56 protein-coding genes (2 of these 56 only partly in view) are annotated in these 57671 nt (G+C 46.8%); 50 read left to right on the top strand and 6 right to left on the bottom strand.

What is annotated here, in order from left to right; all coding sequences use genetic code 11:
* The 6 genes from PP175_RS17095 to PP175_RS17070 form a co-directional block, all read left to right on the top strand.
* A protein-coding gene (locus tag PP175_RS17095; protein ID WP_272439518.1) for an NAD(P)-dependent oxidoreductase crosses the window boundary here: on the top strand, nucleotides 1–496 show its 3' portion. It extends 404 nt beyond the left edge of the window; 496 of the gene's 900 nt are visible here — the last part of the coding sequence; the start codon falls outside the window, past its left edge; its stop codon occupies nucleotides 494–496.
* Nucleotides 497–603: 107 nt separating this feature from the next.
* Nucleotides 604–1110: a DUF4446 family protein gene (locus tag PP175_RS17090; protein WP_272439517.1), complete on the top strand. Its 507-nt coding sequence runs from the start codon at nucleotides 604–606 to the stop codon at nucleotides 1108–1110.
* 175 nt (nucleotides 1111–1285) lie between these two features.
* The gene (speD, locus tag PP175_RS17085; protein WP_272439516.1) at nucleotides 1286–1687 is read left to right on the top strand and encodes an adenosylmethionine decarboxylase; all 402 of its coding nucleotides are present in this window, start codon (nucleotides 1286–1288) and stop codon (nucleotides 1685–1687) included.
* Nucleotides 1688–1921: 234 nt separating this feature from the next.
* On the top strand, nucleotides 1922–2194 hold the full coding sequence (locus tag PP175_RS17080) for a hypothetical protein (RefSeq protein ID WP_272439515.1): 273 nt from the start codon (nucleotides 1922–1924) through the stop codon (nucleotides 2192–2194).
* 5 nt (nucleotides 2195–2199) lie between these two features.
* Nucleotides 2200–4335: a sigma-54-dependent Fis family transcriptional regulator gene (locus PP175_RS17075; protein ID WP_272439514.1), complete on the top strand. Its 2136-nt coding sequence runs from the start codon at nucleotides 2200–2202 to the stop codon at nucleotides 4333–4335.
* Between the two features lie 362 nt (nucleotides 4336–4697).
* On the top strand, nucleotides 4698–5150 hold the full coding sequence (locus PP175_RS17070) for a pyridoxamine 5'-phosphate oxidase family protein (protein WP_272439513.1): 453 nt from the start codon (nucleotides 4698–4700) through the stop codon (nucleotides 5148–5150).
* A gap of 27 nt (nucleotides 5151–5177) precedes the next feature.
* Here PP175_RS17070 and PP175_RS17065 read toward each other — a convergent pair whose 3' ends face one another.
* Complete coding sequence (locus PP175_RS17065) at nucleotides 5178–5690, bottom strand: YhcN/YlaJ family sporulation lipoprotein (RefSeq protein ID WP_272439512.1); 513 nt, start codon at nucleotides 5688–5690, stop codon at nucleotides 5178–5180.
* A 169-nt stretch (nucleotides 5691–5859) separates the two neighbouring features.
* Here PP175_RS17065 and PP175_RS17060 point away from each other — a divergent pair, with 169 nt between their 5' ends.
* The 4 genes from PP175_RS17060 (at nucleotide 5860) to PP175_RS17045 (ending at nucleotide 11133) form a co-directional block, all read left to right on the top strand.
* Complete coding sequence (locus tag PP175_RS17060; protein WP_272439511.1) at nucleotides 5860–7194, top strand: PhoH family protein; 1335 nt, start codon at nucleotides 5860–5862, stop codon at nucleotides 7192–7194.
* Nucleotides 7195–7330: 136 nt separating this feature from the next.
* A complete protein-coding gene (locus PP175_RS17055) occupies nucleotides 7331–7969 on the top strand; it encodes an MBL fold metallo-hydrolase (protein ID WP_272443302.1) in 639 nt (212 codons plus the stop codon).
* A gap of 112 nt (nucleotides 7970–8081) precedes the next feature.
* Nucleotides 8082–9677, top strand: a complete 1596-nt coding sequence (locus tag PP175_RS17050) for a sensor domain-containing diguanylate cyclase (RefSeq protein WP_272439510.1) — start codon at nucleotides 8082–8084, stop codon at nucleotides 9675–9677.
* 331 nt (nucleotides 9678–10008) lie between these two features.
* Nucleotides 10009–11133: a class I SAM-dependent methyltransferase gene (locus PP175_RS17045; RefSeq protein ID WP_272439509.1), complete on the top strand. Its 1125-nt coding sequence runs from the start codon at nucleotides 10009–10011 to the stop codon at nucleotides 11131–11133.
* Nucleotides 11134–11674: 541 nt separating this feature from the next.
* Here the strand turns inward: PP175_RS17045 and PP175_RS17040 are convergent.
* Entirely contained in the window at nucleotides 11675–12385 is a 711-nt protein-coding gene (locus PP175_RS17040; RefSeq protein WP_272439508.1) for a helix-turn-helix transcriptional regulator, read from the bottom strand.
* Between the two features lie 273 nt (nucleotides 12386–12658).
* On the opposite strand from PP175_RS17040, the gene PP175_RS17035 reads away from it, so the two are divergent.
* Nucleotides 12659–13015: a Spx/MgsR family RNA polymerase-binding regulatory protein gene (locus PP175_RS17035; protein WP_272439507.1), complete on the top strand. Its 357-nt coding sequence runs from the start codon at nucleotides 12659–12661 to the stop codon at nucleotides 13013–13015.
* Between the two features lie 45 nt (nucleotides 13016–13060).
* On the opposite strand, the gene PP175_RS17030 is transcribed toward PP175_RS17035, so the two are convergent.
* The gene (locus PP175_RS17030) at nucleotides 13061–13732 is read right to left on the bottom strand and encodes a hypothetical protein (RefSeq protein WP_272439506.1); all 672 of its coding nucleotides are present in this window, start codon (nucleotides 13730–13732) and stop codon (nucleotides 13061–13063) included.
* A 144-nt stretch (nucleotides 13733–13876) separates the two neighbouring features.
* Here PP175_RS17030 and PP175_RS17025 point away from each other — a divergent pair, with 144 nt between their 5' ends.
* From PP175_RS17025 to ftsZ, 28 genes are all read left to right on the top strand, one after another.
* Entirely contained in the window at nucleotides 13877–14776 is a 900-nt protein-coding gene (locus PP175_RS17025) for a 5'-3' exonuclease (RefSeq protein ID WP_272439505.1), read from the top strand.
* 76 nt (nucleotides 14777–14852) lie between these two features.
* Complete coding sequence (locus PP175_RS17020) at nucleotides 14853–15614, top strand: enoyl-CoA hydratase/isomerase family protein (RefSeq protein ID WP_272439504.1); 762 nt, start codon at nucleotides 14853–14855, stop codon at nucleotides 15612–15614.
* A gap of 137 nt (nucleotides 15615–15751) precedes the next feature.
* On the top strand, nucleotides 15752–16432 hold the full coding sequence (locus PP175_RS17015; RefSeq protein WP_272439503.1) for an RsfA family transcriptional regulator: 681 nt from the start codon (nucleotides 15752–15754) through the stop codon (nucleotides 16430–16432).
* Between the two features lie 155 nt (nucleotides 16433–16587).
* Entirely contained in the window at nucleotides 16588–17934 is a 1347-nt protein-coding gene (locus PP175_RS17010; RefSeq protein ID WP_272443301.1) for an acetyl-CoA carboxylase biotin carboxylase subunit, read from the top strand.
* Between the two features lie 29 nt (nucleotides 17935–17963).
* On the top strand, nucleotides 17964–18176 hold the full coding sequence (locus PP175_RS17005; RefSeq protein ID WP_272439502.1) for an acetyl-CoA carboxylase biotin carboxyl carrier protein subunit: 213 nt from the start codon (nucleotides 17964–17966) through the stop codon (nucleotides 18174–18176).
* Between the two features lie 18 nt (nucleotides 18177–18194).
* Nucleotides 18195–19115 carry a hydroxymethylglutaryl-CoA lyase gene (locus PP175_RS17000; RefSeq protein WP_272439501.1) on the top strand — a complete coding sequence of 307 codons (921 nt, stop codon included), beginning with the start codon at nucleotides 18195–18197 and terminating at the stop codon, nucleotides 19113–19115.
* Nucleotides 19102–20652 carry an acyl-CoA carboxylase subunit beta gene (locus tag PP175_RS16995; RefSeq protein ID WP_272439500.1) on the top strand — a complete coding sequence of 517 codons (1551 nt, stop codon included), beginning with the start codon at nucleotides 19102–19104 and terminating at the stop codon, nucleotides 20650–20652. Before PP175_RS17000 ends, PP175_RS16995 begins: the two co-directional genes overlap by 14 nt.
* A 105-nt stretch (nucleotides 20653–20757) precedes the next feature.
* Nucleotides 20758–21315 carry a TetR/AcrR family transcriptional regulator gene (locus PP175_RS16990; protein ID WP_272439499.1) on the top strand — a complete coding sequence of 186 codons (558 nt, stop codon included), beginning with the start codon at nucleotides 20758–20760 and terminating at the stop codon, nucleotides 21313–21315.
* Between the two features lie 105 nt (nucleotides 21316–21420).
* Nucleotides 21421–23049 (top strand): bacillithiol biosynthesis cysteine-adding enzyme BshC, encoded by a 1629-nt coding sequence (gene bshC / locus PP175_RS16985; RefSeq protein WP_272439498.1) that lies wholly within the window; start codon nucleotides 21421–21423, stop codon nucleotides 23047–23049.
* 19 nt (nucleotides 23050–23068) lie between these two features.
* Nucleotides 23069–24331: an adenosylhomocysteinase gene (locus tag PP175_RS16980; protein WP_272439497.1), complete on the top strand. Its 1263-nt coding sequence runs from the start codon at nucleotides 23069–23071 to the stop codon at nucleotides 24329–24331.
* A 186-nt stretch (nucleotides 24332–24517) separates the two neighbouring features.
* On the top strand, nucleotides 24518–24949 hold the full coding sequence (mraZ, locus tag PP175_RS16975; protein WP_272439496.1) for a division/cell wall cluster transcriptional repressor MraZ: 432 nt from the start codon (nucleotides 24518–24520) through the stop codon (nucleotides 24947–24949).
* A gap of 31 nt (nucleotides 24950–24980) precedes the next feature.
* Nucleotides 24981–25916, top strand: a complete 936-nt coding sequence (gene rsmH, locus PP175_RS16970) for a 16S rRNA (cytosine(1402)-N(4))-methyltransferase RsmH (protein ID WP_272439495.1) — start codon at nucleotides 24981–24983, stop codon at nucleotides 25914–25916.
* A gap of 18 nt (nucleotides 25917–25934) precedes the next feature.
* Complete coding sequence (ftsL, locus tag PP175_RS16965; RefSeq protein WP_272439494.1) at nucleotides 25935–26309, top strand: cell division protein FtsL; 375 nt, start codon at nucleotides 25935–25937, stop codon at nucleotides 26307–26309.
* 12 nt (nucleotides 26310–26321) lie between these two features.
* Nucleotides 26322–28499 carry a PASTA domain-containing penicillin-binding protein gene (locus PP175_RS16960; RefSeq protein ID WP_272439493.1) on the top strand — a complete coding sequence of 726 codons (2178 nt, stop codon included), beginning with the start codon at nucleotides 26322–26324 and terminating at the stop codon, nucleotides 28497–28499.
* A gap of 72 nt (nucleotides 28500–28571) precedes the next feature.
* On the top strand, nucleotides 28572–30485 hold the full coding sequence (locus PP175_RS16955; protein ID WP_272439492.1) for a stage V sporulation protein D: 1914 nt from the start codon (nucleotides 28572–28574) through the stop codon (nucleotides 30483–30485).
* 93 nt (nucleotides 30486–30578) lie between these two features.
* Entirely contained in the window at nucleotides 30579–32054 is a 1476-nt protein-coding gene (locus tag PP175_RS16950; protein ID WP_272439491.1) for a UDP-N-acetylmuramoyl-L-alanyl-D-glutamate--2,6-diaminopimelate ligase, read from the top strand.
* A gap of 25 nt (nucleotides 32055–32079) precedes the next feature.
* Nucleotides 32080–33042, top strand: a complete 963-nt coding sequence (gene mraY, locus PP175_RS16945) for a phospho-N-acetylmuramoyl-pentapeptide-transferase (RefSeq protein ID WP_272439490.1) — start codon at nucleotides 32080–32082, stop codon at nucleotides 33040–33042.
* On the top strand, nucleotides 33042–34460 hold the full coding sequence (gene murD, locus PP175_RS16940) for a UDP-N-acetylmuramoyl-L-alanine--D-glutamate ligase (protein WP_272439489.1): 1419 nt from the start codon (nucleotides 33042–33044) through the stop codon (nucleotides 34458–34460). The genes mraY and murD overlap by 1 nt, the downstream gene beginning before the upstream one ends.
* Before the next feature lie 73 nt (nucleotides 34461–34533).
* Nucleotides 34534–35625, top strand: a complete 1092-nt coding sequence (gene spoVE, locus PP175_RS16935; protein WP_272439488.1) for a stage V sporulation protein E — start codon at nucleotides 34534–34536, stop codon at nucleotides 35623–35625.
* A gap of 91 nt (nucleotides 35626–35716) precedes the next feature.
* On the top strand, nucleotides 35717–36811 hold the full coding sequence (gene murG / locus PP175_RS16930) for an undecaprenyldiphospho-muramoylpentapeptide beta-N-acetylglucosaminyltransferase (protein WP_272439487.1): 1095 nt from the start codon (nucleotides 35717–35719) through the stop codon (nucleotides 36809–36811).
* 93 nt (nucleotides 36812–36904) lie between these two features.
* A complete protein-coding gene (gene murB, locus PP175_RS16925; protein ID WP_272439486.1) occupies nucleotides 36905–37810 on the top strand; it encodes a UDP-N-acetylmuramate dehydrogenase in 906 nt (301 codons plus the stop codon).
* A 14-nt stretch (nucleotides 37811–37824) separates the two neighbouring features.
* Nucleotides 37825–39105: a UDP-N-acetylglucosamine 1-carboxyvinyltransferase gene (murA, locus tag PP175_RS16920; protein ID WP_272439485.1), complete on the top strand. Its 1281-nt coding sequence runs from the start codon at nucleotides 37825–37827 to the stop codon at nucleotides 39103–39105.
* A 77-nt stretch (nucleotides 39106–39182) separates the two neighbouring features.
* Complete coding sequence (locus PP175_RS16915) at nucleotides 39183–40028, top strand: cell division protein FtsQ/DivIB (RefSeq protein WP_272439484.1); 846 nt, start codon at nucleotides 39183–39185, stop codon at nucleotides 40026–40028.
* The gene (locus PP175_RS16910; protein ID WP_334314217.1) at nucleotides 39928–40731 is read left to right on the top strand and encodes a DUF881 domain-containing protein; all 804 of its coding nucleotides are present in this window, start codon (nucleotides 39928–39930) and stop codon (nucleotides 40729–40731) included. Before PP175_RS16915 ends, PP175_RS16910 begins: the two co-directional genes overlap by 101 nt.
* A 22-nt stretch (nucleotides 40732–40753) precedes the next feature.
* On the top strand, nucleotides 40754–41485 hold the full coding sequence (locus tag PP175_RS16905) for a DUF881 domain-containing protein (protein WP_272439483.1): 732 nt from the start codon (nucleotides 40754–40756) through the stop codon (nucleotides 41483–41485).
* A 3-nt stretch (nucleotides 41486–41488) separates the two neighbouring features.
* Nucleotides 41489–41848, top strand: a complete 360-nt coding sequence (locus PP175_RS16900; protein WP_272439482.1) for a small basic family protein — start codon at nucleotides 41489–41491, stop codon at nucleotides 41846–41848.
* Between the two features lie 114 nt (nucleotides 41849–41962).
* Entirely contained in the window at nucleotides 41963–43240 is a 1278-nt protein-coding gene (gene ftsA, locus PP175_RS16895; RefSeq protein WP_272439481.1) for a cell division protein FtsA, read from the top strand.
* A gap of 36 nt (nucleotides 43241–43276) precedes the next feature.
* Nucleotides 43277–44443 (top strand): cell division protein FtsZ, encoded by a 1167-nt coding sequence (gene ftsZ, locus PP175_RS16890; RefSeq protein ID WP_272439480.1) that lies wholly within the window; start codon nucleotides 43277–43279, stop codon nucleotides 44441–44443.
* Between the two features lie 583 nt (nucleotides 44444–45026).
* Here ftsZ and PP175_RS16885 read toward each other — a convergent pair.
* Nucleotides 45027–45878 carry a reverse transcriptase domain-containing protein gene (locus PP175_RS16885; RefSeq protein ID WP_272439479.1) on the bottom strand — a complete coding sequence of 284 codons (852 nt, stop codon included), beginning with the start codon at nucleotides 45876–45878 and terminating at the stop codon, nucleotides 45027–45029.
* A 62-nt stretch (nucleotides 45879–45940) separates the two neighbouring features.
* On the opposite strand from PP175_RS16885, the gene PP175_RS16880 reads away from it, so the two are divergent.
* Entirely contained in the window at nucleotides 45941–47854 is a 1914-nt protein-coding gene (locus PP175_RS16880; RefSeq protein WP_272439478.1) for a tyrosine-type recombinase/integrase, read from the top strand.
* Nucleotides 47847–48809, top strand: coding sequence for a site-specific tyrosine recombinase/integron integrase (xerA, locus tag PP175_RS16875; RefSeq protein ID WP_272439344.1), 963 nt, complete (start codon nucleotides 47847–47849; stop codon nucleotides 48807–48809). Before PP175_RS16880 ends, xerA begins: the two co-directional genes overlap by 8 nt.
* A gap of 54 nt (nucleotides 48810–48863) precedes the next feature.
* Here the strand turns inward: xerA and PP175_RS16870 are convergent, their stop codons facing one another.
* A complete protein-coding gene (locus tag PP175_RS16870; protein WP_272439477.1) occupies nucleotides 48864–49430 on the bottom strand; it encodes a reverse transcriptase domain-containing protein in 567 nt (188 codons plus the stop codon).
* Between the two features lie 417 nt (nucleotides 49431–49847).
* Between PP175_RS16870 and yedE the strand changes: the two genes are divergently transcribed.
* The 5 genes from yedE (at nucleotide 49848) to sigG (ending at nucleotide 54357) form a co-directional block, all read left to right on the top strand.
* A complete protein-coding gene (yedE, locus tag PP175_RS16865) occupies nucleotides 49848–51077 on the top strand; it encodes a selenium metabolism membrane protein YedE/FdhT (protein ID WP_272439476.1) in 1230 nt (409 codons plus the stop codon).
* Nucleotides 51078–51080: 3 nt separating this feature from the next.
* A complete protein-coding gene (gene yedF / locus PP175_RS16860) occupies nucleotides 51081–51320 on the top strand; it encodes a sulfurtransferase-like selenium metabolism protein YedF (RefSeq protein ID WP_272439475.1) in 240 nt (79 codons plus the stop codon).
* A 502-nt stretch (nucleotides 51321–51822) separates the two neighbouring features.
* Nucleotides 51823–52737: a sigma-E processing peptidase SpoIIGA gene (gene spoIIGA, locus PP175_RS16855; protein ID WP_272443299.1), complete on the top strand. Its 915-nt coding sequence runs from the start codon at nucleotides 51823–51825 to the stop codon at nucleotides 52735–52737.
* A 39-nt stretch (nucleotides 52738–52776) separates the two neighbouring features.
* A complete protein-coding gene (sigE, locus tag PP175_RS16850) occupies nucleotides 52777–53490 on the top strand; it encodes an RNA polymerase sporulation sigma factor SigE (RefSeq protein ID WP_442870476.1) in 714 nt (237 codons plus the stop codon).
* A 90-nt stretch (nucleotides 53491–53580) separates the two neighbouring features.
* A complete protein-coding gene (sigG, locus tag PP175_RS16845; RefSeq protein WP_272439473.1) occupies nucleotides 53581–54357 on the top strand; it encodes an RNA polymerase sporulation sigma factor SigG in 777 nt (258 codons plus the stop codon).
* 70 nt (nucleotides 54358–54427) lie between these two features.
* Here sigG and PP175_RS16840 read toward each other — a convergent pair whose 3' ends face one another.
* Complete coding sequence (locus PP175_RS16840) at nucleotides 54428–55210, bottom strand: basic amino acid ABC transporter substrate-binding protein (RefSeq protein ID WP_272439472.1); 783 nt, start codon at nucleotides 55208–55210, stop codon at nucleotides 54428–54430.
* Nucleotides 55211–55479: 269 nt separating this feature from the next.
* Here PP175_RS16840 and PP175_RS16835 point away from each other — a divergent pair, with 269 nt between their 5' ends.
* From PP175_RS16835 to PP175_RS16820, 4 genes are all read left to right on the top strand, one after another.
* Entirely contained in the window at nucleotides 55480–55758 is a 279-nt protein-coding gene (locus tag PP175_RS16835) for a YlmC/YmxH family sporulation protein (protein ID WP_272439471.1), read from the top strand.
* A gap of 80 nt (nucleotides 55759–55838) precedes the next feature.
* Nucleotides 55839–56657, top strand: coding sequence for a peptidoglycan editing factor PgeF (gene pgeF / locus PP175_RS16830; RefSeq protein WP_272439470.1), 819 nt, complete (start codon nucleotides 55839–55841; stop codon nucleotides 56655–56657).
* Nucleotides 56658–56665: 8 nt separating this feature from the next.
* Nucleotides 56666–57352, top strand: coding sequence for a YggS family pyridoxal phosphate-dependent enzyme (locus PP175_RS16825; protein ID WP_272439469.1), 687 nt, complete (start codon nucleotides 56666–56668; stop codon nucleotides 57350–57352).
* Nucleotides 57353–57379: 27 nt separating this feature from the next.
* On the top strand, nucleotides 57380–57671 hold the 5' portion of the coding sequence (locus tag PP175_RS16820) for a cell division protein SepF (RefSeq protein WP_272439468.1). It continues 146 nt past the right edge of the window; 292 of the gene's 438 nt are visible here — the first part of the coding sequence; it begins with the start codon at nucleotides 57380–57382; its stop codon lies off the right edge, out of view.

Below are 57671 nucleotides of genomic sequence, written 5' to 3'. Positions count from 1 at the left end.
TACCATTATGTGCGGGGGAGACGAAAGACCATACCAGACCGCACTTCCCGTTTTTGAAGCCATGGGCCGAAAAATCGTGCTCGTGGGCCCGGTGGGGAGCGGCAGCGTTGTGAAACTTATCAACAATATGCTCTTTGGCATTAACGTCGCCGCAGTGTCTGAAGTGATGGTGCTTGCTGAAAAAGCGGGCATACCACAGGATACACTGCACGAAATTATTAAAGTCAGCACCGGACATAGCCTGGGATATGATCGGATATACCCGTTAATCACGGCAAGGAATTTTGCCCCGCTGTTTAGTGTCGACCTGTTGTATAAGGATATGAAGATTGCGGTAAATCTTGCTCAGCAGTTGGAAACGCCACTAGGAGTTGGACGGACGGCAACCGAAATGGTAGGAGCTGCGCAGGCGCAAGGATATGGAAGTGAAGACGTGGCAGCAACTATTCGCGCGATTGAAGACCGGACAGGGATTGCAATCACAACAAAACAATAATCCGGAACGTAACACAACACACCCAATATTTTATATGGAAATACGGCGCCGCTAGTTATAAAATATATACGTTGTGAGTTTTTGCACGCGAAAGGGATGGTATTGTAGTGGAAGCGTGGTTGACGACAGGAACATTGGCAGGCATTTGCGGCGTGCTTATCCTTTTGTTTCTTGTCATCCTTATCTGGAATCTTATTCTCTCAATTAAGTTTAACGGCCTTAAGAAAAGATTCAAACGGCTCTCCTACGGCACTTCGAAGGAAAATCTTGAGCAAATCCTTGAGAAGCTTTTTGACCGGATGGATCGTTTAACCGAATCACACGCCTATATTGATGAGGAAATGAAGCGGCTTCGCTCCTCCATCGTCACCCGGAAAGGCCATTTTGGCATGGTCAGGTTCCAGGCGTTCCAGAATGAGGGCAGTGATTTAAGCTTCTCGCTCGCGCTTCTAGATGATGAGAAAAACGGAGTTGTCGTTACGAGCATATATGGGCGAAGCGAGTCGCGCACCTATGCTAAACCGATTCAGAACGGCACCTCACCCTATCATCTATCAGATGAAGAGAAAGAAGCCATGAATGTGGCAATAAAATCAGCCGGAATTGGAAATTAAAAAAGTCTTGCAAGTTAAATGAATTCATGGTATTTTTATTTTCGTTAGGAAAAATTTGATTAGGAACCAGGATTCACTTAAAGGGTGGGATTTTTTTTACTCACTTGCCCCCGTGGTGAATGACGTAGGTCCTAGCGATGTTAACACACTCATCCTAGGAAGGGGGAACCGGGAGATGGAATATTCTACTTTCGGTAGACATGTAGCGATTGATGTTTGGGGCGTTGATTTTGAGAAGCTGAACAACTCGGAATTCTTAGAGCACCATATGGTGGAAGCGGCTGAAGCATGCGGTGCTACGGTTTTATCCGTACAGGCCAAACAGTTTGAACCGCAGGGAGCAACTGTCCTGGTTATGCTTTCTGAGAGCCATATTTCCATTCATACGTACCCTGAGAAAGGGTTCGCTGCCCTGGATTGCTACACGTGCGGTGATACGGTGGATCCACAGGTTGCTATCGATTACTTGGTATCCATTCTCGAGCCGAAAGAATTTCATGCGAAGAAACTTATTCGCGGAATTGGCGAGATGGAAGTTGTTACACCTGAAGTCAAAAAAGCAGTTATTCAAGCGTAAATTACCAAGAGAGGCGGATCTTCCTGCCTCTCTTTTTTGATTCTATAGGAAAGTGTATTTTGCTTTAACGTGTTGGAGTGCGTTGAGCGATTTTTAAATGGGACCTGCGGTGGCATGGCCCGGAATGTTTTCTCATTGTTCGGTTAAGTTTTCTAATAGTTCTGATTAGCGTTGTCAGCTTAAGCGGGGTAGTATAAGATGAGCATAACGTACATATAACGCGGAGGGATAAGTATGGCAATTGAAAATGCTTTGTTGAACTATTTGCAGATTAAAGTGGTAGCGGACGCCCGCCCTGACGATCAACCAGCCCAAAATACAGCGGATTTTTTTTATCGGATTCTTGTGGACGATCATAAACTTGAAAAGCTGGAATACTCGCATGATGCGGTGATGTACCACGTGACGTACACGGTTGAAGGGGAGCGGCACACACAAGTGTTTGACAGACTTGCTGTAGAGCAGATGCTCTCTTCTATCGAAGCTGAACCGCGATATGGCAGGTAATCACCATGTGGGTCCGGGATTATATGACAGCTGATCCTCTCGTTCTCTATAAGCATAATACGATCCGGGAGGCAGCATCTATTTTGCTTGAAAATCGGATTGACGGAATACCTGTCGTGGATCATAAACACCAGCTTGTTGGCCTCATCACCAAGTCCCATGTGTTTCGCGCATTAAAAAATTATCTGCCGGAAGAAACCGCTGTAGAGAACCTGATGCAGGTCAAGCTTGTCACCTTGTATGATGACCAGCAAATATACGAAGGCTGGAAGGAAGAACTCGATGCCGGCCGGCTGCCTGTCATTAATAGAAACGGCCAGCTGGTTGGCATTCTCACGCGAACGGATATTTTACGTGCTTTCGAGCATCAGACCAGGAAAACGATTTCACAACTGGATGCGGTGCTTCAGTCGACCTATCATGGAATTATTGCTGTGGATCTCAAGGGAAGGCTTCTTTCTATCAATCAGGCTGCAGAACGGCTGCTTGGTATTGACCAAAGGGAAGCCGTTCGCACACCCCTCCATGGCTTCGTTAAAGACCATGAGCTGCTTTCCTTGCTACTGTCGCTTGACGAAAAACAAATGGTCAGGGTTAATTACGGGGATCGAAAGCTTCTTATCAACCACAAGCCGATCGTTACCGATGAAGGCAAGAAAATCGGAATGGCAAGCGTTATGCAAGATATAACCGAACTTGAAGGCATTTCACAGGAATTGACGGCCGTCCAAAAGTTAAATAGAGAGCTGGATACGATTATTGAATCCTCGCACGATGGGATAGTGGTGACGGATAATAAAGGGATTATCCGTCACTTTAACCAGGCTTTCAGCCGGATGACCGGTGTGCCAGCTTCAGAAGCGATTGGGTTACAGGAGGCGGATCTACAACGCCGTGGGATCATCTCAAAAGCCGTTAGCAACATGGTTCTGCATGAACAAAAGCGGGTAAGTGTCATCCAGCACCTTGCGAACGGCAGCGTATTACTTTCAACTGGGACACCTATACTGGATGTTGATACCGGTGAAATCACGCAAATTGTCATGAACTGCCGGGACCTCAGCGAGTTGAACAAGATGAAGACGGAGTTAGATGAAGCAAAGGAGCTGTCCGAGCGTTACCAGATGGAACTGGAATGGCTGCGCGCACAACATACGGGCGTAGACGGCATCATCGCGGAGAGCAAGGAGATGCGCAACCTTGTGGATTTGTGCGTCAGAATTGCACAGGTAGATACATCCGTACTGATCCTCGGTGAGTCAGGTGTGGGTAAAGGGGTATTAGCTAAACTCATGCACCAGCATGGTTCAAGGGCCAAAGGTCCGTTCATTTCGATTAACTGCGGAGCAATCCCAGCAAATCTTCTGGAGTCCGAACTATTTGGTTATGCCCCGGGTGCGTTTACAGGTGCACTCCAGAAGGGTAAATATGGATTGATTGAGCTTGCTGATCAAGGAACGCTTTTCCTCGATGAAATTGGGGATCTCCCCCTGAATTTGCAAGTGAAATTCTTAACTGTCTTGCAGGAAAAAAGAGTGATGAGGATTGGCGATGTGCAGGAAAGAGAAGTGAACTTCAGACTGGTTGCGGCAACAAACGCTAACTTGATGGAGAAAGTTAAGCTCGGAGAGTTCCGGGAGGATTTGTATTACCGCATCAATGTTGTGCCGCTGGAGGTGCCTCCGCTCCGCAGCCGGAAAGAGGACCTGTTTCCCATGATTCAATATTTTCTGGAGAAGTTTAACGAAAAACATAAACTAAAGAAAAAGATGTCCTACGAGGCACTGGAGAAAATGCAGGAGTATGCGTGGCCTGGTAACGTTCGGGAACTGGAAAATGTAATTGAAAGGCTTCTCGTCACCACTTCTGGCTCGACCATTGATACCTTTCACCTGCCCAGGATGTTTTTTGAGGGGCAAAAAGAAGGACAGCCCGAACCTGTTAAGGTGAATCGTACATCGCAGACCGCATTTGGCCATCATGCATCTGTTATGCCGGAATCTGTCGATGATGAAAGATTGAAACTCATTTCCCTTTACAATACCTATAAAAGTACCCGGAAGGTAGCAAAAGTGCTCGGGGTACATCAATCGACGGTTGTACGAAGGATGAAGAAACTAGGCATTCTACGCGGCATGTGAAAAACGATGCGTGCGATGCGAATTTGATGCGTATTCGATGCGGTGATGCAGAAAGCCGCATCGCTTTTTTTACATGACTGGCTGTATAGTTAGGTATTTTATTGGCATCAAATTTGCTTGTATAAGGGTATAGAGGGTTTTGGAACTGCCGCATCGTGCAGATACAGAAGATAAGCAAGAATAAAATACCGTTAACAGAGAGTTTGTAAAATGGAATGAGTGGAGACTGACCTAAAATGAACGGATTTTATGTGCGGTAGTTCTTAACCTAAAAAGTAAGAAAATAAACCAGATTAATAGTTGAGGGCAAGGGCGGCCCATTGTACAATAGAGTTATCTCAGCCGATAGGGGAGGTTTGCTTGTGGCAGAAGTAATAGCACAATCTCTTAATCCTGAATTGCTTTCTTATTTGCAAACGGAACGATTTGTTATGTTGACTACAATGACACCGTTTGGCACGCCCTATGTAAGTGCGGTTTCCTGGGTTTATGCCCCGGATTTATCAACCGTTCTCATTGCTGCAGAGACTCAGTCGCATATAGTTGCAAATGTCCAGCAGAATTCGTACGTGATTATGACGGTATTCGGTGTTGGGTCTGTCTTTGCGATTGTAGGTGAAGCTTTTATTAAGAAGGAGCGGATGGAGAATGTTCCGCTCAAATTATCTTTGCTTGAACTTCGAATTAAAGAAGTTCGTGATGTCATGTTTTATGGATCAAGGCTTTCCTATGCCCCACAGTATGAAAAAACATATAATGTAAAAGCTGCCGAAAAACTGGACCGCCAGGTGATGGAAGCGTTAAAAAATGCCTAGTCATGCGACCAAGGCATTTTTTTCACGCTATTTTTTTGTAGCCGGTGTTTGCTTCGTGCGCGTATCTTTGGGAGCCTGGGGAATAATACGGCCGACTATATCAGCAAGTTCGTTAGCAAAAGCAGCGACCGGCCGGCCCCGCATAACTTCCTGATTCATTTCCCGTATGCGGTTCACAATATCGACATCCGCTGTAACCAGTGCGTGGGCTCCCTGCGGGTCATGCCGGAGTGCTTCGGCGACGGAGTACTTTAACGTTCCGACTCTTGCTCTGTCAAAGTTGCCTGGAACATTGATGCCGACAATCGCTGTTTTGCCATAAACGATTGCAGTGGCGCGGCTTACATTAGGAACCTTTGATGCGATATTGACTAAACGCTTTGCCGTTGTCTGTGGATCCTGGGGCTTAGGCAGCTGTGGATTGGTCTGCTGGACCCGCTGCGTTCGTGCTGTATTGGGCTCGTTAGGAGCGGCAGACCGGCCCGCTGGGTTGCAGGCAGTCACAGATAATACAAGCAGCAAAATTAAAAATCCTTTCATTGAATCTCCGACCTTTCTGCTTGAGCGCGATTTTCTAATATTTTGCCTGAACTTGCTCCACATCATACTGATTTTCTTTCTTCATACATTCTTTTTTGTGACATACACTATCAACAAAACGAACTGCACCATACATTAATAGTAAGATACGTCCCTGGGAGGCGAGACATTGAAAAAAATCTATGTCTTAGACACGAATGTATTACTGCAGGATCCGCTGGCCATTTATTCATTTCAGGATAACGAAGTTGTGATTCCTGCAGTAGTACTTGAAGAAGTGGATTCCAAAAAAAGATTTATGGACGAAATCGGTAGAAATGCCCGCCATGTAGCGCGCATCATGGATGGATTGAGGGAAAAAGGGCATCTCCACCTAGGTGTACCGCTGGACCAGGGGGGAGAAATCCGCGTCGAATTAAACCACCGATCGTTTGTCCAAATGCAGGATTTATTCCTCGATATGACAAATGACAATCGTATTCTGGCTGTTTCTCTCAACCTCCAACACGATGAACAGCAAAAAGAGCATCCGCGCGCCGTGATCCTCGTGAGCAAGGATGCGTTGATGCGTGTCAAGGCAGATGCGCTGGGTTTGCAAGCACAGGACTTCCTGTCAGACAGGGTTGTCCATGAATTTTCAAACCTCTATAAAGGATTCACTACATTAATGGTACCGGTTTCGATTATTCACGAGTTTTATGGAAGAAACGAGCTGGTACTGGCTCAGCATCTTAAAGGGCATACATTCTACCCGAATGAATTTTTAATTTTAAAGGATGAACTTGGCAGCTCCTCCTCTGCAATTGGACAGGTAAGCGGCGACGGCAAATACCTGTCACCTCTAAGATTCGGGGATGAGATGGTGTGGGGAGTCAAACCTAGGAATGCGCAGCAGAAAATGGCCCTTGAGCTTCTCATGAATAAAAACATCCCGCTGGTCACGCTAACGGGAAAAGCCGGAACAGGGAAGACGCTTATTTCTCTTGCTGCAGGGCTGATGCAGACGGAGGATGAACATGTGTATAAAAAACTGCTTGTCGCCCGCCCTGTCGTTCCGCTAGGAAAGGATATCGGTTATTTGCCGGGAGAAAAAGAAGAAAAATTACGCCCCTGGATGCAGCCTATTTATGATAATTTGGAATACCTCTTTAATACGAAAAAATCAGGTGATCTGGATAAAATATTGGCCGGCCTGGGAAGCATTCAGGTAGAAGCCCTCACCTATATACGGGGCAGAAGCATCCCTGAGCAATTTATCATCATTGATGAAGCTCAGAACCTGACAAAGCATGAGGCCAAAACGATTCTGACAAGGGTGGGGGAGAATAGCAAAATTGTGCTGATGGGCGACCCGCAGCAGATTGACCATCCATATCTGGATGAAGTGAACAACGGCCTCACCTATGTAGTTGAAATGTTTAAAGAACAAAAAATTTCCGGCCATGTCAATCTGGAGAAAGGTGAGCGATCCTCTCTCGCCCAGATGGCAGCCGATTTATTATAATAAGGCAAAAGAAAATCCTTCAGGTTAGCTTAGAAACTAAGCAGCGGAGGGTTTTCTTTTTTCTGCAATATCATGGTAAAATAGTAAAAAAAGTTTTTTTCCAGTATCCTGGAAATACAAGACAAGGGGGCATCTGATCGTGCAAATCTATACTTATTCGTTGGGACCTCTGCAGACAAATTGCTATATCATTGCAAATGAGGAATCAAAGGAGGCCCTAATTGTAGACGCCGGAATGAATCCGGACGAGTTGATTTATCAGGCCGAGGAATATACCGTGGCGGCTATACTCATGACACATGCACACTTCGATCATATGGGTGGTTTAGACAAAATAAGGAAAAAGGTAAAAGCTCCTGTTTATATTCACAAGAGTGAGCAGGAGTGGCTCAGCAATGCTGACCTGAACGGATCTTCCAGATGGCCAATGGTAGGCGGGGCCATGCTTGCGGATCCGGCAGAGCATGAGGTTGCAGACGGAGAGATACTGGAGCTGGCCGGTTTCTGCATTCGTGCTCTTGAAACTCCGGGACATACGCCAGGCGGGCTCTCGTTCTTAATAGACAATCATTTATTTAGCGGGGACACGCTGTTTGCCCGTTCAATTGGCCGTACGGACCTGCCGGGTGGCAATTACGACCAGCTTATGGATAGCATACATGATAAGTTAATGGAATTGCCAGACGAAACGGTTGTTCACCCGGGGCATGGCCCAGCAACGACTATCGGCGATGAAAAAACATCGAATCCATTCATATCAGGAATCATGCGATAGCAAGGTATTTGGAGACAATTCCAAGCCTTCTGACTCTAAATTAGATCTAACAATCTGTTTGGTAAAAGTGTATCATTATAGGTAAGTTTGATTGAGGGAGTGGGTGGAGTGGATGCTGACGAATACCAAAGAAAATCTCTCTTTCCCTACGCCGAACGATAACAGCGGCCCTGTCGAATGCGTAGCAAGCCAGTCTGAGAGTAACCGCCAGTATACGCATCAGATTCACCTGCTCAAGGTGGCTAATGAGTTAAGCGACTCAATTGCCGAAATGACGGAATTAGAACCCGCATTGAAGCTTGTGGCCTATGCAATAAAAAGTGAGGTAGGCTTTGGAACCTGTGTTTCGTTGATAGAAGAAATGGAGGGAAACCTGCAGGTATGGGTTGATTCTGATCGTAAAGAAAGTCGCTATTGTTACGTGCTCCCTGACAATGCAATTGAGCGTACTGTGTTAGATACGGGGCGCGGAATAGCAGTCAATCCTTTAGAGTTGCCTTTGAACGTATCATTGCTTCCGCTGCAGAATTACCCTCTGCTTATTATAATTCCCATTAACCATAACCACAAAGAGCTTGGCATTCTGTATGCCTTTTCACAACAACAGACTTCGCTGCCTTCTTATATTTTTGAGTTTTTAGAACAAATTGCAAGGCGCATAGGCATAGCTACGGCTAATTGGTACGGCTTGCAGGAATCCCGTTACAAAACGAAAAAGCTGAAAGTTTTACATACAATCATGTCTGAAGCTGTCAATCGTGATAATGACATCAATCGGGTAATTCAAATAGCGGCAGAGGAAATTGCGCAAAGCATGGATGTCTCCCGCGTGATAATGGGTCTGTTGAATGAAGAGCGGCAGATGATTGAAATTGTATCAGCAACAGCAGAATATCCAAACAATTGGGCCGAATCGCTGGATTGCAGATTTCCTGGTGGAGACACCCGCCATATGGAAGCTTTTTTCACCGGTAAACCCGTTGTGGTCAGGGATGGCATGCGCGATAGCAGGTGTTCCCATTTTGCTAAGGAAATGGGTTTGTACAGCAGTATAACGGTTCCGATTATGTACAAAGGAAAACGGATTGGTATTATTTACGCAGATAATTCGGATTATCGTACATACCCGGATATGCAGGTTGAATTTTTAAATGTGGTCGCTAACCAACTTGGTCTTGCGGTGACGAACAACCGGCAATTTGAACATATTAAAATGCTTGCGGTCACCGATGGTCTCACCGGGCTTCACACCCGCCAATATTTTAATGAGCGCTACATGGATGAATACCGGCTGTCAGCCCGGCACAATTTTTCACTCTGCCTGATTATGATCGATGTGGATGACTTTAAAAAAATTAATGATACGTACGGCCATATCGCGGGGGACAATGTACTGGTTAGCGTAGCGCGGATGATTAAGAAGCAGGTGCGTATAAGTGACGTTGTGGCTCGTTACGGAGGGGAAGAAATTATCATTCTGCTTCCTCAGACGGGGCTTGCTCAGGGAAAAGTAATTGCGGAACGAATAAGAAAGGGCTTCCATAAATTACCCTACAGTTTCTCCATTACTGCAAGCATAGGAGTCGCGGCGCTGCCTGAGCAATCAGTGGAACCGGAAGAACTGCTCATGCTTGCTGATGATGCGATGTATCGTGCCAAGAATGAGGGAAAAGATCAGATTCGCATTGGCTTAAAAAAAATAAAGTAAAGGCGAGGCGTTTGGTACACCTTTACTTTATTTTTTAGTTGGATGGATAGGAAAGTGTTTGTTTGTGTATCAACATAAGCTTAGGCCAAGGCTGTCCGATTCGCCTGCAGCCTGGCTACCGTGAATCTTCTAAAAAAAGAGTAGCGCCGTTCTCGGGGGGGAGAACGGCGCTGGGGGAGGTTAGAAATTCAGAAATTAAGAACAAAATGGGTTAGGGAATAATCCCTGACCTAATCAATATGGGATGGTTTAGTAATATAATAAAATAGTTTTTAAACTATGTCAATAGTGTAAATGATTTTTTACGAACAAGGCTGTGGAGCGGATGCATATGGGTAGGAGCGCATTAGAAGAAGAAATCGTACGGGCTATCGCGAGTTCGCCTGAAGGTTATATTACGTTTCGTGATTTTATGGCGAAAGCCTTATACGATAAGGATGGATATTACCAGAAAGAACAGCCAAAAGTGGGGAAACAGGGCGATTTCTACACCAGCTCCTCTGTTCACCCGATATTTGGTGCTATGCTTGCACAAACGTTAGGCCGGATGGTAGACAGTATGGCTGGAGAAGAGCCGCGTCGTATTGTCGAAATGGGGGGAGGAACCGGGCGCTTGACCCAGCACATTCTGCAGGCGTTTATAAGCGAGGGCAGGGATTTAAGCGGCGTGGAATACTTCATGATTGAAGCAAGTGATTATCATAGGAGAATTCAGCAGAAGAATCTGGCTGCGTTTTCGGATGCGGTGGAGATTCACTGGTTTTCAAGCCTTGCGGAAGTTAAGCAGCGTATTCCTCAACTCACAGGTGTGTTGTTTTCCAATGAACTTCCGGATTCTTTTCCCGTGCATCTTGTACAACGAAACAAAGGGAGCTGGCATGAGATCGGTGTATCGTATCAGGATGGGAGCTTTATCGAAAGGTTAGTGCCTGTTAGCAGTCCGCTACTATTGGAGTATTGCCAGCATGAAAAAATTCCGCTTGCTGACGGTTACCGGGCAGAAGTTAATCTGGAAAGTATCAAGTGGATGCGCGAAGCGGCAGAATGGATTTCCGATGGCTTTTGCATGACGATTGATTATGGTTACACAAGGGATATCCTTTATGACCCTTCCAGGCGCGAGGGCACCCTCCTGTGCTACAGGGATCACAAAATCAGCAGCAATCCTTATGAATTCGTTGGGGAGAAGGATATAACATCCCATGTTAATTTTTCTGCGCTTATGGATGCGGGTGAGCGTTCAGGCTTGGCTACGTTATACTATGCTACGCAAAGGGAATTTTTGCTTAAAGAAGGTATCCTTAATCGGCTGCAGGAACATCAGGGCGGGGACCCGTTCCGCAATGAAGCTGCGAGGCTTAATCGTGCGATTCTTCAGCTTATATCCCCGGGGGGGATGGGCGACACATTCAGGGTTCTCATTCAGGGCAAAAATGTTTCAAGCAGTACAATATAAAAGAAAGTATATTTCGCTTTAATGTGTTAAAGTTATTTTGTGCTGGGGACCGATAGGTCCTTTTGTCTTTATTGATATGGGGGTTATGTGCTTCGGAGTATTGAAGTGTCTTGAGCGATTTTTTAAAGGGACCTCCGGTCCCAAACACCCAAGGAAAACATCGTGAGGTCGCATGTCCGCACCTTTCTTTCCCCCAGGCCGAAAGGTGTTTCGATTTTACCTTTCGGCATAAGTGCAACTTAGGTTGCTGCCTGCGCTATAGCTTGGCCGCAACCTAGTTTTCTAATGGAGCGTGTGGAACAGAGGGCGAAAAAGACCGGCAACTGTCTCCATCACCCCGATACCCAGATGTTGCACCTAAACGGTATAAAGGAATCTAAGGCCATCGCCTGCGCTTACGCTTGCCGCTAGCCAAGATTCCCTAATGCCGGTCCGCCCGTCGTTCCATAGAGCGGCCTAAAAACTTCTATGAGGGGAAAGGAGAGAGCGGCATGGCCCGCGATGTTTTTCTTAATAACCGCATTCATTATAATGACTATCCTTATTCGTTACCAAGACGAAGCATGGTGTAATCGCAGGAGCGGGAACCCCCAAGCATGGAATTCTCCTCAAGGAATTGGATATCTTCGTCAAAATACGTTTCGAATATTCCGCGAAGGAGAGCATGGTGCATTTGGCAGACACTTTCCGGATTCCTGCTGGCAGTTTCTTTAAATGTGCAGTTAAAGACCCGGAACCGAATTGTTTTATCATCAATCATTTCAATTTCAGGATTTAAACCCTGGGCCAATACGAGACGCTGGATAGATTCAATTTTATCTTCTACCGTCATCTGGGAGAGGGGGGTTCTTTCCTTTCCGATGGCGTGTTTAGCTGCTTCATTTCCAAATCTTCTACCCATTTGGTTCAGCCCTTTTTGCCCTGCTTCACCCAGTGATAGAAGCGTATCTATTGCAATGTCAGCGAGAAGTTGGTAATCCCTTGGGGGGAACTGCAGATTCACAACCTGCTCAGACAATGTATACAATCGGGAGGGTCTTCCGCCTTTCCCCGTTTTTTCAGATGCAGACACAAGGAGGTTAACATCTTCCAATTTGGTTAAATGGAGCCGGGCTACGTTTGGATGGATGTCAAACTGCTCTGCAACTTCCTGGACGGTTACCGAGCGGTGATTGCTAACAATATATTGATAGATTGAGAAACGAGTCGGGTCTGCAAGTACGCTCGTTAACTTCAATGTCTCATTTTCCATATAGATTATACCCCCCTATATTCTAATATCTGGTGTTAATTATAGTACAAATGGGGTAAAGGGTAAATGAAACTTTTGATCAATTGGTACAATACTCCACGGGAATTCACACCTTTGTTAACAATTTCTTTCCAAAAGAGACAAAGAAACTTTTGTAAACACTATTGACATAGAATTAACTATAATAATATACTAAAGTCAAAGATAGTGAGGACAACCATAAACGGCTTCCTTTAGATAGATAATTGAACAAGATTCGAGGAGATGACCGGGATGAATTCTCATCTTACATTCTATACGTATCCTAGCTGTACTTCATGTCGTAAAGCGAAAGCTTTCTTGAAAGAGAACGGAATTGACTATGAAGAACGCCATCTTTTTAAAAATCCCCCGTCGGTAGACGAGTTGCTGGATATTGTGAAGATGACACACAACGGGATGGACGATATTTTATCCACGCGCAGCCGTAAATTCAAAGAGCTCGATAAAGACATCGAAGATATGACAGTTTCCGAGCTGCTTGAGATGATTAGCGAGGAGCCCCGCTTGCTCCGCCGTCCGATAATCACGGATGGTGAAAAGTTAATCATCGGCTATAATCATTCAGCAATGAAAGACCTTCTTGCATAAAAACATAGGCAGAAAAACCGGTGGCTAACCCACCGGTTTTTCTTTTTATTCTCCTGTTCGTTTACGCTTCAAGCCTGCTTTTCCAGCCTGGATACTGCTGTTGATGTCGCTTTCAATATCTTGCTTAACCTGCTCAGCGTTCGTGCCGGACGAACCTGGCTGCGCCAGGGAGCCGGGATCCGCGTAAGAAGCAGCCTGCGAAGACAGGCCGGCCTGGGCACTGCTGCCGATGTCGTTTGCGACATCCTGTCTTACCTGCTGGGCCTCTGTACGGGCAAATCCAGGCTGATTCAATGATTGAGAATTGGCAAAAGAGCCTGTCTGCTGCGGAAAACCAGCCTGTTGTGAAAAACCAGTCTGCTGTGATAAACTGGATTGCTGGGAGAATCCAGGCTGTTGGGACAAAGCAGTCTGCTGAGGATATCCCGCCTGCAAACCACGATTGCTTTCATTTGCAAGTTCCTGGCGAACCTGCTGCACATTTGTGCCTGCAAAACCAGATTGAAGCATCGATTGGGGAGTTGTGAATGAACCAGCCTGTTGAGTGAATGCTGGCTGCGAACCGCGGCTGCTTGCGTTTGGATTTGCGATGCCCTGCGAACCCTGCTCTGGATTAGTGCCAGCTAACCCGGCTTGATAAAGCTCCTGCGCTGTCTGTTGGATTTGCTGTAGCGATTGCTGTGCCTGCTGTACGGCTTGAAAAATTCTATGGTGCATTCCAATTCCTCCATCTTTTGTTAATCATCATATAGATTTATCATTTTCATTCTGCTTCTTTTTATGTATGGGCTATAAAAAAAACAGGCCGATTTTACTGAAAGTTTCACGGAACTTCGGTCATTAAGGATGGGGAGATTACGATTGCCAGAGGCTAACACAGTATTGCTTGTTGATGGGATGTCATTGTTATTTCGCGCTTATTATGCAACCTCATATAGCGGATACATCATGAAAACGAGTACAGGAATACCAACGAATGCTATTTACGGCTTTGTTAAATATTTCTGGGATGCGGTTCAAACATTAAAACCGACCCATGTGGTTTGCTGCTGGGATATGGGGAGTAAAACATTTCGCAATGATTTATACCAATCCTACAAAGGCAACCGTTCAGAGCCGCCAGATGAATTGCTCCCCCAGTTTGATTTGGTTAAAGAAGTAGTAAGCAGTTTCGGCGTGCCCAATATTGGTTTAAAAGGGTATGAAGCGGACGATTGTATTGGAACGCTATCCCGCCATTATTGCGGTGAATCGCATGTCAGGATTTTAACGAGCGATCGGGATAGCTTGCAGTTAGTTACTGACCGCGTGCACTCGGTCATCATGAAAAAAGGGTTATCTAACTACGTTGTTTATACGCCTGAACTATTATTTGAAGAAATGGGAATTACGCCAGAACAGTTTATAGATTTGAAAGGGCTCATGGGCGACCCGAGTGATTATTACCCTGGGGTGAGAGGAATTGGGGAGAAGACAGCTTTAAAATTATTGAAAGAACACCAATCAATCGAAGGCATTCTGGAGAATATTGCGTTACTGCCTAACGGGATTCAAAAGAAGATCGAAGAGGATATTCAGATGCTGCACCTTTCAAGACAATTGGCGAGAATTAAGACCGATGTTCCGATTGTTTGTTCCCTTAACGATTGCGGCTGGAAAGTCGATTATGACAGAGTAAAAGAACAATTTGAACGTTTTGAATTCAAAGGCCTTATGAAGCTACTAGCTGCTCAGGCCCCTAAAACCGCGACTCTCTTATAAGCTTTTAAATCCAAACCCGAATGTAGTACTATATAAATAAAATGTACGAGAGTTAGGTTTGAAGGGAGAGAAGAACATGGACAATGTGCTGTTGAATATCAATGAAGGCGTTGCGCTTGTGACGCTTAATCGTCCGCAAGTGCGAAATGCCATCAGTTTTGAGCTGGTAGATGAACTTGATGAATGTCTGGACCGGCTGGCGGCGGATTCACAGGTGAAGGTTGTAATTTTTACCGGTGCGGGGGACAAAGCGTTTGTTTCCGGTGGAGACCTTGCACAATTCGGTTCAGTACGTACCAAGGATAAGTCTTACCCGATGCTTATGAACGTGTCACGGCTGCTAAGTAAAATCGATCGCTTTACGAAGCCCACTATTGCGATGATAAATGGCGCAGCTATTGGAGGCGGGTGTGAGTTTGCTGCTGCCTGCCGGTTTCGTATGGCTAGTGAAACGGCTAAACTTGGTTTTGTACAAATTGGGATGCACATTATTACCGGATGGGGAAGCGGCACAAGGCTTATGGAGAAAATAGGCACAAACCAGGCTTTGCAGCTTCTCCTGACAGGTGAAATCATTGATGCGCGCCAGGGGTTAGATATAGGATTCATTGATAGGGTGCATAAAGCAGAGGAACTGAAAGAATCTGTCTTTGCATTTGCAGCAAAAATAGCCAGACAGCCGCTTCCAGCTATTCTTGCGTACATGAAACTGGCTAAAATGGTTGACTCCAATCTGCCTCAGGAAGTGTGCATCGAAGAAGAAATTGATCAGTGCTCGGATTTGTGGGGTTCTGACGCCCATTACGGGGCCATACAGAAATTCTTGCAAAAAAAATAGAAAAACTTCTATCACCTCCGTTTAAACCGCTATACGGCTGGCTATACTATTTTACTAGAAAATCATTCTATGAAAACAGCCTTGCGCATATCATGGAATAACAGTTAAAAGTACCGTTAAACGGAGGGATTAGAAGTATGACAGCGACGCGACAGGATGCATGGACACCTGATGACGATTTGCTGCTCGCGGAAGTCACTTTGCGCCGCATTCGTGATGGCAGCACGCAGCTGGCCGCTTTCGAAGAAGTAGGGCAAAAGCTTGGGAGAACGGCTGCAGCCTGCGGTTTCCGCTGGAACAGCTGGGTTCGTAAAAAATACGAAACGGCCATTCAAATAGCTAAGGCCCAGCGCCAGCAGCGGAAAAAAACAACGGTAATAGAAGATATTGATAGCGCTAACACTATTAATGAGGATGTACGGGATATTGAAGAGGTGCAGCCGATTGAAACGCCCGCGGCTAAGTCCGTATATTATCCGCCTGCACGAAGTACAGAGCTGGAAGAAGATATTTCCTTTGAAACGGTAATCCGTTTTCTCCGCAGTCAGAAAGAGGTTCATAAACGGACCCGGCAGCTTGAAAAGGAGATTTTAGATAAAACGAAGGAATTAGAACAGCTCCGGGAAGAGAACGCGAGAATGCGGATGGAACTCACTGAGATTCAAAGCGATTATCAGATTGTCAACAACGACTACAAGGCACTTATTCAAATTATGGATAGGGCTCGTAAAATGGCGTTTCTCGTAGACGAGGAAGAGATGAATGGAAAACCTCGCTTTAAAATGGACGCCAACGGGAATCTGGAGCGGGTTGAGTAACTGTTAAGCCCCGGCTTATTAGCCGTCGGGCTTTTTTTGCTTGAACGAGACCGTTTCAGGAAGAATTTTTTGAATTAAACAGGAATTTATAATTATCTTGTAGAAGCATAGATTATAGAAATAAGGCTTCTTCGAAAAGGAGGTTTTAAATGGCTATTAAAAAGGTGCTGATCGCCAACCGGGGAGAGATTGCGCGGCGTGTCATTCGCACGTGCCGGCAGAAAGGGATTCGAACGGTCGCGGTTTATTCTGAAGCTGACGCCTGTATGCCTTTTGTCCGTGAAGCCGATGAAGCTGTCCTGATTGGCCCCCCGCCGGTGCCGCAGAGCTATCTTAATATGGAGGCTATTCTAACCGCTGCAAAGGAAAAGAGTGCCGATGCCATTCACCCGGGCTATGGGTTATTATCGGAAAATGCAGCCTTTGCCACACGTTGCCGAGAAGAGGGGATGATTTTCATAGGCCCAGAAGCGTCAGTCCTGGAAGAGATGGGCGATAAAATCAAAGCGCGAAAAAGAATGATTGCAGCCGGCGTTCAGGTCGTCCCTGGTTACGATGGCAGCATTCTTACTGCTGATCAGGCATCCGCAATTGCAGCTGAAATTGGCTATCCCGTTATGCTTAAGGCAAGCGCAGGGGGCGGGGGGATCGGCATGCAGATCTGCAGAGACAATGCGGAATTAATGAAAGCGTTTGCGTCAACCAAAGGCAGAGCAAAGGCCTACTTTGGAAATGATGATATGTTTATCGAGAAATACATTGAAAATCCCCACCATATTGAGGTTCAGGTCATGGGGGACGCACACGGGAACATTGTACATTTATTTGAGCGGGAATGCTCTGTACAGCGTCGCCACCAGAAAGTAATCGAAGAAAGCCCCTCTCCTTTCCTGGACGAGGAAACACGCCGCTCCATTTGTGAGACAGCTGTCCGGGCGGCTGAAGCTGTAGGTTACACGGGAGCAGGAACTGTAGAATTTATTATGAATGAGGATAAAGCGTTTTATTTTCTGGAGATGAACACCCGCCTGCAGGTCGAGCATCCAGTGACAGAGGGTATTACGGGGCTTGATCTTGTATCGCTGCAGCTCACCATTGCGGAAGGAATACCGCTCCCTTTCACGCAGGAAGATATTGCGGTGCGTGGCCACGCCATTGAGCTGCGGATTTATGCGGAAGACCCGCTGACGTTTAGGCCTTCACCAGGCAGAATTACGGAATACACAGTACCGCGTGGAGAAGGTGTTCGCATTGATGATGCCATTTCTGGAGAGGCGGTCATAACACCATTCTATGATCCGATGATTGGAAAGCTCATCACAACTGGAGCCACCCGTCAGGAAGCGATTGATAGGGCGGTGGCAGCGGTTAGTTCGTACCGTATTACGGGCATCAAAACCAATCTCCCTTTTCTGGCGGAAATACTAGCCTATGATAATTTTAAAAGGGGGCACTATACGACCCGGGTTATCGATGAAGTAAGAAGAACCAATAAACCATAAAATCCAATCAGCGATCGGAGGGTAAAACAATGAAAGAAGTAGCAGCAACTATGGCCGGCACAGTTATTCAGGTGTTAGTTAATGAAGGCGATGAAGTGCAGGTGGGGCAGGATGTTGTCATGCTTGAATCCATGAAGATGGAAGTCCCTGTAGCTGCAGAAAGTGCTGGAAAAGTGACGAAGATTAAAGTGGGTCCAGGGGATTTTGTCAATGAAGGGGATGCATTGCTCGAACTTGAATAGAGGGGGGAGAGACTGCCATTGTCTGATAACCATATAACCATTTTCGAAGTGGGTCCTCGCGATGGGCTTCAAAATGAAAAAGAAATGATCCAGACGGAAGTTAAAATCGAACTGATTGAGCGATTGGTCAGGGCTGGCGTTAAGAAGATTGAAGCCACATCCTTTGTGAACCCGAAGTGGATTCCGCAGCTGTCTGATTCAAAAGAAGTTGCCACGAAAATAAGGCGCGAGGAAGGTGTGGTCTACAGCGCACTTGTGCCCAATGTTCGCGGCCTTGAACGTGCACGCGAGGCTGGTATTCAAGAAATCGCGATTTTTATGTCTTCTAGTGAGTCCCACAACAAAAACAATATTAATAAATCGATCGACGAGACATTCCCGGTTCTGCGCGAAGTGGCTGAAGTGGCACATGCAAAAGGGATGCGGGTTAGAGGGTATGTATCTACTGCATTTGGCTGCCCATTCGAGGGCGAAGTTCCGCTTGCCTCGGTGGTTAAAGTTACAGAACAGCTGCTAAATATGGGCGTTTACGAAGTTTCCATCGGCGATACCATCGGGGTGGGAAATCCGCGGGAGGTAAAGCAAAGCTTCAGCTCACTGATCAGCCTATTTGGCAGCGATAAGCTGGCCGGTCATTTTCATGATACAAAGGGAATGGGGCTGGCCAACGTTTATGCTGCCCTCGAAGCAGGTATTCGGACATTTGACAGCTCGATAGCCGGGCTTGGCGGCTGTCCGTATGCACCGGGCGCTTCGGGCAACATTTCCACGGAGGATTTGGTGAATATGCTGCATCAAATGGGCCTGCATACAGGAATTGAGCTGGAAAAACTGGCAGCGGCCGGGAAATTTATGGAACGGGTGTTGGGCCGTAAGCTCCAATCTAAAGTGTTGGCTGCAATGAAATCAGCAGGAGGGATAAAAAATGAGCACACCTAATGTTAAACCTGCACTTGAGAAGGAACTGGGGGATCGCGTGGCCAAAGTGTACGAAGGCGGGGCTGCGAAGTATCATGCGAAGAATCAAGAGATGAAGAAACTGTTTGTGCGTGACAGGCTTAAGCTGTTATTCGATGATGAGTTTCAGCTAGAAGATGGGTTGTTCGCCAATTTTATGGCGGGTGATCTTCCGGCAGATGGCGTGGTGACAGCCATTGGCAAGGTAAATGGCCAGACGGTGTGCGTCATGGCGAACGATTCCACTGTAAAAGCAGGATCGTGGGGATCGCGCACGGTTGAGAAAATCATCCGTATCCAGGAGAAAGCTGAAAAAATGCAGGTTCCCATGATTTATCTGGTTGATTCAGCGGGAGCGCGCATCACGGACCAGATTGAGATGTTTCCGGGCAGGCGGGGAGCGGGCAGAATTTTTTACAATCAAGTGAAATTATCGGGGATGATTCCGCAGGTATGCGTGTTGTTTGGCCCGTCCGCAGCAGGTGGTGCGTATATTCCGGCATTTTGTGATGTAGTCATTATGGTTGAAGGAAATGCCAGCATGTACCTTGGTTCTCCGCGTATGGCGGAAATGGTAATTGGTGAGAAAGTGACACTTGAAGAAATGGGCGGAGCGCGTATGCACTGTTCGGTAAGCGGGTGCGGAGATGTACTGGCAGCGACGGAACAAGAAGCTATTGATTCCGCTCGAAGGTATCTTTCTTATTTTCCCGCGAATTACCAGAAAAAGCCTCCGACCGCTCAACAAAAGGCACCAAAAGAAAGCCGGACTATCGAAGAAATTGTGCCAACAAACCAAAATGCTCCGTTTAATATGTATGAATTAATCGATGCGGTGATCGACGAAGATTCTTTTTATGAAATGAAAAAACTGTTTGCTGGTGAACTGATAACTGGATTTGCGCGCCTGGACGGAAAACCGGTAGGGCTTATCGCAAACCAGCCGAGGGTCAAAGGCGGTGTGCTGTTTGTTGATTCTGCGGATAAGGCCGCACGCTTTATCAATCTGTGCGATGCTTACAGCATTCCCGTTGTTTTTCTGGCGGATGTGCCGGGTTTTATGATTGGCACGAAAGTCGAACGGGCAGGCATTATCCGCCACGGTGCAAAAATGATTTCAGCCATGTCCCAGGCGACGGTTCCGAAAATATCTATCATTGTCCGCAAAGCGTATGGAGCGGGGCTGTATGCGATGGCCGGTCCCGCGTTTGAACCGGACTGCTGCCTGGCTCTGCCTACCGCACAGATTGCTGTTATGGGTCCTGAAGCTGCTGTAAATGCTGTGTACAGCAATAAAATTAATGCCATTGAAGACCCGAAAGAACGCCACGCTTTCGTCATGGAGAAGCGCAGGGAGTACCAGGAAGATATTGATATTTACCGTCTGGCATCTGAACTGATTATCGACGGTATCATTAAAGGAAGCGCCCTTCGCCAGGAATTAATTGGCCGCCTTGCTGTATATGCGGATAAACAGATGATATTCAGCCACCGCAAACATCCGGTGTATCCCGTATAAGAAAACATCACGGGCCATGCCACTCCCCCTTACTGTACGTTTCCCGATCTCTGCTGATTGTGCTATCATCAGAGTATCGAAATAGAATAAGGGGTATAAATAGATATGGTTCAGTCCTTTCAGCAGCGGATTTTAGCTGCCGCCAATAAAATATTCATAGATAAAGGGTACCGGGATGCAGATATGCGTTCCATAGCAAAGGAAGCAGGGATTGCTGTCGGCACCATCTACAATTACTATCCGACTAAGGCCGCGCTTTATCAAGATATACTCAGCCAGCAATGGCAGGAATTGGACCGGGCCATTGCGCAATTAACGGAAGAAAACAGGCCTCCAAAGGAAAAGATAGGCCGGATAACCGATAGGCTTTTTGAATTTGTTGCACAGCACATGAGCATGTGGCATGAAATTGTGGAAGATCCGAATCGAAGCTCCATTCTTCGTGATGAAGGGCAGAAGGCGCAGGCGCTTGCTCATGACCAGTTGAAAAGGCATCTGCGCAGGGTGTTTGAAGAACTGGGTACAGCCAGCGATGTCACGGAACGCCATGTGTTAACCTACATTGCAGCTGTAACCCGTATTGGCATGTGGTTTCCGGCAGAGAAAGCTAAAAATGAACAGTACGTAATGAGCCTAATTAACAATATGTTGCGGACCTCATAGACAGGAAACGGCAGTTAAGCTGTTTCCTTTTTCTTTCGTTTACGGCTATACTAGATATTGCTAAATTATCGTTGTCTTTGAGCAAAGTAAGAGGGGGAAATACGGGTGCGCCTTGAAAAACTGCGACTTCCTTTATCGCAAAAATTAACGCACGACTATGTTTATGACTACAACAAAGTTTCAGCTTTTTATACATATGAACCTTATCTGCAGGAAAGTTGGCAAATAAGACACCAGAAGCTGCGAAACAGGACCTTTACACACAGAGAGCAGCTCGTAGAAGGCCTTCGCTCCTACAACCTTTCCATTGGAAATCATGCAAATGCCATCGAGAATATAGAAAAGCTGCGGCACGACACCACGTATGCTGTTGTTACCGGACAGCAGGCAGGCATTCTTACAGGGCCGCTGTATACCATATACAAGGCTCTAACTGTTCTGCAGGTTGCTAGGGAACAGGCTGAAAAACTGGGGGCAGAAATCGTCCCGGTGTTCTGGATAGCAGGGGAAGACCATGATATAGATGAAGCGAATCACGTATACGTTATGGATGGAATGGAGCCTAAGAAGCTGGCGTTGGATTTTGCTGACGCCAAAAGGGCATCCGTCAGCCATCTAACAGTCGATGCCGCACAGCTTCACGGCTACATTGATGAATTTTTTGCATTGCAGCTTCCGTCTGAATATACGGTTGAGCTAAAAGGGAAGCTATATGAATTCGCCGGCTTGTCCTCTACCCTGTCCGATTTCTTTGCGCGGACCATGGCCTGGCTTCTTGGCGAACAGGGACTCATCCTTGTCGATTCCGCTTCGCCGTTTATGCGCGAGCTTGAGAAAAAGGGCTTCTCCCGGATCATTCGCTATAATGAAGAGATTAACCAGCGGGTATTAGCCCAGGGCGAGAGGCTGCTGGATGCGGGCTACCATATGCAGGTTGAAACAGCTGGGGACAACGCTCAATTTTTCCTGTACCGTGAAGGAGAACGTGTTGGGGTAGAACGCCTGCCGAATGGCATGTTTCAAACAAGGGATGGCAGAGAAAGATATTCCGCTAAACAGCTGCTGGCCTTGCTTGATGAGAACCCTGAGCAGTTTAGTGCGAACGTTGTTTCCCGCCCGCTTATGCAGGAATTGATCTTTCCCACGCTTGCCTATGTTGGGGGCCCCGGGGAAATTAGTTATTGGGGGCTCTATAAAGATTATTTTGAACTGCTTGATCTTGACTTGCCGATCCTTTTGCCGCGTCTCGGTTTTTCTCTGCTGGACCATACCGTGCAAAAACACATGAATAAGCACGGCTTGAGCTTACAGGATATTTTTTTCTCACTCCATGATAAACGGGAAGAAGCACTGAAATCGCTGGATACCATCGGGATTGAAGATCGGTTTGCTGCGGTCAGGGGAGAATTTGAAAAGATTTACGTTCCGCTTATTGAAGAGGTCGAATCCATTGAGAAGGGGCTCTTTACCCTGGGCCAGAAAAATCTCAAGCGCATTCTTGACCAGGTCGCCTATTATGAACGAAAAGTAGAAATGTCTTTTATCAACAAGAACGATGTTGTGCTGCGTCACTTTGATAGAATCGCAGCGGAACTGTTTCCGATGGACAAACCACAGGAACGCGTTTACAATATATTTGGTTATTTGAACAGATTTGGCATGGATTGGTTTGAACAATTCATCCGTTACCCTTTTGAAATAACCGGCGATCATATCGCCGCATTCATGGACTGAGATCAAGGAGGCCACAAATTTGAATACGAGTGAAAAAAGCATTGTACGTGATATGAGCCTGGCACCGAATGGCCATCTAAAAATTGACTGGGTTAAGGAGCATATGCCGGTTTTAAATCGCATTCGCGAGCAGTTTGAAAAAGAACAGCCGTTTAAGGGCTTGAAGGTGGCGATATCTCTTCATCTTGAAGCGAAAACCGCGTATTTGGCTAAAGTAGTGAAAGCAGGCGGAGCTGACGTAACCATTACAGGAAGCAACCCGCTTTCGACCCAGGATGACGTAGCCGCAGCGCTTGTGGAAGACGGCATTACCGTATTTGCCAAATACAATCCAGAGCCCGAAGAATACAAGGAACATCTGATGAAAACATTGGAAACGAAGCCGGATCTCATTATTGATGACGGCGGAGACCTGGTTACCATTCTTCATTCCGAGCGCCCGGATCTTGCAGGCCAGGTTCGCGGGGGATGCGAAGAAACAACCACAGGCGTTATCCGCAACCGTGCGCTGGCGAAATCAGGTAAGTTGTCTTTTCCGATGATTGCGGTTAACGATGCATTTTGCAAATACCTCTTTGATAACCGATACGGTACAGGCCAGTCTGTGTGGGACGGCATTAACCGGACAACCAACCTGGTGGTAGCCGGCAAAACAGTAGTGGTTGTAGGGTATGGTTGGTGCGGCCGCGGTGTGGCGCTTCGCGCGAAAGGGCTTGGCGCAAAGGTTGTTGTAACAGAAGTGGATGGCATTAAAGCAATTGAAGCCTACATGGATGGATTTGAAGTAATGCCAATGGCAGAAGCAGCCAAGCATGGCGACTATTTTATAACCGTTACAGGCAACAAGGATGTTATTCGCGGGGAACATATGAATGTGATGAAGGATGGGGCCATCCTCTCTAACGCTGGCCACTTCGATGTCGAGATCAATAAGCCTGAGCTGGAAAAATTAGCTGTATCCAGGCGTACCGTGCGTAAGGATATCGAAGAGTATGCGATGAAAAACGGCCGTAAAATTTATCTGCTTGCTGAGGGGCGCCTGGTGAACCTGGCCGCAGGCGACGGCCACCCAGCTGAAATTATGGACATGACTTTTGCACTTCAAGCCGCATCCCTTGCCTATGTAAATGAAAAGTACAAAGAAATTGGACCACATGTGTTAAATGTGCCTTATGAACTAGATGAACGCGTAGCAAGGCTTAAACTGGAAGCGCTTGGTATTCATTTAGATGCATTAACAGATGAACAAGTGGAATATTTGAGCAGTTGGAAAGAAGAATAGTTCATTAGACACTGATGTCGAATGGGATAAATATCCCATTCGACATTTTTTTTACCGGTTTTCGACAGTTTTGCGCAAAACTTATCCGATTTTTATTGAAGGATTTCTTTTTATCATCTAGAATACGTAACGTGGTAGAAAGTGGGGCGAAGTGGGGGCCTTAGATAGAATGGTGGGTGAAGCGTAATGTTCATGGGAGAATACCAGCATACTATCGATGAAAAAGGCCGCCTGACCATGCCTGCCAAGTTCCGTGAACAGCTTTCCGACGTGTTTGTCGTCACTCGCGGGCTGGACAATTGCTTGTTTGTATACCCGCTTGAAGAGTGGAAAGTGCTAGAACAGAAACTTACGTCGCTTCCGTTTACCCGTTCTGATGTCCGGGCGTTTACCCGCCTGCTTTTTTCCGGAGCAACCGAATGCTCACTGGATAAGCAGGGAAGAGTAAATATACCTCCGGCTCTCAGAAAACATGCACAACTGGAGAAAGATTGTATTGTAACAGGAGTCTCCAGGCGCGTGGAGATTTGGAGTGAGGACGTATGGGAAACATACTGCGCGCAGTCCGCCGACTCATTCAACGAGATTGCTGAGAAGATTGTAGATTTTGATTTGTAGGATTTATGTGCCGCTGGGAGGAAAAGAAGAAATGTTTCATCACATCACCGTATTGCACCAGGAAGCCGTTGAAGGACTGGCAATTAAGTCCGGGGGTATTTATGTAGACTGCACGCTGGGAGGTGCCGGACACAGTTCACTGATCGCATCAAGATTAACAGAAGGCGGCCGCTTGATAGCGATTGACCAGGATGATACAGCTTTAGAAGCCGCCAGGGAACGCCTTGCTCCTTATATGGATCATGTGACGCTCGTGAAAAGCAATTTCCGTTACATAAAGAGCGTGCTGCAAGATTTACATATTCCCCAGGTGGATGGTGTGCTGTACGATCTGGGAGTTTCTTCGCCGCAGCTTGATGAAGCTGAGCGGGGTTTCAGCTACAATGCGGATGCTCCGCTTGATATGAGGATGGACAGGCAGCAGTCTCTAACCGCAGCTGTTATTGTCAATGAGTGGTCAGAAGATAAGCTGGCAAAAGTTATATTCGAATATGGGGAAGAAAAATTTTCCCGGCGTATAGCCAGGTCAATTGTAAAACAGCGTGAAAAAGCCCCAATCGAAACGACCGAGGAGTTTGTTGAAATCATCAAATCAGCCATACCGGCTGCGGCCAGACGGACAGGCCCCCATCCGGCTAAGCGGACGTTTCAGGCGATCCGGATTGCGGTTAATGATGAACTTAATGTTTTTAAAGAATCGCTGGAAGACAGTATTTCATTATTGGCAGCTGGGGGCCGGTTGAGTGTAATAACGTTCCACTCGCTTGAGGATAGGATCTGTAAGCAAATCTATCAGGAATACAGCAGAGGATGCACATGTCCGCCGGACTTTCCACAGTGTGTCTGTGGTAATGAACCGATACTTAAAATCATTACGAGGAAACCGTTAGTGCCAGGTGACAGAGAATTAGAAGATAATCCACGTTCGCGTTCAGCCAAGCTTCGCATCGCGGAAAAAATCAACTAACGGGCAGGAGGGGTACCGTTGAGGCGTTATAACCAGGGGAATCTTGCAACAAACATCGAAAGAAAGCCAAAACAAAAGGTAGTTACGCAGAAGAGAGTCATTATCCGACAGGGGATCAGCGGAACAGAGAAACTGATTTATTTTGGAGCCATTTTGTTATTAGTCGCGATGTGCTCATTTATCATCGCACGTTATGCACAAATCTCAGACTATAATTATCAGGTAATCCGGGTTCAGAATCAAATCAAGCAAATTGGCGATGAAACCGCGGATTTAAAGGTTCAGGTAGATGTGCTTAGCAAACCGGAACGCATCCGCCAGATTGCAGAAAAAATGGGCCTTACCAAAAATGAAGCCACTGTCCGCATCGTAAAAAACAATGCCTCGAATTAGGGGGATAACGAAATGGTAAAAAAGAGAATTGCGTACCGTACTTTAGGATTGGGAGCGATTTTTACTGCTCTCTTTTTTTTGCTTATTTTGCGTTCCTATTGGGTTCAGGCAGTTGATAGAAGCAATCTAATGGCTAAGGCAAGGGTGACATGGGAAAGAAGCGACGCGATCAACCCAAAGCGGGGTGAAATTCTCGACCGAAACGGTCAGATACTTGCTTACACATCGAAAGCTTATACGGTTACAGCCCAGCTTAAACCGTTATCGAATGATAACTTAAACAGCAGCGACTATGTAAAGGATCCGCAGATGACTGTTGAGAAGCTGGCCCCAATTCTGGGGGTGACGCCGGATTCCCTTCTGCCCAAGCTGACGAATAAGAACAGCAGGCAAATTGAGCTCCGCCCTGCCGGATGGAAGATATCCAAGGATATCGCGGATAAAATAACTGCTCTAAAGCTGCCAGGAGTGGGTGTTTATCCGGACACGAAACGGTATTACCCGTTTGGGGCGCTGGCCTCCCAGGTAGTTGGGTTTACGAACCTTGATGGACAAGCACAGATGGGTGTGGAATATTCTGAAGACAAAGCGTTGAAAGGGCAAAAAGGTAGCTTTACCTTCAAAATGGACAGCCGGGGCAACCAGCTGCCTGATGGGGTTCAATCCTATAAACCAGCGATAGATGGAAGCAACGTATCGCTGACGATCGACCGGCAGATTCAAACATACGTAGAGGATGCACTTGATGATGCCATGGCTCATTACAAGGTAAAAGGGCTAACATGCATTGTTACCAATCCAAATACAGGTGAAGTGCTCGCGATGGGCAACAGGCCGGCTTTTAACCCGAACACATACTGGAACAGCCAAAACGGATTCGCAAATGACGCGGTATCCTCAAATTTTGAACCGGGTTCAACCTTTAAAATTGTGACGCTGTCCGCTGCCATCGAAGAAGGTGTTTTTAATCAAAACGACACCTATATGTCAGGTCTATATCGGTTTAAAAATCCAAATATCCAGCCTATTCAAGATCATAATGGCGGAGTGGGCTGGGGTAGAATTACGTTTAAGGAAGGCGTCAAGCGATCGAGTAATGTTGCCTTTGTTATGCTTGGCTACGACCATCTTGGAAAAGATAAACTGTTTTCGTATATCCAAAAATTTGGATTTGGCCAGCAGACGGGTATTGAACTTCCCGGTGAAGCACGGGGAATTTTGAACTTTGAGAAGGCCTACCCGCGGGATGTGGCTGCGATGGCTTTCGGCCAGGGTGTTGGCGTTACAGCTATTCAGCAGGTTGCGGCAGTTGGCGCTGTAGCAAATGGCGGTAATCTAATGCAGCCGTACCTGGTTAAAGAGTTGGATGATCCGAAAACGAATAAGCCTGTTTCTGTGAAGCAGCCAAAGGTCATTCGCCGGGTTATTTCTGAGAATACATCAAAACAGGTAAGAGACCTGCTGGGTGCGGTCGTAAATGAGAAAAATGGGACAGGCCAGTTGGAAGCGATACCTGGCTATGATGTAGCCGGAAAAACAGGCACTGCTCAATTTATCGGTAGCAACGGGCAATATGTGCCGGGCCGCTACATTAACTCATTTATCGGTTTCGCCCCGAAAAAAAGCCCGAAATTGCTGGTATATGTCGTAGTCGATAACGCGGAAATCGGCGAGGCAGCAGGCGCGCAAATTGTTGCACCAATTTTTAAATACGTGATGCAGCACAGTTTGCAGTATTTAAAGCTGGCACCTGACAATAGCGTCTCCAATAAAACGGTCACGGTGAAAACAGATCAGGTTACCATGCCACAAACCGTTGGCGAGCAATCGGCCAAAATAACGAAACAGCTGGCTGCACTTGGCCTTCATGCCCAAACTCTCGGAAGCGGAGGAACGGTTCTGGGCCAGTATCCGAAAGAGGACGAAGTCCTTTCTAAGGGTACTGACGTCTACCTGCTAACCGCTAAGAAAGATTTGAAAATGCCTGATCTTACCGGGAAAACTTTGCGGGATGTAATGGAAATTTGCGCGTTGCTCCAGATTAAGGTATCCGGTATCCAGGGGGAAGGATTTGTAACTGCGCAAAGCCTGCCGGTGGGCATAACCATTAAGAAGGGCGATACCCTCAATGTTGAGATGGCCCCTAAGTCTGAAATTCCGCCGCCGGCTTCTCAGAATCCTGCGGGATAAAGCTTGTTCTATCTCCTTTGCTGGACGAATAGTGTAGAGTGAGAAAACTATTGTCCAAGGGGGAGAAGAAGCGTGCGCGTTTCAGGAGTCACAGTCAGACGCCGTATCTTTATCGCTTTACTAATCGGGGCAGTTTTGTTTTCCCTTCTTATAGCGCGGCTGGTGTATGTACAGGTGTGGAGGGGAAACTGGCTAAGCAAAAACGCGCAAAATTTGTGGAGCCGGGATCTCCCTTTCGGAGCAAAACGCGGCCGGATTTACGACAGAAATGGTGAGCTGCTCGCCTACAATATAAGCGTGCCAACTGTCATGGCACTCCCGGTACAAATTAAGGACCCTAAAGGAGTTGCCCAGAAGCTGGCGCCGATTTTAAAAGAAAGCGAGCAAACCATCTTTAACAAAATTAAAGTCCGACAAAGCAAGGTATTTGTACCGGGGGGCCGGAAAATCTCGCAGGAGCAGGCGAACCAGATCCTTGCGCTAAATCTGCCCGGCATTGAACTGATCGAAGATTCGCAGCGCTACTATCCCCGTGGTGCGTTTGCCTCTCACATACTCGGTTTCACAGGAATCGACAACCAGGGTTTAACCGGGGTTGAGCGGGTGTATGACCAGAAGCTCAAAGGCAAGCCAGGCAGCATTTCTTATTACACGAATGCCAAGGGTGAGATGATGCCGGGTTTAAGTGAAGAGTTTACCCCGCCTACAGATGGCCTCGATCTTCACTTGACGATTGATGCTAATATCCAGGCGGTGATTGAAAGGGAGCTTGACCAGGCTATGACGGTATACCAGCCCGAAGACGCGCTTGTGGTGGCTGTATCGCCAAAAACGGGGGAAGTGCTTGGGATGGCCAGCCGGCCTGATTACGATCCCGAGCGCTATAAAGAATATCCAATAGAGACCATTAACCGAAACCTGCCTATCTGGAAAACCTATGAGCCAGGTTCAACGTTTAAAATTATTACGCTGGCTGCGGCGCTTGAGGATAAGAAAGTAAACCTGGATAAAGATACATTTGATGATCCAGGCTTCATTAAGGTAGCGGGTGCAACACTTCGCTGCTGGAAACGGGGCGGGCATGGGCACGAGACGTTCCTTCAGGGGGTTGAGAACTCATGCAACCCTGGCTTTGTATTAATGGGGCAGCGGGTTGGCAAAGATAGGCTTTTCCATTATATCAATCAGTTTGGATTCGGCAAGAAAACGGGCATAGACTTGATGGGCGAGGAGAACGGCGTGCTGTTTCCGCTAAAGCGGGTTGGTCCGGTAGAATTGGCAACAACCTCGTTCGGCCAGGGGGTTTCCGTAACACCGATCCAGCAGGTGGAGGCTGTTGCGGCTGCTGTAAATGGCGGAAATCTGATGAAACCTTATCTGGCTAAATCATGGAGTGACCCGGAGACTGGAAAGACACTATCAGTGAATCAGCCACAGCTTGTACGCCGGGTGATTTCTCCCGCAACATCCGCTGAGGTGAGACGCACCCTGGAGAGTGTGGTTGCAAATGGAACAGGGCGGCCCGCCTACATAGACGGATACAGGGTAGGCGGCAAAACCGGTACAGCCCAGGTGGTTGAGAACGGTGTATACTCTAAAAGCAAGCATATCGTTTCTTTTATCGGCATTGCTCCGATGGATGATCCGCAGATTATCGTATACACGGCTATTAACAACCCTAAAGGCATTCAATTCGGTGGTGTTGTTGCGGCCCCGATCGTCCGCAACATACTGGAGTCCGTGCTTCCCTATATGAAGGTGCCTTATCGCAAATCACAGATGGAAAAAAGATACCAGTATCCTGACAAAAAGATTCTCCAGGTCCCTAATCTGATCGGCTTGAAGAGGAACGAATTGGTCAACAACCAGTACGATTTTCCGCTTGATTACGCAGGAAAGGGTGCGAAGGTCTTATACCAATCTCCCCAACCTGGTACCAGGGTGGATGAAGGAACAAAGATCCGCGTTTACCTAAGTGACAAATAAAGCAAAGAGCATTAAAATAGATGCGGGTGTTTATTATATTAACTAAAAGGCGGTTTTTTGTAAGAGCCGCACAGGGAAAGAAGGGAAGAACAAATGCAGCTAGAATCGTTGCTGGCACCTTTGATGATTTCCCGCTGTACCGGAAATGCCAATGTAGAGATCACCGGATTACAAATAGACTCTCGCAAAATCCAACCCGGCAATTTGTTTATTTGTTTGCCGGGTTTTACCGTTGACGGTCACGATTTTGCGGCGAAGGCTGTTGCGGCTGGCGCTGTGGCTGTACTGGCCCAGCGGGCAATCGAGGTTGACGTGCCGGTTGTTTACGTTCCGGATATAAAGCGAGCGATGGCTATTCTTGCTGACCGTTTCTACGGACAGCCGACCCGAAACATGAAAGTGATCGGGGTAACCGGGACGAATGGAAAGACAACCACCACCCATCTGATCCAGAAAGTACTGGAAGATGCAGGCCACCCTACAGGTATTATAGGGACGATTGAAATGCGTATCGGTGACGAAGTGAAGGAAGTAAAAAACACGACCCCGGAGGCGGCCGATCTGCAGCAGTCTTTTGCGTGGATGCTGAGCAAGGGAGCGGAATACGCCGCCATAGAAGTGTCCTCGCATGCACTGGATATGGGCCGGGTGCGTGGAATTCGTTTTAAAACCGCTGTTTTTACTAACCTGACGCAGGATCACCTTGATTATCATGGCACAATGGAAAAATACAGGGACGCAAAGGGGCTATTGTTTTCGCAACTTGGAAATGAATATGACAATGACCGCATGAAAGTTGCTATATTGAATGCAGATGATCCGGCGAGTGAGACGTATGCCAGAATTACGCCCGCCCAGGTGATTACATACGGTATTGATGCTGAAGCAAACGTAAGAGGAACAAACATACGGATTACCCCGAACGGGACAAAGGTTTCGGTTGATACGTTTGCAGGCAGCGCGGAATTCTCTCTTCAGATGATAGGCAACTTTAACGTGTACAACGTGCTGGCCGCCACTGCCGCTTGCTTGGCGGAAGGCATTCCACTAAAGCAGATTAAGCAGAGCCTGGAAGCAGTGGAAGGTGTGCGTGGACGGTTTGAGCGAGTTGACGCCGGTCAGGACTTTACCGTTATAGTTGATTACGCACATACGCCGGACAGCTTGGAGAATGTTTTAAAAACTGTGCGTGAATTTGCGGAAGAGGACGTATACTGTATTGTTGGCTGTGGAGGAGACCGTGACCGAACGAAGCGGCCGCTGATGGCCCGCATTGCGGTCGGTTATGCGGATACCGCGATACTTACGTCAGATAACCCGCGCTCAGAGGACCCTGATGCGATACTGGATGATATGATTGCCGGTCTGCAGGATACCCCGCAGGAGCGGTACACCACTATTTCCGACCGCCGGGAAGCTATTCGTTATGCGATTAATCGGGCTAAAACGGGGGATGTCATTGTCATTGCAGGAAAAGGGCATGAAACATACCAAATTGTAAAAGATCGCGTGCTTCATTTTGATGACAAAGAAGAGGCCGTGTTAGCCATAAAAGAAAGAAAACAGTAGAGAAATTGGAAAGGAGGCAGGGGGTTTGTTAGTAAGGGTTTTATTTTTTTCCATTGCCGCGGCTTTTCTGATTGCTGTTGTGCTTGCACCGCTTTTCATTCCAATACTCAGACGTTTAAAATTTGGTCAGGCAATACGCGAAGAAGGGCCAAAAGGTCATCAAAAAAAGGCAGGAACACCCACGATGGGCGGAATTGTTATCCTGCTCGCACTGACCTTTACCGTATGGAAATTCGCCAATCACTCAGTTGAAGTTTTCCTGCTGTTGTTTTTAACGCTTGGGTTTGGACTAATTGGATTTCTCGATGACTTTATTAAAATCGCCCGCAAACACAATCTTGGCCTTACTGCGCGGCAAAAATTGTTTGGCCAGCTTCTTATCGGTGGGATATTTTATTATGTTTATACCGTTAATGGCTTCGATACATCCTTAAGCATTCCCGGCACGAAAATTGGTTTTGATCTTGGCTGGTTTTACCTTCCGCTGGTGATCATTATTACGCTGGGTTCATCGAATGCCGTCAATCTCACAGACGGTCTGGATGGCCTGCTGGCGGGCACCAGCGCGATCGCTTTTAGCGCCTATGCCGTAATCGCCTGGATGGGCAGCCAGATGAATGTGGCGATTTTCTCTGCCGCGATAGTAGGAGCTGTACTTGGGTTTCTTGTATTTAACGCGCACCCTGCGCGGGTTTTTATGGGCGATACCGGATCGCTCGCCCTGGGCGGAGCGCTTGCAGGCATTGCTATTTTGACGAAAACAGAAATACTGCTCATTCTAATCGGCGGTGTGTTTGTTGTCGAGACGCTGTCGGTGATCATACAAGTTATATCATTTAAAACACGAAAAAAACGGGTGTTTCGCATGAGTCCGATCCACCATCACTTTGAGCTTGGCGGATGGTCGGAGTGGCGCGTTGTGGTCACCTTCTGGCTGGCCGGTTTAGTCTGTGCGGGCCTGGGTGTTTATATTGAGGTGTTAAGGTAATGTCAAAAGAAAAAGGCAAACAGTTTGCCGGGAAAAAGATCGTAGTGCTGGGCCTAGCGAAGAGCGGTGTGGCAGTTGCAAAACTTATGAAACAATTCGGCGCTACTGTAACGGTTAACGACAAGAAACCGCGTGAAGAAGCCGCGGGGGTTGAAGAATTAGAACGTCTTGGAATACCGGTTATATGCGGTTATCACCCTGATGATTTACTCGATGAATCGGTTGACTTGGTAATCAAAAATCCGGGTATTCCTTATACGGTGGCTCCTGTCCGTGCTGCCCTAGCGTTAAAAATACCGGTTATTACAGAGGTCGAAATTGCTTATCTGCTGTCTGATGCGCCGATTATTGGGATTACCGGTTCAAACGGGAAGACCACTACAACGACGCTCGTTGGCGAAATTTTGCGAGAAGCCACTCTCTCACCGGTAGTTGCCGGCAATATTGGCACGGTACTGAGTGAACAGGCGGTGACCGTTACATCGGATCAAATCCTCGTAGCGGAGTTGAGTAGTTTTCAGTTGAAGGGCACCAGGGACTTCCGGCCACAGATTGCCTGCATTCTGAATGTGTACGATGCGCATCTGGATTATCATAAGACGAAAGAGGATTACATACATAGCAAGTTCAATTTACTTGTAAACCAGCGTGAGGAAGATATAGCGGTCCTAAATTATGATAACGAAGGCACATGTTCTGCCGCAGCCTATACGAAAGCAGCGATCCTCTGGTTTAGTGTAAAAGAGGAAATTGCACAGGGCAGCTTTGTAAAGGACGGTTTTGTTGTGTTTAAGAAACCGGCTGCGGGGCCGCTTCAAGATAAATTAGCAGATTCCCCAGAGGTTGAGCGTATTATAAGAGTAGAGGAAATTGCTCTGCCCGGAGGCCACAACCTGGAAAATGTACTTGCAGCGGTAAGCATCGCCAGGGCTGCAGGGGCCAGTGCCCAGGCTATAGCCCATGTTCTGCGCTCGTTTGCGGGCGTCGAGCACCGCATCGAATTTGTAGCCGAAATTAACGGTGTGAAATACTACAATGACTCCAAAGCAACCAATCCCGCTGCCGCTATTCCGGCGCTGCGTGCGTTCAAGGAGCCGATTGTACTAATTGCGGGAGGCCTTGACAGGGGAATTGATTTTAAAGAGTTGGTTCCGTTGCTAAAGGAACATGCAAGCGGGTTGGTTGTTTACGGACAGACAGCTGAAATATTGGCTAAGAGAGGCACCGAGGCAGGGATTAAGATCATTAAGCGCGTCGATAATGTTAGGGACGCGGTTGCGAGTGCCCACCTGATCGCTCATCCTGGCGATGTTGTACTTCTCTCTCCTGCTTGTGCCAGCTGGGACATGTACAAATCGTTTGAAGAGCGGGGAAGCATTTTTAAGGAATCCGTGCATAAGCTTAAAACAAGCCGGTAGCCTGTTTCCTCCCAGTGTCAGGCAGTTAGGTGAAGACGGGCCCGGCTAATCCTGCTATGTTGAGGTGTTTCGTTTGGCTAAGGCCCGTTCTGCCCCTGATTTTATCATTATTGTGGTCACGCTTGTCCTGCTCGCCGTGGGCGTTGTTATGGTTTACAGTTCAAGCGCTGTTGTTGCAGCTAAAATGGGCGACCCGTTCTTTTTTACTAAAAGGCAGCTTCTTTTTGCCGGCCTTGGGGTTATTGCTATGTTTGTTACAATGAATGTAGATTATTGGGTTTGGAAGAAATGGGCAAAAACCGGACTCATCATTTGTTTTGTTTTACTGGCTGTTGTTTTGCTGATAGGCCGCGAGGTAAATGGTGCAAAAAGCTGGCTTGGTGTGGGGGCATTCGGCATTCAGCCGGCTGAATTCACAAAGCTCGCGATGGCGGCCTTTCTCGCTAAATGGCTCTCTGATAATCAGAAACTCATTGTCAGTTTTCGCAAGGGACTGGTGCCGACACTTGGCGTAGTATGCCTGGCCTTTGGCATGATTATGCTGCAGCCGGATTTGGGAACCGGAACCGTGCTGCTTGGAACATCGGTCCTTATGATTTTTATTGCGGGTGCAAGAAATGGCCACCTATTAGGATTGGCATCGCTTGGTGTACTGGGTTTTGCCGGATTGATTCTGGCCGCACCTTATCGCATGAAGCGAATAACAGCTTTTATCGATCCCTGGCAAGATCCGCAGGGAACGGGTTACCAGATCATTCAATCGCTCTATGCGATAGGGCCAGGAGGGATCATGGGGCTGGGCATAGGCATGAGCCGCCAGAAATTCCTGTATCTTCCCGAACCTTATAACGATTTTATTTTCTCCATACTAGCTGAAGAGTTAGGTCTCATTGGAGCCGCAACCGTACTCCTCCTATTCCTGCTTCTGCTGTGGCGGGGGATGCGTGTGGCAGCCATGGCTCAGGATTTATTTGGCAGCCTACTGGCAGCCGGCATCGTCGGAATGGTAGCCATACAAGTTATCATTAATGTCGGCGTTGTAACCGGGATGTTTCCCGTAACCGGCATTACGCTTCCATTTTTAAGCTATGGAGGGTCATCGCTTACTTTAATGCTCACCGGCATTGGCGTGCTGCTTAACATTTCCCGCTATTCACGTGCATAGCGGGAATTTTACAGTTAGAACACGCAAGACACTCCTTGGGTTCGTGCAGGTGGGAAGCCTTAAAAAGCTATGAGTAGAGTGGGTGTCTAGAATGAAAATCGTAATAAGCGGGGGTGGCACCGGCGGGCATATTTATCCTGCGCTGGCCCTCATAAACGAAGTCAAGCGTCGGGAACCGAATTCAAAGGTGCTTTATATTGGCACGCAGGCAGGGCTGGAGTCCAACTTAGTCCCTAAATCGCACATTCCGTTTAAATCTGTCTCTATCACAGGCTTCAAGCGAACTGTATCTGTGGATAATTTCATGACGATTTTTCGTTTTCTTAAAGCGACGCATCAAGCAAGACGTTACATTAAAGAATTTAAACCCGACGTGGTAGTCGGCACCGGCGGGTATGTGTGCGGTCCTGTCGTATATGCGGCAAGTTCGATGCACATTCCCACCTTAATTCATGAACAAAATGTAATTCCAGGCCTTACAAATAAATTTTTATCCAGATATACGGATCGAATAGCCGTTAGTTTTGCAGGGTCGTCCGAATATTTTCCCTCAGAAAAAACAGTTTTGACGGGCAATCCGCGGGCAACAGAGGTCTCGCTCTCTGATGGAAGAAGGGGGCGTGCTTCTTTAAAGCTGCCTGGGGGCAAGAAATACATTCTTATCGTAGGCGGCAGCCAGGGCGCGCGTCCGATCAATGACGCGGTGCTGGAGATGATCCCGATGATGAAAGACTATCCAGGATATTATTTTATTTATGTAACTGGAGACAGCCATTATGCGACGGTTATGGAGCTGATAAAAGGAAAAACGCCTTCTAATCTGCTTGTGCGGCCTTTTATCTACAACATGCCTGAAGTGCTTGCGGGCATCGATCTGATTGTGAACCGGGCAGGCGCATCCTTTCTGGCGGAAATTACGGCACTGGGACTGCCATCTATCCTTATTCCATCCCCTTATGTAACGAATAACCATCAGGAGAAGAATGCCAGGTGGCTGGAAAGTGAAGGTGCCGCCAGTGTTATACTTGAGACCGAACTGAACGGCCGAAAACTAATGAATGAAATCAGCTCCATTCTTAGCGACAGAGCCAGGGAACAAGCAATGCGCAGAGCATCCAGCTCCCTCGGGCTGCCGGATGCGGCGACGAAGGTCTATAAAGAATTAAACGCGATAACAAAGCTTTAAATGGAACACACAAGGTGCTGCAGGCATACCTTATTCTAGGCGCGTGACCCACACAGATTTTTGGCAACGGCATTCATGAAAGGAGGTTCTCGCATGCAGAAACTAATAAGAGAACTTGAAGAAGCAAATATTGGAACAGTGCTGGTAAACGAGCCGCTGTCCAGCCATACCACTTGGAAAATTGGCGGACCTGCGGATATTTTCATAGAACCTACTGATAAATCGGCTTTATCCCGCAGTATGAAAATCGTTCACAAGCATCAAGTACCGTGGCGGGTGCTTGGTAGAGGTTCAAATCTGCTTGTACGCGATGGGGGAATACGCGGTGTAGTGTTTAAGCTATCGGACGGATTCAGTCATCTATCAATAAAAGATGGCGAGGTGCGGGCGGGTGCAGGTTATTCACTTATAAAGCTGGCGGTGATGGCAGGGAAGGAAGGGCTGACGGGCCTTGAATTCGCCGGCGGTATTCCCGGTACTGTCGGAGGAGCGGTTTACATGAACGCTGGTGCGCATGGATCTGATGTATCACGCATACTGAAAAATGCTGAAGTGCTGCTTGATAATGGAGACTTTGTCCGCATGACACCTGAAGATTTTGCCTTTGCTTACCGGACTTCTATACTGCAGTCTTCCGGTGGGATTGTCACCGAGGCTGTCTTTCAATTGGCGCACGGAGATCGAAAGGAAATTGCCCACTTTATGGCTGAACATAAAGACAGACGACGCAAAAGCCAGCCGCTGAATATGCCTTGTGCCGGTAGTGTATTCCGCAATCCGCCGGGCAACCACGCAGGAAGGCTGATTGAGCGCGCAGGCCTTAAAGGCTTCAGGCTGGGCGGAGCGCAGGTGTCAGAAATACACGCCAACTTCATCGTCAACTGCGGCAATGCTACAGCGCAGGACGTCCTAAACCTCATGGAACATGTTATGAATACGGTGGAAAAACAATACCGTGTCCGGCTCGTTCCGGAAGTGTTGGTGGTGGGCGAGGGGTAAACGGAGGTGAAACGTTGGATACATTCTCAATCCGGGGTGGAACACCCCTGTACGGAGAACTGCACATCCAGGGGGCCAAAAATGCAGCCCTCCCGATTCTTGCTGCAACGGTATTGGCGGGGGGGAGCTATACTCTATATGATGTGCCCCATCTTTTGGATATAGAGGTCATGTTAAAGATACTCACCTCACTTGGTGTCCAATGTGAGCATAAAAATTCTACAGTCCATGTGGATACGTCAAATTTGACCTCTTGTTACGTACCGCATGACTTAATGGGCCAGATGCGCTCTTCCATTTTCTTAATGGGGCCCATGCTTGCACGCTGCGGCGAGATTATTTTATCCCGCCCGGGCGGCTGTGCCATTGGTGAGCGCCGCATCAACCTCCATTACAAAGGGCTTGAGGCTCTCGGAGCAACCATTATTGAGGAAGAAGGTTACATTCGCTGCCAGGCTGCCCAATTAAAAGGTAATTCCATTTTTCTTGATTATCCCAGTGTCGGTGCCACGGAAAATATTATGATGGCCGCCGTTCGAGCTGAGGGTGAAACGATTATTTATAATGCTGCCCGTGAACCGGAGATTATAGACCTGCAGAACTTTTTAAACCAGCTGGGAGCCCGCATACGCGGGGCAGGCACGGACACGATCGTCATTAGCGGGACTCAGCATCTATACCCGGCGGAGTACAGAATTATTCCGGACAGAATTGTTACCGGTACAATGATTCTAGCATCCGCGATTACGAAAGGAGAAGTAACGCTCACGAATGTGGAACCGAAACATCTCATTTCACTTCTTGATCTTACCTCTCAAAGCGGTGTTGAAATCGAAAGCACCCATGATATAATGAAAGTGAAGACGAAGCGTAACTATAGAGCAATCGACCGCATTGTTACAGCACCCTATCCAGGGTTCCCGACGGATATGCAGGCCCAGATGATGGCATTTCTGTCGCTTGCAGAGGGGTGCAGTATTATGAAAGAAACAGTGTTCGAAGGAAGGTTTAGGCATGTAACCGAATTGAACCGCTTGGGGGCCGATATTCAAATTGATTTGAATACAGCATTTATTCGGGGCGTTTCGAAACTGTCTGGAACCACAGTGGAGGCTACCGACTTGCGTGCAGGCGCCGCTCTTATTCTTGCGGGGCTGGCTGCAGAAGGCGAAACCAGGGTAACAGGTGCGCATCACATTGACCGTGGATATGATGCCATCGAACATCAACTGGCCTCTCTCGGAGCCCGAATCACCCGGCTTACGAATGACCCTCTTCTTTCAACCGGTATATGAATGTTCATGTGAAGCGGCATATCTAATATATGCCGCTTTTCTAAGTTTTAGAGGTGTAAACCCGGAGGATTAACAGTATGGCCCAAAATGAAAAAATTCCGCGCCTAAGAGAAGAAAAAAGAAAAAAAGCAGCAAATAAACCCCTCCTTTTGCTTGTGTTTATCTTTTTTATGGTTGTCTTGCTCGTTCTTTTTTTCCGATCTTCTATTAGCAAACTTCAGAGTATTAGCGTCACTGGTAACCAGTACGCTACCAGGGACGAAATTATTAAAAATTCCGGACTTTCCTTTAATATGCAGTTTCTGTTTATCGATAAAAACAAGGTAGCAGATTCGATTCTAAAGACAAATCCTGCTGTACAATCTGTTGATATTATCAAGAGCTTCCCTGGTAAAATAGAACTCCATATTAAAGAAAAACCGCTTGTTGCCCTCCTGATGGATAAAGCGGGCCGGCTGTACCCTGTAACGAGCACAGGCAGTATTTTACAAAACCATCCGGTAAACGAAACAGCGGTCGACAAACCGATTATCCGGAATTGGACAGGCCCGGCACAACTGCCAGTACTTGCGGTCCAACTTGGGAAAACAGGGCCGGCCGTCTCACAGCAGATATCTGAAATCAGCAATTCCCCGCAGGATTCGCAGCGCCTTATTCTTTTTATGAAGGACGGGTTTGAGGTGCATACGACGCTGGCAAAGTTTGCTGATTATATGGCCTGGTATCCATCATTTGTACAAAGCCTAAAACAAGAGGGCAAAACAGAAGGAATTATTAATTTATCAGAGGTGAAATGGTTTGAGCCTTACCCCCAGCCGCCAGATGCCAAACAGTCCGACGCCACAAAGTCTGACACCCAACAAACAGACTCCGGGCAATCAACGCAAAAAAAGTCAGATAAGAGCAAAACTGCAAGTCCGTAAGATTCATGTGTACGTAACGCTTGTCACCCTTGTCTTAGGGTTTATGCTTGCTTATTCCATTCAGTTTACCGTTAATGGAATGAAACAAGCGACTCTTACAGCTGACAATGAATGGGACAAGAAGGTTGCCATTAATGATAGAATCATTTACGAAAAAGAAACAAACGAAGCCCTTGCAGCTAAACTTCAGAAACTCAGGACAGAAGTGGATGGCAAAGAAAAAGAGCTGTCAGGCCGCCAGCTTGTGTCCAAGCAGATTGTGCGGGAGCTTGACGCTCTGCGCATGAAGGCTGGAGTGGTACCCGTGACAGGACCAGGAGTCATTGTAACACTGGATGACAGCAAGGACGCGCGGAATATGGCAGACGTGGCGAATGGAATCGTGCATGACAAGAATATCCGTTCCGTGGTGAACGAGCTATTCGCCGCTGGTGCTGAAGGGGTATCCGTAAACGACCAGCGCTTCGTTACCAATTCAAGCGTCCGCTGTGTGGGACCAACCGTCATATTAAACGAAACCAGACTGGCACCGCCCTTTGTGATCCGGGCAATCGGTAATAAAAGCACGCTGGCTACTGCTCTGGAAATGCCTGGTGGCATTGTAGATATTTTGAAGCAAAAGACGGTTATGGTTAAAATTGCCGTGTCAGATAAAGTAGACCTTCCAGGTTACGTTGGTGCCAATCAGGCAAATAAATCATGAGGTTGCAAGGGGTCAAAATACGATGAAAAATAATCGGCAGGTCCCATTCATTATCACAATAATTAGTATTATTATAGGGTTCATGCTGGCCATTCAGTATCAGTCACATAAGACTACAAGCATGGCTGAGAAACAGGATGTTACCCAGCTTCGACAGGATTTGCAAAAGCAAATCGAAAAACACCAAAAGCTGCTAAATGATATAGGAAATTACGAACAGCTGTTGAGTGAATATGAAACATCAATTAATGAAGGGAGCAGCCTCAAGGTGGTTCAGGATCAGCTTGACCATCTCAAATCAGATAGCGGATTTGCTGAAGCCAAGGGATCAGGTATTCGCATCATGATCGAGGAAGGTTCTCCTCACTCAGCAGGACCTGATAATCTACAATCCCCTGTCAATGATGAGGATTTGCTTGACTTGACAAGCCTTCTTTTTTCGAATGGGGCCAAAGCCATTTCGATTAACGGCCATCGCGTTATTGTTTCAACTTCAATTCGCCTTGTCGGGGACACCGTTCAAGTAGATACACAGCCAATCAAAATGCCTTATGTCGTGGATGCTATTGGGGACCCGCAAACGCTTGAAGCCTCGTTGAAGCTTCCGCTGGCGGACGGTGCTTCTATGGAAGACTGGTTTCGTTTCTTGAACAAAAGGTTTACCCAGACGAAATCGGACAGCATGGTTGTGCCGGCATATAACGGCGATAACACGGTACAGTATATGAAACCAGTAGATAAAGGAGCGTCATAGGGCATGTGGTTACCAATTATCGGTCTCATCATAGGAGTGGCGCTGGGACTTTCATTTGAATTTCGTGTCCCGGATGAATACCGGAACTACCTATCCATAGCGGTTCTTGCCGCGCTGGACACTGTATTTGGAGGAATTCGGGCTTATCTGCAGAACTTCTTTGATATAAAAGTATTTATGTCCGGATTCTTCTTCAATACCCTGCTCGCAGCGGGACTTGCGTTTTTGGGCGTTTATATGGGGGTAGATTTATACCTTGCGGCTATTTTTGCCTTTGGTGTCCGTCTTTTCAACAATATTGCGGTAATTAGGCGGATTTTAATTGGGCGATGGTTTCGCGACAAGGAAGACCCTATGGTTTAATTCACTTTTTTTGCATTTTTTTGCGTTTAAAAAAAGGGAAACTCCAGATTATGTGGAACTAAAATAAGTAAGATTGGGCGTACGTATTATACGGACGTAAAGGAGGTGCCAGAAATGAACAACAACGATTATATAATCAGCTTAGACATCGGTACATCCAAAGTCAGGATAATCATTGGTGAGATCAATGGGGATTCCATCAATATCATCGGCGTGGGAGTATCGGAATCCCGGGGAATAAAAAAAGGCGCGATAGTTGATATTGATGAAACCGTTCAATCCATAAGAGAAGCAGTAGACCAGGCAGAACGAATGGTCGACATATCCATTCGGCACGTTGTTGTAGGGATATCCGGCAATCATATTCAGCTGCAGCCAAGTCAGGGTGTAGTAGCTGTTTCGAGTGAGAATCGCGAAATTAGCGATGAAGATATCGAACGGGTAATGAAAGCTGCACAGGTAATCGCGATTCCTCCGGAGAGAGAAATCATTGATGTGGTGCCGGTTCAGTATATTGTGGATGGCCTCGGAGAAATTAATGACCCTCGTGGTATGATTGGGGTTCGTCTGGAGATGGAAGGCACAATCATCACGGGTTCGAAGACTGTCATACATAACCTTGTACGCTGCATTGAAAGAGCCGGCCTGTCTATTGCCGGGATGTTCCTCATGCCGCTTGCTTCCAGCGGGATTGCACTGACAAAGGATGAGAAGAACTTAGGAGTGGTACTTGTCGATATCGGCGCGGGATCCACAACGGTTTCAGTTTTTGAAATGGGAACGTTGTGTGCATTCTCTGTGCTTCCTATTGGTGGGGACTACATTACAAATGACATTGCGATTGGCCTTAGGACCACCACCGAAGTGGCCAAGCAAGTGCAGATGAAGCACTGCTGCGCTTTAATTGATGAAGCGAGTGAAGATGAGAGATTTAAGGTTAAACGAATCGGAAGCGACGTGGAAAAAGAATTTACCCAGGTAGATCTGGCTAACATAGTAGAGCCCAGGGCGGCTGAGATCTTCAACTTGGTTGAAGATGAGCTGCACTCGCTAGGTTACAGCACAGGAATTCCGAACGGGTTTGTACTGACTGGCGGGGTTGCAAACCTTCCGGGAATGCTTGAACTCGGACGCGAGGAATTGCGTGCTCCTGTACGGGTAGCGATTCCGGATTACATAGGTGTTAGGGATCCTTCCTATACGACTGGAGTAGGGTTAATCAAATATGCATCCAAATACATGCATCAGCTGCCGCAGCAGCCAGAGCCAAAAGCAAGCCCGGTTGCTAAAAACTCTCGTAAACAGGCACCGCCTGTGAAAGCTCCCAAAGAATCGAAGGAGCAGGGTGGTGTGATTGACAAAGTAAAAAACTGGTTTAGCGAGTTTATTTAGCACGGCTGTTATGATAAGTGAGGGGGACTTTATTCCATGTTGGATTTTGACCTAGAAATGGAAACATTAGCTCAAATAAAAGTAATCGGCGTTGGCGGCGGCGGAAGCAACGCAGTAAACCGGATGATTGAGGGCGGCATACAGGGTGTGGAATTTATCGCAGTGAACACCGACTATCAAGCGCTGAATCTTTCCAAAGCACAGCATAAACTCCAGATTGGCGGGAAGCTGACACGAGGCCTTGGAGCGGGAGCCAATCCTGAAGTAGGTAAAAAAGCCGCGGAGGAAAGCCGTGAGCAGATCGAAAATGCACTGCGCGGAGCTGATATGGTATTCGTGACAGCCGGTATGGGCGGTGGAACAGGGACGGGTGCAGCGCCGGTTATTGCTGAGATTGCGAAAGAAATTGGCGCCCTTACAGTTGGCGTCGTTACGCGGCCTTTTACATTTGAAGGCAGAAAGCGGGCCCAGCAGGCAGACAATGGCATTGCGGCACTGAAAGAAAAAGTGGATACGCTTATCGTTATTCCCAATGACAGGCTGCTGGAGATTGTGGACAAGAATACCCCTATGCTTGAAGCCTTCCGTGAAGCGGATAATGTACTGCGTCAGGGTGTGCAGGGGATTTCTGACTTGATTGCAGTACCAGGACTGATCAATCTGGACTTCGCCGATGTCAAAACCATCATGACGGAGAGAGGTTCCGCTTTAATGGGAATCGGGATTGCAACCGGGGAAAACCGAGCATCTGAAGCGGCTAAGAAAGCCATCTGCAGCCCTCTGCTTGAGACTTCTATTGATGGCGCCCGCGGGGTGCTTATGAATATTACAGGCGGCACAAACTTAAGCCTTTATGAGGTAAACGAAGCAGCGGATATCGTTGCCTCAGCTTCTGATGCAGAAGTCAACATGATATTCGGTGCGGTTATCAACGAAAATCTGAAGGATGAGATCGTGGTTACGGTAATAGCCACAGGCTTCGAGGATTCTCAGCAGCAGGTTGGCCGGCGGCCTCAGGTTCAGCCTGTCAGCAGTGTGCAGAAACCCTCGCAGCGAGCAGCGGCACAGCCTCAGCACACGCCAGACGATGATCTCCCTGTTCGCCCGGAACTTCGTCAGCCCAGCGCAAATCCTGTGGGCAACCAGGATTTGAACAACCTCGATATTCCAACATTCTTACGCAATCGCCGTCGGAAGAGGTAAGCACTCAAATTTAGAGAAGATACGATAAGAGCCGATATTCATTCGGCTCTTTTTTTCGGCGCGCCTAGCCAAGCTAGGCACAACTTGCCGGTGAAAGTCCGGTCGAGGTAAGAGCCAAGTCGCCTCGTAGCTATCAGGTAACTGGTGGAGAAATCCTAAGGTTGAAGCCCTGTGAAAACGTAGCCCCGCAAGGGGAGCAAGCAAAACAGCAGACCGTAACATGAAGTGAATCCTGCCGCATCGCCAAAAAGAACCTGAAAAGGACAAGGGAGAGCCGAGCCTTGCGAATATGGGCGAAGGCCAAGGAACGTGTGAAGAGCTTGGAAGCGCAGCATGGAAGAACTCTCCGGTGTATGGGGATCGGTATGCTGTGAAAGTTGTTTCTGGAACTGGGGAGACCCTCCCCCGCACGGAAAAAAATTTCTTTTTTTTCGTAATGAGCGACCTTATAAGCCCGAAAGGTGAAATGGCGAGCTGCGGGAAGGGAGTCGGAGGGGGTCATAGTACCGTATTTCATTGCGGACGAAAGTCCGCTTTTACTTTTCCAGCTCCCCCTGCATCAAACCGGACGTGAGGTTTTCCCTCATCCGGCTTTCCGATGTTCTTCTTTCCTCCGCTTTACGGTACTTTCTCGGATCACAAGTGTCTTTAATCCAGATTTTTGAGCCATGATGCCCACCAGTCCGAATTTATGATGCTTTTTACGACGATTGAGTTTCTTATTCCAAAACAGTGTGAGTCTCTTTCGGATGTACCAGTCGATTTTATTTAGAAACTTATTGGCTAACGAGTCCAAGGCATAGTAGTTTCTCCACCCTTGTATGCGTGGATTAAGTTCTTCAACCATCTGATTCATCGTCCAGAACAGTCGATTTCTCGGCTCTGTGACTTCTTTTACCTTTTGCTTCATTTTCTTCATGGCCTTCTTCGAAGGGTAGCTTCTTAGGATATGGCGCTCCATTCCTTTAATCTGTTTTGGAATTTTCCGGTGATGCATCCCCAGGAAATCGAAACCTTCTTGATCCCCCCATAGGTTGACCAGTTTGGATTTAGACGTGTTCATTTGTAACTCCAGTTTTGAGAACACAGCTTTGAGCACGCTGATCGACTCTAAGGCTTGTTTCTTGGTTTTGCACAAGATAACGAGATCATCGGCATATCGCACCAGTGTGCCGAGTTCGGTGAATTTCTTCTCCCAAATCGTATCCAGGTAATTAAGATAAATGTTGGCTAACAGAGGGGAAATAACGCCGCCTTGTGGACTTCCGATTGCAGTCTCGTAAAAATGATCAGCTTTTACGAAGCCTGCCTTCAACCATTTCCGTATGAGTTTTAATACTCTTCTGTCGCAGATTCTTTGCTCCACGAGTTTCATCAATTTCTCATGCGGGATATTGTCAAAGTATCCGGATTTAGCGATATAAGATAGACCCATAGGATCATCCCTAGACAAGATCGTGAGATCTTGTAAACTAACTTCAGAGAGGTACACATCTTATGGAATCTATCATCGAGGATTATCGAGAATATCAAACCATTATTCGAGGATATACGCCAAAAGTGGTGAAAGCTACTTGGCGGGAACTCAAAAAGCTAGCTCAATATCTGGAGAACTTATCCATCAACTTTCAAAACGTTCAACTCGTTCACCTGGAGAACTACTGTATTGAACGTACAGAAAGTAAATCTCTTGGATACCGAAATGTAATCATTAGTCAACTTCGTTCTTTTTTTAATTATTTAGTGCAGCAAGAATTACGTTTAGAAAATCCTGCTCGTCATCTAAGGTATACGAATCTAGATCTTTATCAATCCTTACCTGAGATCGCTTCAATAGAGGAAATTCAAGATTGCCTAAAGGAATTAAAAAGGCAAATCGACAGTTGTTTGAGCCGTCGTCAATTCGACCCTATCCGAAAGCGTAATCTGGCCTTATTTGCTCTTTTGTATGCCTCCGGCATTCGAGCTGGAGAAGCAGCAAACTTACAGATCAGAGATATTCTATGGGAAGAACAAGTTCTCATCATTCGAGAAGGAAAAGGGCGAAAAGAACGGCGAGTTCCCGTCGTTAATGAGATATTAGAATTACTTCAGATTTATTTAGCTACGCGTAATGATCTTGAACCTAACGCACCGCTATTCTTAACCTGGCGGAAAGAAGCGATGGACAACAACTTAATAGGTGCTACCTTTAGGAAATATCATGAGATGTGGGAAAAATCCCTTCGCCCCCATCAACTACGCCATATTTGTGCAAGTCATCTGTATCAACAAGGAGGCAATATCGTACAAATCAAAGACTGGTTAGGCCATAAACGGCTGACAACAACCCTTCATTATACTCGGATTCAAAACCCAGAGATAGAAGCAACACTGGAGTCACACCCTATCAACGAAATGTCTTGTTCATCAAAACCCAAGTTGGAAATTGTTAACGTATCTAGCCAAAATAAACCACTACGTCGAAAATATACGATGACTCCCATAGCTGAACCTCTTACAGGAAAATTAGCAGAACAAATTCAAGAATTCCTTCGAACTGCAGAGGGTATGAAGAAATATTCGAAGGGTACGTTAAAGGAATTTCGTTTTAGTCTTACTCGATTTGCCGTAGGCTGTCCACATTGTCTGGAGAAAGGAATTGAGGTGTTACGTGCCGTAGACATCATTCGCTGGCTTAGTGCTCGTAGACAAGCCGGAATCTCTCCTTGTACGATAGACAAAAATCTATCCCACCTTCGCTCATTTATGGCTTACGCCATAGACCGTGGCTGGAGAACTGAAAATCCGATGGAGGCACTTAAAATGGTACCCAAACAACCGAAAGAACAAACCTATTTAACGGAAGAAGAGATGCTACGTATACTTTCTGCACCTGATCGCTCAACTAACCAAGGTTTTACGGACTTTATTACTCTTTTGGTACTCTATGCAACAGGGCTCCGTGTCGGAGAACTGAGTGCTCTAAACATCGAAGATGTGGACCTAAAAGAAGGCTGGATTCATGTACGAGAAGGAAAATCAGGTGATCGTCAAACAGCTATTCCTAAAGCAGCTATTGGCGACTTAAAAAAGTATGTTGGACTCTATCGCAAAGCCAAATCGGGCCCTTTCCTATTGAATCAAAAAGGAACTCGTATTAAACCATGGACCATAACAAGGCGTATACGAAAATATTCCGAAGCTGCTCATATTGAAAAGCCTGTTAGCCCTCATACCATTCGTCATACTTTTACGGCTCATCTTATCCAACGAGGTGGAAGAGTAGAAGTCATAGCTAAAGCACTTGGACATAAGTCATTAAAAGAAACCACCCCCTATGCTCACGCCGATTTCGAGGATATCAGAAAAGCCGTTAGCCTACTTCGCAGAAATATTCCACCCGTGTCAGGAGAGAAAAAGCATGAATAATGAAGCCATTCTTAGAGAATTTCTCGACTATACCCAATTTGTTCGAGGTTGTCGTCCTAAAACCGCCGATGCCTACGCCATCGATATGAAAGTTTGGCAAACATTTTGTAGAAATGACTACCCACAAATGGACAATCCCTCCAAAGCTAAAATGGTTGTGGATTATATCCGCTACCTTCGTGTTGACCGTAAGAATGGTTCTTCTGCTGTGCAACGTAAATTGGCCACCCTTTCAGCATTTATCGACTATCTCATTCTTATGGAGATAATAACTCCTAAACAAGATGAACGAAAAAAATGGCCGAAACTTCTCGATACACCGGAACGACTTCCAGTGGTCTTAGAAAACAAAGAAATTCAACAGATACTCACCCAACCAGACACCACAACTATTTTAGGCCGCCGTGACCGGGCAATCCTTACTTTGATCTACTCAGTTGGACTACGAGTAAGTGAAATCTGCTCCCTCCAGCTACGTAATGTCCATTGGGAAGAGAAACGAATTCTGATTCAAGGAAAGGGGGGACGGGAGCGATATGTACCACTGGATTCAATCGTTGAAGACGTCATTAAGGATTACCTCACTTCTAGAACTAGCACTATTTCTGAGCTCTTTGTCAGCAAAAAGGGAGGTGCGCTAACTTCTCGAGCTATTCAGTTTATGGTTAAGAAATATGCGGCACGAGCTGGTATCGATAAGAAAGTCACTCCCCATAAATTGCGACATACATGTGCTACTCACCTTTTGCAAGAAGGCGCTCATTTAGTGGCCATTCAAAAATTATTAGGCCATAAGAGCCTAAATACGACTCAAATTTATCTACACATCACCATTACAGACTTAAAACAACTTTCTCAACGCCATCCGATGCGTAAAATGCGTACTGTCATAGGCTTATGCGGTAAACCAGTAACTTGTTTTCAAGCACCTTACGGTGCCCGAACGGGTACGTAATTCTGAAATACTGCGATTTAATTAGAAAAACATAGATAATAAACGTTAATTAACTTAAATAGGCGAGGGCCACTCTAAATTAATATCGCTAAATTTCTCAATGTCCACGTCGACTACCCAATATACGCCTTTTTTCACGGCGCGTCGAATGTGTCGGATCGCTCCCTTTGCGTCCCGTTTGGGACGGAAGCCGTAGGAACAGTCTTTGAAGTCCGTCTCAAAGATCGGTTCTAACACTATTTTCGTTGCCATTTGCACGATGCGATCACGTATAGTAGGAATCCCCCACGGACGTAGTTTCCCGTCGGGCTTCGGTATTTCTTTACGCCGTGCTGGCAACGGGCGATAGGTGCCTCTCATGAGTTGGTCACGGATTTCTTCCACCAGTTGCTGTTCTCCATTTTCTTTTATGATAGAGTCAATGGTTATGCCATCCACTCCACCGCTACCTCGATTGCCTTTTACTCGTCTCCATGCTTCCCAAAGAATATCTTCCCGGTAAATTTTATCGTATAACGCATGAAACTTGCGATGCGGATTTTCCTTGGCGGCAAGATATAGCTTGTTTTGAAGTTCTTGAGCTTTTACTTTGGCGTAGTTAGCAGGATTAACTGCATTCACTTGCTCTTACCTCCTCCACTTGCTCTTACCTCCTCCACATGCTTGAACAAAGTAGGGTATTGCCTTTCGGCGTCCTTCCCTCCACGAGGTTTTGTTGTCCTCGCTTCCCAGTTCTCTACTCTACTAAAGGAAAACATCGTAAGGCGCATGTCCGCACCTTTCTTGCCCCCTGTGGAGCGTGTGGAACAAAGGGCGAAAAAAGACCGGCAACTGTCTCCATCATTGAAATACCCAGATGTTTTGCCGGTCCGCCCGTCGTTCCACAAAGAGGCCGTAAATGCTCCAATGAGGGGAAAGGAGAGAGCGGCATGGCCTACGATGTTTTTGTCACCATTTTTAGCAAAGGGGTGCTACAACCGGGAAATCGATGATACAATAAGATGTTGTTGATCTATTTTTACAGAGGGAAGGGAGTATATGCTAAGAGATCTTTATCGAACTGTTTTCCAGCGTTATTGGAATCCCTATGTATCCATCAGTATTGCCGGCGTTCTAAGTGCGCTTTATTTTGGCTTTACAGGCACCGTATGGGCTGTAACGGGAGAATTTACGCGATTCGGCGGGCACATTCTCCAGTGGTTTGGCGTGGATGTCAGCAATTGGGCTTATTTTAAACTTATTCATTTTTCTGGAACGCCGGTGGATCGGACGGATGGCTGGGTTGTCATAGGCATGCTTTGCGGCGCTCTCATCACTGTGCTGTTGAGTAATAGCTTCAAAATTCGTATTCCCCAACAAAAACGACGCCTTATCCAAGGTTTTATTGGAGGAGTCGTTGCGGGATTTGGTGCACGGCTGGCATTGGGATGTAATCTTGCTGCCTTCTTTACAGGCGTTCCGCAATTTTCTTTTCATTCTTGGGTCTTTATGGTTACGACGGCGATTGGGACGTATGTGGGAGTAAAAGTGATCAATACGCGGTGGTGGCGGGGCAAGCCTAATCTTCGCAGGGCCACACCTGCTAATCAAGTGGCTGCCGCAACGGCGGCACGAAGCTTCCAGCCAATCATTGGCATGTTCGTTGTCCTCGCTTATGCCGTTATTACCATTCGCTATTTTATCATCGGTAAACCATTGCTGGCCGCTGCATGCATTGCCGGCCTGCTGTTCGGCATTTTAATTGAACGAGGCCAAATCTGTTTTACTTCTGCGTTCCGCGATTTATGGATAAGCGGACGGGCCGTCATGACGAAAGCGATAGCGGTTGGCATCATTGTAAGTACCATCGTTACCTTCTTTTATATCCAGCACGGAGCGCCAGCCCAGATTAAAATTGTCGGGCCGAGCACCATTATAGGCGGCCTGCTGTTTGGCTTCGGCATTGTGCTCGCCGGTGGATGTGAGACAGGCATGATGTATAGAGCGATGGAAGGCCAGGTTCTCTTCTGGATCGTCGGCCTGGGAAATATCGTTGGCGCCTCAATCCTGGCATATGGCTGGGATCATCTTGGCATTTTCAATACATTTGCGAAAGGCTGGCCCAAAATTAACCTCATCCACACATGGGGGCCTGCCGGAGCGCTTTGTGGAACCCTGGCTATGCTTTTCGCCTGGTTCTTCCTATCGCGCTGGTGGGAGAAGAACTACCGGTATGGCAAAGGCTTAAAAACTTCAGAAAGTATTTCGAAAGATACAGTGGAGGTGTAGAAGATGGCAGATAAAGTTGATTTCGTGTTAGATATCCGTGGGGAATCCTGCCCCTATCCCGTTATCTACACGCTCGATGCCCTGAAAGATATGAAGGCAGGCCAGGTGTTGCAGGTGATTGCGGATTGCCCGCAATCCTTCCGGAATGTACCGGAAGAAGCTGTAAAGCATGGCTATGAATTAGTCGGAGAACCCGAAAGGTCAGGGCAGGATATTTATTTTAAGATTCGGGTAAATGCATAGGTGAAAACCATAAGAACAACAGGGACCGGTACCAACCGGCTCTTTTTTTATATAAGCCGGCATCACACAAAGCCCTAAGATTTCTAAAAGTTACAAGAGAAAAACATCGCAAGGCTATGGCTGACCGCCTTTGCTTTCCCCAGAGGAGCGTGTGGAACAAAGGGCGAAAAGACAGTCAACTGTCTCCATCATTGTGTTACCCAGATGTTGCACCTAAACGGTATAAAGGAATCTAAGGCCATCGTCTGCGCTTACGCTTGCCGCTAGCCAAGATTCCCTAATGACGGTCCCCCGGCGTGACACAAAGCGGCCGTTCAACTTCTCTGGAGGGAAAGCAAGAGCGGCGACATACCTGCGATGTTTTCTAACTCTTGTCAACGATTGTCTAAATATCTCGCATAAATTGTCTTAATTTTTCATACGATTTAAAGACCATCCCCTGTCTATCTGTGTGATAATGATTAAGCAGGAAAGGAAAGGAGGCCCCGAATCGAATGTGGTGATGTATGCGGATGTTATTTTTGTAGTCAATTTCATTATTGATTTTATGCTGCTAGCCGCAACGGCCTACTTCTGCCGGGTATCACTAAGAAGGCGACGGACGGCACTCGCCTCTACCTGCGGGGCGCTGTACACGTTGTTTCTATTTTTTCCGCCTCTATCTTTCGCTTATACGCTATTCTGGAAGTTTATTTTCTCTTGTTTAATGATCCTCATTTCATTTGGAAGGATGCAGCCGAGAAAGTTTATACGCGTACTCGTGTCCTTTTATTGTATATCTTTTTTTATTGGAGGCGGCCTGTTCGCCATTCACTATTTGTTTCAACAGCAGAATGTCATTCTAAACGGGATAGCCGCCACGCGCACGGGTGCCGGCCTGCCGGTTTCAGGGCCTTCACTGCTTTTGATTGCAGCAGGATTTCCGCTTCTCTGGTGGCTTAGCAAAAAAGGCTACAAAGGACTGGAAGCCTGCAGACAGCAGGATGTGCAGCACGTAGATGTACTGGTCACTATCGGTGAAAAAAACGTTCGCTGTGTAGGATTTATCGATACTGGAAATCAGTTGCATGATCCGTTAACCCGTACGCCTGTCAGTATTATGGAGCTTTCCTTGTGGGAAAATGTACTGCCCGATAATCTATTGGAGGCTGTGCGGAAGGGGACCGGGTTCGATACCGATTTGTCTGCGATTGATGAACAATGGCTGCCCCGGATACGGTTGATACCTTATCGCACTGTGTCCGCGCAAATGAGCTTTCTGCTAGCGATTCGGCCGGATGCTGTCACAATCCAAACAAATGGCGAAGCGTATGAAGGAAAAATGTATATTGGTTTGCGGGCAGAAAGTCTTTCATCGGCTGGCAGCTACCAGGCTATTATTCATCCAAAGGCGCTTGTGCATAAACAGGCATCCTAAAAAATCTCCATGGTGGGAGGGGGAAAAATGATTGGCAAAATGATGCGGCTCAAATTTACGGTGTGGTGGTACAGGTTTCTAATAAAACTGGGGGCAAAGGCCGAAGAGGTCCATTATATCGGAGGAAGCGAAGCTCTCCCCCCGCCTCTAAACAGAGAAGAAGAAGAGTACCTTCTGGGACAGCTGCACACTGGCGATGCGGCAGTAAGAGCGATGCTCATTGAACGAAATCTGCGGCTTGTCGTCTATATCGCCCGTAAATTTGAAAACACAGGAATTAATATCGAGGACCTCGTCAGCATTGGAGCCATCGGTTTAATAAAGGCCGTAAATACGTTTGATCCGGAGAAAAAAATCAAACTTGCCACTTATGCATCGCGGTGTATTGAAAATGAGATTTTAATGTTTCTGCGCCGCAACAACAAGATAAAATCGGAAGTTTCATTTGATGAACCATTAAACATTGACTGGGACGGCAACGAACTTCTTCTCTCCGACGTGCTCGGCACAGAGAATGATATCATCTACCGTGATATTGAAGAACAGGTGGATAAAAAGCTGCTTTATAAAGCGCTTGACAAGCTGACAGACAGAGAGCGTGTCATCATGCAAATGCGGTTCGGATTGAATGGAGAGGAAGAAAAAACGCAGAAAGATGTAGCGGATTTACTTGGCATCTCCCAGTCTTATATTTCGCGGCTGGAAAAAAGAATTATTAAGCGCCTACAAAAGGAATTCAATAAGATGCTATAGCAGACATCGGCGGCATTCTTAAACACCTGCATAATTTTCCATCCTGCGGAGATACTTATCAGTAACGCTGGCTCCTCAGGAGGGAAATACGTGACACGAAATAAGGTAGAAATCTGCGGAGTAGACACATCTAAGTTACCCGTGTTATCGAATGTACATATGCGGGAGCTATTTGTTGAGCTGCAAAGCGGCAATTACGCAGCAAGAGAACAGCTTGTAAACGGAAACCTGCGCCTGGTGCTGAGTGTTATCCAGCGCTTTAATAATCGCGGGGAATATGTTGACGATTTGTTTCAGGTTGGATGTATTGGATTGATGAAAGCCATCGATAACTTCGATCTGAGCCAAAATGTTAAGTTCTCTACCTATGCGGTTCCTATGATTATCGGTGAAATTCGGCGGTATTTACGGGATAACAATCCAATTCGCGTATCCCGCTCTCTGCGGGATATCGCCTATAAAGCACTGCAGGTCAGAGATTCGCTGACGAATCAGAACTCACGGGAACCTACCATTTATGAGATTTCAGAGGCGTTAAATATTCCAAAAGAAGATGTGGTTTTTGCGCTGGATGCTATCCAGGACCCCGTATCGCTTTTTGAACCCATATACCAGGATGGCGGCGATCCGATTTTTGTCATGGATCAGATAAGCGATGAAAGGCAGAAGGATGTACAATGGACAGAGGAAATCGCGCTCAAGCAGGCCATGCACCGGCTGACAGACCGGGAGAAACTGATTCTGTCGATGCGTTTCTTCCAGGGTAAAACACAGATGGAAGTGGCACAGGAGATTGGCATTTCCCAGGCTCAGGTATCGCGGCTGGAGAAAGCGGCTATCTCCCAGATGCAGAAGCATGTACAATAGAGAAAAGATCAAGCCCTTATAACATAATAGAAAACCTCGCTCCTCCATAACGGAAAAGCGAGGTTTTATTTTAGTTTGCAAAGTATTTTTTATATAGTTGATCAAACTTTCCATTTTGTTTCACAGCAGCAAGCCCTTTGTTCAGCTTATCCAGCAGCTCTTTGCTGCCTTTTTTAACAGCGATTCCGTATGTTTCAGTTTTTACGGAGCTATCTTCAATAATTTTCACTTGTTTTAAATTAAGTTTATTAACAAATTTCTTGATCACAGCATTATCCGCAATAACCGATTGAATGCGCCCATTTTGCAGGTCTTCAATCGCACTGGCGATATCGGTGTATCCTTTCATGTTACTGTAGCCTTTTCCAAAAGTGCTCTCGACTAAGCTTGCACCTGTCGTTCCCGTTTGAACCCCAATCAACTTGCCTTTTAAATCTGCTACCTGTTTTACGTTTGCCAGCGGTCCGTTATCTTTTACCAAGATAACTTGTTTGGCTGTAAAATATGGCGCGGTGAAATCGAATGACTTTTTGCGGTCGTCGGTAATGGTGATCCCGGCGATGCCAATTTTTACGGTACCATTACTAAGCCCGTTCATCATCCCGTCCCATCCCGTATGTTTTACTTCGACATTCAATTTCTGATTTTCTCCAATGGCTTTGATGAGGTCAACGTCAAATCCTTCAGGCTGACCTGTGGGAGACATATATTCAAAAGGTGGGAACGAAGCATCGGTCCCTGCCACTAAGGTGTTTGATTGTGCGGCAGCACCGCTTGCAGCGGGTCCCTTGCTGCATCCGGCTGCCATAATAACCAGCAGCATCGCTAAAAGAAGTGTAATTTTTTTCATCATATAGGCTCCTCTTTCTTCATTTAGTGGATAGGAAAGTGTGCTTTCTATCCACATAAGCTTAGGCTAAGGCTGTCAACCGTCGCCTTCGGCTTGGCGCCAGCCAAGTTTTCTAATAAACTTTAATTGTTTATTTATAAATTTACATGAATGATAATACATCCGGTTTTATCTCTTGACAAGTTATTTAATAAAAAACCACTTTTAGGACATTTCTTAAAATTAATACATATACTAGAATGGGATGGGCTAATGAAACGGGGTGGAAAACAATGTTGAAAATCTCTGAGTTCCAGACTAAAGATGTGGTGAACGTGATGGATGGAAAGAAGCTCGGGCAGATAACAGACCTCGAAATCAATACAAAAGCAGGAAGAATAGAAGGGATCGTAGTTCCCGGCAAGGGCAATGGCAAATTTCTAGGTATTTTTGGAAGTGCAGAGGAAATTGTCATTCCATGGCAAAACATTGTGAAGATTGGGCGGGACGTTATACTTGTCCGCCTGGATGAGACGGTGGTTCCCTTCAAGCCGGGTAAGGAAGAAGTGTAATAGAACAGGGGGTGAAGGCACCTCCTTTATCTTTTCTTCTAATCGCGGGAATGGTAATATGCTATGTAGGAGGGGAAAACGTGGAGGCATTTACATTAATTAATGAAAGTGTGCATCTGGCCGCATGGGAAAAAATGTGGCCGGGAATTTCAGCTGGTTTTTCCACTCGTAATGGCGGAACAAGCAGTGGAGAATTCGACAGCCTCAACTGCGGCCTCCATGTTGGAGATCGAGTTGAACATGTAGTCGAGAACCGCAGAAGGCTTGCCAGACAGAACGGATTTTCTTTCTCATCCTGGACATGCGGTGAGCAGGTGCATGGGGACAGGATTGTCTATATAGCCGAGGAACAAGCTGGAGCAGGCCGCGAATCACGGGAAGATGCTATTCCGTCGGCTGATGGCCTTCTTACTGACAAGCGTAATGTATTCTTAGCTTCCTTCTATGCGGACTGTGTTCCTCTGTTTTTTTATTCACCCCGCTTTCAGGTGATAGGCGTTGCCCACGCGGGCTGGAAGGGGACGGTGGCCCGGATAGGGCAGAAAATGGCCCTTCAAATGAAAGAACAGTGGGGTATTCAGCCTGAAGATATATACGCAGCCATTGGCCCGTCCATACACTCCTGCTGCTACGAAGTAAATGATTTGGTGGCGGATAAAATTAAGGAAGTGCTGGGTGAAAAGGCTCAAGATGTGTTGGAGTCTGTCCGCACGGAGAAATATATGCTAAATTTACAGGAAACCAATCGAATTTTGCTTTTGGAGGCAGGAATTCCTCATGCCCACATCGAAGTGAGTCAACTATGTACAGGTTGTCGCACTGACTTGTTTTTCTCACACCGAAAGGAAGGCGGGAAAACTGGCAGGATGACAGCGTTTATTGGACTGAAAGAGGGGTAAAAACGGAATTGTCATTTATTGAAGAAAACCTGCAAAATGTACAACAGAAGATTCACAGTGCATGCGGCAAGGCGGGACGCTCTTCCAATGTGCAGATTGTTGCCGTTACCAAGTATGTATCCCTAGAGACGACGCGCCGTGCGCTTGAAGCCGGCATTCATCATATTGGAGAAAGCAGAAGCCAGGATGCGCTGCCGAAGTGGGAGGCGCTTGGTCCACAAGCAGCTTGGCACTTTATTGGGCACCTACAGACCAATAAAGTGCGGGATATTATCGGGAAGTTTGAATATGTTCACTCTCTTGACAGGTACTCGCTGGCTGCTGAAATCAGCAAACGCGGATTAGCCGCTAACGCAATAACGAAATGCTTTATTCAGGTTAATATCTCTGGTGAGGAGACGAAACATGGCCTTGAGCCGGATGAAGTCGAGAATTTTATACGCAAAATTAAAGATTTGCCTTCTATTGAAATAATTGGGTTGATGACGATGGCACCCTATGTGGAAGATCCAGAGGAGACGCGTCCGGTATTTCTCGGATTACGGGAGTTGCGCGATGAACTGTGCGCCGTGTTCCCTGACCTTCACCTTCCCCATTTAAGCATGGGAATGTCTAACGACTACCACATTGCGGTTGAGGAAGGCGCTACTTTTATCAGGCTGGGTTCCACTCTTGTCGGTGATGAACGAAACTAATTTTTGTGTAAAGGAGAACGAGCACAAATGGGTGTAGGGACGAGAATTAAGGACTTTTTCGGCATCGGCAGCGACGATTATGTGGAAGAAATAATAGAAGAGCATTACGAAGAAGAAGAAGAAGAAGCGGAAGAATACATCCGGCCGAAAAAGGGCAAGCAGGATAACGTGGTCAGTCTTCACGCCGTTAAGGAGCAAATTCCTAAAGTAGTTCTCATTGAACCCAAATCATACGAGGAAGTTCAGGAGATTGCTGATCAAATTCGTTCGCGTAAAGCTGTCGTGGTGAACATGCAGCGCGTGACGCCGGATCAGGCAA

This window comes from Aneurinibacillus sp. Ricciae_BoGa-3 (assembly GCF_028421645.1).
Classification (GTDB): domain Bacteria; phylum Bacillota; class Bacilli; order Aneurinibacillales; family Aneurinibacillaceae; genus Aneurinibacillus_B.
This window is presented reverse-complemented; position numbering and strand designations above follow the sequence as displayed.

Bases quoted from the DNA above. Each gene is read 5' to 3' on its own strand.
- speD (WP_272439516.1), top strand. From the start codon at position 1,286: ATGGAATATTCTACTTTCGGTAGACATGTAGCGATTGATGTTTGGGGC.
- PP175_RS17080 (WP_272439515.1), top strand. From the start codon at position 1,922: ATGGCAATTGAAAATGCTTTGTTGAACTATTTGCAGATTAAAGTGGTA.
- PP175_RS17075 (WP_272439514.1), top strand. From the start codon at position 2,200: ATGTGGGTCCGGGATTATATGACAGCTGATCCTCTCGTTCTCTATAAG.
- PP175_RS17065 (WP_272439512.1), bottom strand. From the start codon at position 5,690: ATGAAAGGATTTTTAATTTTGCTGCTTGTATTATCTGTGACTGCCTGC.
- PP175_RS17050 (WP_272439510.1), top strand. From the start codon at position 8,082: ATGCTGACGAATACCAAAGAAAATCTCTCTTTCCCTACGCCGAACGAT.
- PP175_RS17045 (WP_272439509.1), top strand. From the start codon at position 10,009: ATGGGTAGGAGCGCATTAGAAGAAGAAATCGTACGGGCTATCGCGAGT.
- PP175_RS17040 (WP_272439508.1), bottom strand. From the start codon at position 12,385: ATGGAAAATGAGACATTGAAGTTAACGAGCGTACTTGCAGACCCGACT.
- PP175_RS17035 (WP_272439507.1), top strand. From the start codon at position 12,659: ATGAATTCTCATCTTACATTCTATACGTATCCTAGCTGTACTTCATGT.
- PP175_RS17030 (WP_272439506.1), bottom strand. From the start codon at position 13,732: ATGCACCATAGAATTTTTCAAGCCGTACAGCAGGCACAGCAATCGCTA.
- PP175_RS17020 (WP_272439504.1), top strand. From the start codon at position 14,853: ATGGACAATGTGCTGTTGAATATCAATGAAGGCGTTGCGCTTGTGACG.
- PP175_RS17015 (WP_272439503.1), top strand. From the start codon at position 15,752: ATGACAGCGACGCGACAGGATGCATGGACACCTGATGACGATTTGCTG.
- PP175_RS17005 (WP_272439502.1), top strand. From the start codon at position 17,964: ATGAAAGAAGTAGCAGCAACTATGGCCGGCACAGTTATTCAGGTGTTA.
- PP175_RS16995 (WP_272439500.1), top strand. From the start codon at position 19,102: ATGAGCACACCTAATGTTAAACCTGCACTTGAGAAGGAACTGGGGGAT.
- PP175_RS16990 (WP_272439499.1), top strand. From the start codon at position 20,758: ATGGTTCAGTCCTTTCAGCAGCGGATTTTAGCTGCCGCCAATAAAATA.
- mraZ (WP_272439496.1), top strand. From the start codon at position 24,518: ATGTTCATGGGAGAATACCAGCATACTATCGATGAAAAAGGCCGCCTG.
- rsmH (WP_272439495.1), top strand. From the start codon at position 24,981: ATGTTTCATCACATCACCGTATTGCACCAGGAAGCCGTTGAAGGACTG.
- PP175_RS16960 (WP_272439493.1), top strand. From the start codon at position 26,322: ATGGTAAAAAAGAGAATTGCGTACCGTACTTTAGGATTGGGAGCGATT.
- PP175_RS16950 (WP_272439491.1), top strand. From the start codon at position 30,579: ATGCAGCTAGAATCGTTGCTGGCACCTTTGATGATTTCCCGCTGTACC.
- murD (WP_272439489.1), top strand. From the start codon at position 33,042: ATGTCAAAAGAAAAAGGCAAACAGTTTGCCGGGAAAAAGATCGTAGTG.
- murG (WP_272439487.1), top strand. From the start codon at position 35,717: ATGAAAATCGTAATAAGCGGGGGTGGCACCGGCGGGCATATTTATCCT.
- murB (WP_272439486.1), top strand. From the start codon at position 36,905: ATGCAGAAACTAATAAGAGAACTTGAAGAAGCAAATATTGGAACAGTG.
- PP175_RS16915 (WP_272439484.1), top strand. From the start codon at position 39,183: ATGGCCCAAAATGAAAAAATTCCGCGCCTAAGAGAAGAAAAAAGAAAA.
- PP175_RS16910 (WP_334314217.1), top strand. From the start codon at position 39,928: ATGCCAAACAGTCCGACGCCACAAAGTCTGACACCCAACAAACAGACT.
- PP175_RS16905 (WP_272439483.1), top strand. From the start codon at position 40,754: ATGAAAAATAATCGGCAGGTCCCATTCATTATCACAATAATTAGTATT.
- PP175_RS16900 (WP_272439482.1), top strand. From the start codon at position 41,489: ATGTGGTTACCAATTATCGGTCTCATCATAGGAGTGGCGCTGGGACTT.
- ftsA (WP_272439481.1), top strand. From the start codon at position 41,963: ATGAACAACAACGATTATATAATCAGCTTAGACATCGGTACATCCAAA.
- ftsZ (WP_272439480.1), top strand. From the start codon at position 43,277: ATGTTGGATTTTGACCTAGAAATGGAAACATTAGCTCAAATAAAAGTA.
- PP175_RS16885 (WP_272439479.1), bottom strand. From the start codon at position 45,878: ATGGGTCTATCTTATATCGCTAAATCCGGATACTTTGACAATATCCCG.
- PP175_RS16880 (WP_272439478.1), top strand. From the start codon at position 45,941: ATGGAATCTATCATCGAGGATTATCGAGAATATCAAACCATTATTCGA.
- xerA (WP_272439344.1), top strand. From the start codon at position 47,847: ATGAATAATGAAGCCATTCTTAGAGAATTTCTCGACTATACCCAATTT.
- yedE (WP_272439476.1), top strand. From the start codon at position 49,848: ATGCTAAGAGATCTTTATCGAACTGTTTTCCAGCGTTATTGGAATCCC.
- yedF (WP_272439475.1), top strand. From the start codon at position 51,081: ATGGCAGATAAAGTTGATTTCGTGTTAGATATCCGTGGGGAATCCTGC.
- spoIIGA (WP_272443299.1), top strand. From the start codon at position 51,823: ATGTATGCGGATGTTATTTTTGTAGTCAATTTCATTATTGATTTTATG.
- sigE (WP_442870476.1), top strand. From the start codon at position 52,777: ATGATGCGGCTCAAATTTACGGTGTGGTGGTACAGGTTTCTAATAAAA.
- PP175_RS16840 (WP_272439472.1), bottom strand. From the start codon at position 55,210: ATGATGAAAAAAATTACACTTCTTTTAGCGATGCTGCTGGTTATTATG.
- PP175_RS16835 (WP_272439471.1), top strand. From the start codon at position 55,480: ATGTTGAAAATCTCTGAGTTCCAGACTAAAGATGTGGTGAACGTGATG.